Here is a 57,671-nt window from a genome sequence, read left to right on the forward strand (position 1 = left end):
ATTATTATACCGTATTTTTAGGTCGTTTTTGTATAAGTTTTACTATATATTTACCAGTGTATGTACTTGATCTTTCTTCAGATGGTATTCTATTATTTCGACTTCTTTATACTCACTTATGATTTTCTTAAAATTTTTCCCATGCTTTTTCTGTATTGACTGTATACAATTTTTGTTTGTACTTAGGTGTAAATATATACGATATTTACACATACATTTTAGTATGAGATAGGATAGGTTAGTCTTATTAACTATATAAACGCCTTTCCTTTATTAAATGGCTTAAACAACTCCATTATAAAGGAAGCTGTTTTTTTTGTAAACTTACATTTCTACACTTGCATAGTGGGGAGATATATTATTATACGCTTTGAGTACTCAATTGACTATGACTAAATTCAATAATAAAAAATTTACCCTAAGGACTAGGGTAAATACTCTATGAGAAATATGAAAATTTCACATTTAAGATACTAATTTATAGTCATTTTTTCTTAGCTTCTTGGAATTTTGCCCATACTCCTGCTTTTGTTAAAATACTTTTAACAGTTTCAGTTGGTTGAGCTCCGTGTAATAAGTATTTTAAAACTTCTTCTTCTTTTAATACTACTTGTTTTTCTTCTTCGGAAAGTGGGTTGAATGTTCCTAAGTAAGCAACTGCTTTTCCATCTCTTTTTGATAAAGCCTCCATAGCAACTATTCTATAGAAAGGAACTTTTTTTCTTCCTAATCTAGTTAATCTTAATTTTAACATTGTATTTTACCTCCATTTATTTAATAACTTGAAAATTTATTATTTTTAAGTATAATATGATTATACTTAATTTTTTGAAAGTTGTCAAGTTTTTTTTCTTTACAGTATGATAAACGCAAAAAAAATATAGAAAAAATAGTATATATAATATTATTGATATATCTTAGGGAAGAAGCTGATAAAGAAGAATTGACAAGATTATACAAACATCATAAATCTTTGCAAAAAATGAGGTTATAGTATGATGATATTTGAAAGAATAGTAAAAATTAGATTTTTAGAAATCCATCTACAGCATTTATTAATATAGTAATGTGAACCTGTTTTTTTATCTGCATATTTATGACATTCAAAAGTAACATTTCCAAAGATAGTAATAACTGTTCTTTTAAAATTTTTTACTTTTTTTCATCTGAATCCAAAAAGCTGTTATCTGCTCTTTAGATATAAACTTTAAAGAGTGTTTCAAAAACCTTTACGATAAATAGTTTGAACTGCTGTTCAAACGGAAGCTTGGAAGAAAATTAAAAAAAGTCTTTACAGGTGAGAAAAAATCTGATAATTTTGAACTATAAGTTATCGAACAGGTCTATTGTATTTTTTTTAAGATAGTTAAGTATATGTTTTGATAGTTTCATTATAAAGTAGGAAATATTATTTTTGTCACTAAGTCTATTTCTATTCCTGCATATTTTCTCAATTCCATGATATATCACAATCATCTTCATATATGTATTTTTACTTCAAATTAAACTATCTTTTTTAAAGGTTAACATTTTGGAACATTGTGTATCAATTAAGACAAAGGAGAGAAAATTGAAAAATAAAAAAAGGATGAAACAAAAAGAACACTTTTTAATTGATTTCAAAATGAGAATCTGATTAAATTGAGGTTGTTATTAAATAATTGTTGTGAGACAATACATATGTGACGAAAGTATATAAAAAAAAGAAAGGTTTCTGATATAATGTAAGTCTACCAAAACCATATTAAGAAAGAAACATTTTTAATTATTTTTTAATTATGAAGTTGATTTTATGACGAATATAGAGTATAATAGATTTGGATTTAAGTATGAAATGATATTGTGATATAGGATATTGTTGAAAAGAAGTTTAAACTTTGGATGTATGAGGAAAGGAAATAATATGAAAAAAAGAAAAAAAGTAGTACTAGGAATGTCTGGCGGAGTTGATTCTTCCGTTGCGGCAATTTTGCTTAAAGAACAGGGTTACGATGTAATTGGAGTTTTTATGAAAAATTGGGAAGAGAAGGATGAAAATGGGGTTTGCATGGCAGAAGAGGATTATAAGGATGTGATTGCTGTGGCAGAGCAGTTGGAGATACCTTATTATTCGGTGAATTTTGTGAAAGAATATTGGGACAAAGTGTTTACATATTTTCTAGATGAGTATAAAAAAGGAAGAACACCCAATCCCGATGTGATGTGTAATAAGGAAATCAAATTCCGTGCATTTTTGGACTATGCGATGAAACTTGGGGCTGATTATGTGGCAACAGGGCATTATGCGAGAATTGCTCACGAAGAAAAAGATGGGAAAATCAAATCGACTATGTTAAGAGGAATTGATGATAATAAAGATCAGACATATTTTCTTTGTCAGTTAAGTCAGGAGCAACTGGAAAAAGTTTTATTTCCATTAGGAGAATACACAAAGCCACAGATTCGTGAAATTGCTGAAAAATATAATTTGGCAACGGCAAAGAAAAAAGACAGCACAGGAATCTGCTTTATTGGAGAACGTGATTTTAATAAATTTTTATCCCAATACTTGCCAGCAAAGAGTGGAAATATTGTAAATACGCAAGGAAAGGTATTAGGGCATCATAATGGACTTATGTATTACACAATCGGACAGAGAAAAGGAATTGGGATTGGAAATACAAAGGAGGGAACTGGAGAACCTTGGTTTGTTGTGGATAAGGATTTGGAAAAAAATGAATTGATTGTAACGCAAGGTGATAACTCAGTACTTTATTCAAAGGGATTAATTGCAACAGATTTTAATTTTATAAATGAGGCACAGTTTCCAATAGAATGTACTGTAAAATTTAGATACAGACAAAAAGACACAAAAGCTGTGATTAATAAACTTAACGAAAATGAATATGAAGTGATTTTTGATGAACCGCAAAAGGCTGTAACGCTGGGACAGATTGTGGTTGCTTATGATGGTGAAGTTTGTCTTGGTGGAGGAATTATTGACAAAATTATAAAATGATTTAGATTTTATAAAGGTATTAAATATAATATTAGTTATATGGGAAATAAATTAAAAATTAAGATTAGATAACTATTTAAGATAACGCAAAAACATTTTTTTATTTTTCTTAATTACTTGACAATTAATAGTTCTGATAGTATAATAACATAAAGATTGTTCTAATAATAAGAAAAGTTTATACCTAATTAAAATACTAACATCTCTAAAATTGTATTATACAAATTATAATTTTACAAATCTGAATAATCTTGTTTTATAAATAATATTTTATTAATATATTAATTTTATATAATAAAGGAGATGAACAAATTTGAAAAAATCAAAGCTTTTAATAGGAATATTCACTATTTTTAGTATAATGTCAATAGAGAATAAACTTTATGCTTATAATGAAATACAAGGTATATTTAAATCAGGAAATAGAGAAAATAAAAATACATCGGATAGTAAACAAACAAAAAACGAAAATATTCAGATACCACCACAAGTAGAAATTGTTAATGATCCTATGTGGGAATATTATATTGAATATCATGAAAGAATTGATGCAGAATTGCAAGATGTTTATTATAATCCTTCTCATGAAACCGCAATAAGACATATGGTTTGGGTTGAAGTTCCTATATGGAAATTAAAAAATGGACAAAAAGTTTCAAGTAAGGCAAAAGTACAAGTATTAAATTTATTAGCAGAAGATGTAAAAAGTATATTTACTGAAATATACAATGGGCCAGAAAAATTTCCTATTAAATCGTTAGGAGGATATAATTGGCGTCCTAATGGATTAAAAAGCCTTCATAGTACTGGCCGTGCAATAGATATAAATCCTGATGAAAATCCTCAGCTAGATGTTGAAGGAAAAGTATTGGTAGGTAAAAAATGGGAACCAGGAATAAATCCTTATTCTATTATTCCAGATGGTGATGTTGTAAAAGCATTTTCTAAGAGGGGATGGACTTGGGGAGCTGCATTTTCAAGAGCTGATTATATGCATTTTGACTTTTAATTATAAAAATTTATATATAAAGATAAAAAAGTACCAAAAAACTATATAATAAAAATGTTTAGAGGTACTTTTTTTATTTGTAAATTTATTTTCCTTGTTTGTTTACCGATATTGTGTTATACTTTTACTATAATATAGTGTTATTTAGAAATTAGACCTAAAAATTATAATTATTGATTTAAAATTTTAGAATAGTTTAATTTTTATTAGTCGTGTATTTACTTTTATTTGACAATAAAATTACATAAATATAAAAATATGAGTATAAAATTGAATTTATGACCTTTTTTATATAGATGAAGGAGGAAAATGAAAGAATTAATATTTTGCTTGAATGCAACAATGCCTGTATTTCTGATTATGATACTTGGGTATATCTTTAGGAAAATAGGAATTATAGATTTAGAATTTGCGGATAAGATGAACAGATTTGTATTTTTGGCACTTTTGCCTGTACTTTTGTTTAAAGAATTGTCGCTATCTGATTTTTCGGCAATTTGGGATTTGAAATATTTGATGTTCTGTTTTTTTGCAACATTTTTTTCAATAATGATAATGTGTATTATTTCAGTTTTTTTGAAGAATAAGTCAATTCGTGGGGAATTTATTCAAGCTGGATTCAGAAGCAGTGCTGCTTTGCTTGCTTATGCTTTTGTGCAGAATGTGTATGGAGAGGCTAAAATTGTGGCTCTTATGGTAATTGGAGCTGTCCCTTTGTACAATGTTGCTTCAGTTGTGATTTTGATGTTACTTAGTCCAGAACAGGGGAAATTGAATAGAGTAGTTTTAAAAAATACGTTAAAGGGAGTTATGAAGAATCCTTTAATACTTGGAATTTTGGCTGGAATGATTTGGGCATTGTTAAAAATTCCGCAGCCAGTAATTATGAAAAAATCAATTTCGACATTTTCTGCAGCGGCAACTCCTCTTGGATTACTTGCACTTGGAGCAAGTTTTGATGTAAGAGAAGTTTTTTCAAAAATAAAAATTGTATTAGTTTCGTCTTCATTCAAGCTGCTAATTCTTACAGCAATATTTTTACCAATAGCAATAAAATTTGGATTTGAGGATGAAAAGCTGGTTGCTGTGCTTGGAATGCTGGGAAGTCCAACTACTCCAACTTCATTTACTATGGCAAGAGGAATGGGACATAATGGAGCTGTAACTTCGGGAACTGTTATGATTACTACGATTATGAGTATTTTTACATTAACAGGATGGCTTTATATTTTGAAAATTGCAGGATTAGTATAAATTTGTTAAATAAATAAAAATTTGGTATAATAACAGAGTATTGCGAAAATCATAAATTTTTAAAAATAAAACATTCTGGAGGAAAAATAATGAAATTGAAAAAATATGCAGTGATTGGAATAATGATGGCATTGCTAGTTATTGTAGGGTGTGATAACAAGGGCAATGACAAAAATGATAAGGATAAAGTAAAAGTAACGAATGTAAAAAGGGATATTTCAACAGAGGAAATTGCAAAATATAATGAATATTCAAAATTAAGCGATGTACCAAATTCTGAAGAATGGAATACATTTTTTATGGAGATAAAAAAAGAGGAATTTCTTAATGAAACTGGAAATATAAAAAATATTTCGGAAGTGCCGACATTTACTGAAAATTTGGATAGTTCAATTAACCTGATTGGTGAATATATAAAAGAAATTACTGATATAATGCAAAAAAGCCCAAAAATGGAAGCTATTGATAAAAATGCTGAAAATCTGATAAATTCATTGGTAGAGGAACAAAAGGTACTGACAGAAATTAACGATTATTTTGAAAAAGGTGATTATAAAGCTGATAAGCTGGCAAAAGTCGGAGAATTGAATGACAAGTATAAAGTTGTATTGCAAAATAGACAGGAAAATCACAAAATTTTTGCTAATTCATTACATGAAATTGCTCAAATAATTAATCAAAAAATGGAGAATCAATTACAAAAAGATGGTAAAACAGCAAAATTGAATATTTTAAAATTTGTAAATTCCGTAAATGAATTTGGAAAAACAGCATTTGGAAAAAATAATCTAAACTTTGATGAAAATGAAGTAAAAACATTAGAAGAAGCTAATAATAACGTTCAAAATGCATATAAAGTAGTATCTGAAATAACACTAGAAAATGCTAAAAAAGAAAATATAAGTGAGTCAGATTTCAAAAAAATAAAGGAAAGTTCAAAAACGCTATCAGAAAATATGCAAAAAATGGTAGCAGGCGTAAAAAATCAAAATATTCAGGATGTAGTAATGAGTGCAAGTAATATTTTGAGTGCAAAGACAGATTTAGAAAATGTGTTTAATCTTTTAATGGTACAAAAATAGAATTTATACTAAACTCTATTTATAATAAAACTGTTATTAAATAAAATAAGCTGATATTTAAATGAAAAAAATTTGAATAACTATAAAATAGGTGGGTAATAATCGCTCACCTTGTATTTTTTATTCTGATTTTTTAGTATTTAACCATAAATAAAATATATCGAAATATATAAAAGTTATATATTATAATTATTGACAAAATATCGAAAAAAATGTTATTATTATAATATATTTAGAAATTAATTTGTAAATTTTAGTATATAAATGAAAGCAGGAGGCGGTAGAAATGAAAAAAATAATGTTGCTTATGGTTTTTGCATTAAGTGTATTAATGTGCAGTGTTCAGAAGGATGAAAAAGAAGAAAAAGCCAATGCTAACGGTATTCCTAAGAAAATAGTGATTGGGCTTGATGATTCATTTGTTCCGATGGGATTTAAGAATGAAAAAGGAGAGATTGTAGGGTTTGATATTGATTTGGCTAGAGCGGTTGCTCAAAAGTTGGGTGCTGAAGTTGAATTTAAACCAATAAACTGGGATTCAAAGATACTAGATTTGAATGGTGGAAATATTGATTTAATTTGGAATGGACTTACTATAACAGAGGAAAGAAAAAAAGAGACTGAAATGTCAAAACCTTATTTTACAAGTCATCAGCTTATAGTGATTAAAAAGGATTCAAGCATTAATGCAAAAGCTGATTTAACAGGAAAAAATGTTGGAAGCCAAACTGAAAGCAGTGGAGAAGAAGCTGTGAAAAAATCAGGTGAGGATAAAAAATTTAAGGAATTTAAAACTTATGCTCAATATGACCAGGCATTTATGGATCTTGATGCAGGGAGAGTTGATGCAATTGTAGCAGATGAAGTGTTGGCAAAATATACTAAAAAGACAAAAGAAACACAGGCTAAAAAAGATCTCTATAAAATTTTAAGCGAGAACTATGGAGAAGAAGAATATGGAATTGCTGCTAAAAAAGGAAACACAAAATTAATTGAGGCTATAAATAAAGCTATTAAAGAATTGAAAACAGACGGGACTTATCAAAAAATTTATTCAAAGTGGTTTAAAGATTAATAATGAATCAATCATTATCAATATTTGTAGAATTATTAAAAACATTACCTAATGTTGCAATATTATATGTGTTTACAATCCTATTCTCCGTCCCGTTAGGAATTTTAGGAGCGTTAGCATATACAGGGAAAAATAAAACAGTAAAATTTTTTATTTCAGTTTACACTTGGATATTTAGAGGAACTCCTTTAATGCTTCAGTTAATGGTGGTTTATTATGGAATACCGCTTATGAAAATTGGCGGATACAAAGTTGTGTTAGAGCCATATACGGCGGCAACTATTACTTTTATTATAAATTATGCGGCATATCTTGTGGAAATTATGAGAAGTGGAATAGAAAGTATTGATAAAGGACAGCATGAAGCTGCAAAAGTTCTTGGTTATAGTTACTGGCAAAAAATAATATATATTATTTTGCCACAGGCAATAAGAAGAGTACTGCCGACATTGGGAAATGAAGCAATTACACTTATAAAGGATACTTCATTAATCTATGTTCTCGCTGTAACCGAAGTTATGAAGCGTACAAAGGAATTAGCAAACATTTACTATAATATTACGCCATATATTTGTGCAATTATCATTTATCTTGTATTAAGTTTTGCAGTTGATAGATTGTTTAAAAATATAGAGAAAAGAAATAAAGTCAGAATTTAAGAAATTTTAAAATTAAAGAGGACTAGGAGATAAAGAGTGAAAAATGAAAAAATAGTAGAAGTAAAAAATTTGAAAAAACAATATGGCGATAATATAATTTTAAAAGATATTAATTTACATATTAATAGAGGAGAAGTTGTCTCATTAATAGGGCCTTCTGGAAGTGGAAAATCGACAATTTTACGTTGTATTGTAGATTTAGAGTCGATAACGTCAGGAGAGATTTTGATTGAGGGGAATAATCTGACAGATAAAAATGTAGATAAAAAAATTAAAAAGGAAATCCTGCTAAAAACAGGAATGGTTTTTCAAACTTTTAATTTATTTCCTCATCTATCAGTTAGAAATAATATAGTAAAGACTTTAAAGCTGGTAAAAAAAATTGATACATCAGAAGCAGAAACTATTGCAAAAAAAATGCTAGATTTAGTGGGATTATCAGATAAGATGAACAGTTTTCCAAATGAACTTTCAGGAGGTCAGAAACAACGTGTAGCAATAGCAAGAGCATTAGCATTACAGCCAGACATATTACTTTTTGATGAGCCAACTTCAGCACTTGATCCAGAACTTGTAAAAGAGGTACTGGATATAATTAGAAAATTGAAAGAGCAAAAGATAACGATGCTAATTGTAAGTCATGAAATGAACTTTGTTCGTGAAATTTCAGATAGGGTAGTGGTTATGGAAAAAGGTAAAATACTGGAAACAGGGACTTCGCAACAAATTTTTGAAAATCCATCTTCTCAAAGAGTAAAGGAATTTTTAAATACAAATAGTTAATCTAGATTAATTTAAGAGTATCATAAGCATACCCTTTTATAATCTTAATAAATTTTTTTTAAAAATTCTACTTTTTTACTTGTATATACAATATAAAAATGATATAATATAAAAAAGTATTTAAAACAGTTGACTTTTAAAGTAATAAATAATATAATCTTTTTAACTACGGAAAGTAAAAATAAGGCAAAATAAATTAAAAAGAGGTGAAATATGGACGGTTTTATTAAGATAAGGAATTTGGTAAAAGAATATAAACTTAATAATGGGCAAGAATTACTAGCTGTAAATGATGTAAGTCTTGACATTGAACAAGGGGATATATATGGAATTATGGGGCTTAGTGGAGCTGGTAAATCTACACTTATAAGACTTCTTAACAGGTTAGAAGAACCTACTTCTGGAGAAATTCTTGTAAGGCATGAAGTTATTGATAAAAAAAAGAAAAAAAGTCTTGGATATGAAAATAAGAATATTCTAAAATTTAATACAAGACTTTTGAGAGAATATAGAAAAAAAACTGGTATGATTTTTCAGCATTTCAATTTGCTAAATTCAAAAAATGTTGCTGATAACATAGCTTTTCCGTTGCAAATTTCAGGATGGAAAAAAAGAGATATTAAAAAAAGAGTGGATGAACTACTTGAAATTGTAGGACTTTCAGATAAAAAACTAAATTATCCCGAACAACTTTCAGGAGGACAGAAGCAACGTGTGGCGATAGCTAGGGCATTAGCAAACAATCCGCAATTACTGCTTTCAGATGAAGCAACATCAGCACTTGATCCAAGAACGACTAATTCTATTTTGGAACTGTTAAAGGATATAAATAAAAAATTTGGAATAACTATAATTTTGATTACTCATCAAATGGAAGTTATAAAGAAGATCTGTAATAAAGCTGCAATTATGTCAGATGGACAAATTATTGAAAAAGGTGAAACAAAAGAGATTTTCCTAAATCCAAAAACAGAACTTGCAAAAGAATTTGTACAAAATATTTCACACGAAGAATTTAGAACAGAAGAAGAGATAAAGAGCCGTGAAGAAAATAATGGAAAATTACATCTAAGCCTTAAATATAACGAAGAACAGGTAAACGAGTCATATATTACAAAAATTATTCGTAAATATGATGTTGAAGTAAATATTCTAGGTGGATTTGTTGATAAAGTAGGCGATATTATCGTTGGAAATTTATTAATAGAAATTTCGGCAAATGAAGAGAAAGCAAAAGATATTATTGAATGGCTGAAAGAAAATAAAATAGATTCGGAGGTGGTATAATGAGAGTAAGATTTGACTGGGTTAAATTTTTACAATTTCAAAATATGGCTGAACCCCTTTGGGAAACAATTTATATGGTATTTATTTCGACAATTATAGCATTAATTATCGGACTGCCAATTGGAATTTTGCTTGTTACATCTGATGAAAAGGGTGTAAAGCCAAATAAAACAATTCATAAAATATTAGATATGATTATTGTAAATATTACAAGGTCAATACCATTTATAATTCTGATGGTTTTATTAATACCGCTTTCAAGAATACTTGTAAATAAATCTTATGGAAGTGTCGCATTTATTGTTCCTCTTTCGTTAGGATCTGCACCATTTGTAGCAAGGATTATAGAAGGAGCGTTAAAGGAAGTAGATGATGGGCTTATTGAAGCTTCAAAATCTATGGGAGCAACAGTTTCTGAAATTATTTTTAAAGTGATGATACCAGAAGCACTGCCTGCACTTGTTCATGGTTTGACGTTAACATTAATCAGCCTGATTGGGTATTCTGCGATGGCTGGGACAATCGGTGGTGGTGGACTTGGAAATGCTGCTGTAATTGACGGTTATCAAAGATCTAAGCCAGAAGTAATGTGGCAGGCTACAATTGTTATAATCGTACTTGTACAAATTATACAGTTTGTCGGTAACAGTATTGTAAAAGCTCTTATGAATAAGAGAAAAAGAACATAACATAATAAATTAAAATAATAATTTTGTAGATTATACAAAAAGGGAGATGATTATATGAAAAAAATTTTGTTAGTTTTAGTAACAGCATTATTTTTAATAGCCTGTGGAAATTCAGAAAAATCTTCAAAAGATTCTGGAAAAATTGAAAAATTAAAAGTTGCTGCCACACCAATTCCTGCTGGAGAAATCTTGAAATTTGTAAAGGATGACTTAAAAAAGGAAGGAATAGAACTTGAAATAGTAGAGTTTAATGACTATGTTCAACCAAATAAAGTGCTACAGTCAAAAGAAGTAGATGCTAATTTATTCCAGCATACTCCATATATGGAAAATTTTGGAAAGAAAAATGGATTTGAGATGACAGCAGTTGGGAAAATATATTTACCTACACTTGCACTTTATTCAAAAAAAATAAAAAATATTAACGAATTAAAAAATGGCGATACAATATTGTTGCCAAATGATCCGACAAATTTGGCTCGTTCATTAATTCTGCTGGATAAAGCTGGAATTATAAAATTAAATAATAACAAGAATGTGGATGCAACATTAAAAGATATTGTAAGCAATCCAAAAAATATAAAATTTGAAGAGCTTTCAGCAGAACAGCTTCCGCCAAGATTACCTGAAGTTGCTGCTTCAATTGTAAATAGCAGTTTTGCATTAAATGCAGAATTGTCATATAAAGAAGACGGACTTGTAAAAGAAGATAAAGATTCACCTTATGCAAATGTCCTTGCAACATTGAAAGGGAACGAAAACGATCCTAGAATTCAGAAATTGTTAAAGGCACTACAAAGTGAAAAAGTAAAAAAATATATGGAAGAAAAATATAAAGATGTAATTGTTCCAGTATTTTAGTAAAAGTTTGTAAAATAAATTATAAATAAAAAATTTTTGGAGGTATTTATGAAAAAAATATTATCACTATTATTAGCAACAGCACTATTTTTAGTAGCTTGTGGAAGTAAAGGAACAGAATCAAAAGGAGGAGCTGCATCAGGAAAAACTGAAAAGTTAGTTGTAGGTGCGACACCAGTTCCTCATGCAGAATTATTAAATTTGGTAAAGGATGACTTGAAAAAAGAAGGGATTGAACTTGAAATAGTTGAATTTAATGACTATGTTCAGCCAAATAAGGCACTTGCAGATAAAAGTATAGATGCAAACTTCTTCCAACATGTTCCATATATGGATGATTTTGGAAAGAAAAATAACATTGGATTGTCAGCAGTTGGAAATATTCATTTGGAGCCAATGGCATTATATTCTAAAAAAATAAAAAATATTAATGACTTAAAAAATGGAGATACTTTAATTATTCCTAACGATCCAACAAATGGAGGACGTTCATTAATTCTGCTTGATAAAGCTGGAGTTATAAAATTAAAAGATAATACAAAATTAGATGCTACACCAGCTGATATTGTTCAAAATCCCAAAAATATCAAAATTGAAACATTATCAAATGAACAAATTGCACCAAGATTATCAGAAGTTGCAGGAGCAATCATAAATTCAAACTTTGCAATTGATGCTGGAGTTACAAAAAATGAAATTATCTTGATTGAAGGTAAAGACTCGCCTTATGTAAACATTGTTACAGTATTAAAAGGAAATGAAAATGACGAAAGAGTTAAAAAATTAGTAAAAGCACTGCAAAGTGAAAAAGTTAAGAAATTTATTGAAGAAAAATATGAAGGTAGAGTAATTCCTGCTTTCTAATAAATATTTTTAGCTAAAGGTAGCCTTAAATTAAGTTTTAGGGCTGTTTTTTTATTATGTTTATAAATCTATCAAAAAAATTATGTTTTTTTGTTTAAATCCTTGAAATATATTTGAGAAAAATGTATAATATGGTATTGCTATAAGATATGACGTCTTTTAGCTGGATAGTTTTAGTTATCTAAATATCAATATATAAAAAATAAGGAGAGGAGAAATTTTCCTTAATCTATTAGAATTATTTAGAATGAGTTGATGTAACATCTTTACCGTATACTGTAGTCGTGGATTAATAGCTAATTCTAATATATTCTGAATATTTTAATGGAAATGAAGAAAGAATGAAAAAATTACTTGTAATTTCGCTATTTTTAGCCAGCGTTAATTTAATTTATGCAGAAAATGAAGCTAATGAAGGCAAGGCCGTACCTGCAGCATCAAAGACGACTGTGCAGAAAGCAACGGAGAATAAGGAGGAAACGCCTACACCTGTTCCACAGAAAAGACCTGAAGGATTTTGGAATTTTTATGCCAAACAGCAGGCAAAGCTTGTAAAGGATAATGACAGGGCAATGTTTGAAGATGTCAGCACGAATGTCAAGGCACAGGAGGATTTTTATAACTATGTAAACGAAAACTGGGATAAAAAGACTCAAATTCCAAGCACAAAGCCTGCCTGGGGAGCGTTTTATGAACTGAATGAAAAAAATCAGGATTTTCTTCGAAACCTTATAAGGGAGCTAAAAGGAAAATCTTCATTGACTGCCGATGAACAAAAAGTAATAACGATTTATGACAGTTATTCAAATATGGAGAGAAGAAACAAGGAGGGGCTTACACCCATAAAGAATGATCTTGAAAAAATTGATGCCATAAAGAATATTGACGATCTTAAAAAATACAATGTTGAAGTTACAAAGACTGGTAGTTCTGAATTTTATGGATGGGGAGTAGGAACAGATTTGAATAACTCGAAAAATAATGCTATATATCTAGGAAGCGCAGGAATTGGGCTTTCAAGAGAATATTTTCAGAAAGATACAAGGGAAAATAGGGCAATACTTGAAGAGTATACAAGATATGTAAGTGATATGCTGAAATATCTGGGAGAATCGGATACCCTTGAAAGAGCTAAAAAAATAGTTGCATTTGAAAAACAGATTGCAAATACGTTGCTTACAAATGAAGAGCGTCATGATGTAAAAAAATATAATAATCCTGTAAAAGTAAGCGATTTAGGAACATTGTCTAAAAATGTAGATTTAGCAGAATATTTGAAGCAACTGAATGTAAATACAGACAAGGTAATAATAACTGAGCTAAATTATTATAAAAATCTTGATAGATTTGTAAATGATGCAAATATTGGTGTAATCAAGGATTATATGAAATATAACTTAATAAGTTCTGCAACTGGAGTGCTAAACGATGAACTTGGAAAAAGAAGCTTTGAATTTTTTGGAAGACATCTGAATGGTCAGAAAGAAAGGGAAATACTTGAAAAAAGAGCATTAAACTTTACAAATGGAAGTCTTGGAGAAATTATCGGAAAAATCTATGTTCAACGTAATTTTTCATCTGAAGCTAAGAAAAATACGTTGCAAATGGTTGATTACATTAAGAAAGCAATGAAGAACAGAATTGAGAAACTGGACTGGATGAGCGCTGCTACTAAGAAAAAAGCGTTAGAAAAATTATCAAAAATTACTGTAAAAATCGGATATCCTGATAAATGGAGAGATTTTAGTAAAATGACAATTTCAAGCAATGATTCACTTTATGACCAGATGAAAAAAATAAGTGAATGGGAATACAATGAAGATATGAAAAAAGTCGGAAAACCAGTAGATAAAACAGAATGGCACATGTCTCCCCATACGATAAATGCCTACTATTCACCAACGAGTAACGAAATAGTATTTCCAGCAGGAATCTTGCAATATCCATTCTATGATTATGGAAAATCAGAAATGGCAAGTAACTTTGGAGGTATCGGAACAGTTATAGGACACGAGCTTACTCATGCGTTTGATGTATCAGGAGCTTCATATGATGGTGATGGAAATGTGAGAAACTGGTGGACAGAAGAAGATAAAATGAAATTTGACGCAGCAACAAAAAAATTGGAAGATCAGTTTTCAAGATATTCAGTTGGAGGTGGAGTATATGTTAACGGAAAATATACATTGACTGAAAATATTGCTGATCTTGGAGGACTAAATATTGCCTATGATGCATTACAAATGTACATGAAAGATCATCCAAATTCTACAAAAGCATATTCGGACACAATAAACAAACTATTCTTTTTAAGCTTTGCAAGAATGTGGCGACAAAAATCAACACCAGAATACTTGAGAAATCTAGCAAAAACAGATTCTCATTCACCAAACATCTTCCGTGTAAATGGAACATTGATAAATATTGATGCTTTCCATAAGGTATTTGAAACAAAACCAGGAGATAAAATGTATAAAGCCCCAGAAGATAGAATAAAAATCTGGTAAAATAATTAAATAATAAAACAAAAACTATCTTGACTATATTGAGATAGTTTTTTTATATTCTATTTTTTCTCATATTTTCCTCAATGAAAAAGCTACCATTTTGTTTTGGTGGCTTTTTTCTTTTTATAGAAAGTAAGGGGAACTATCGCAATCTTTCTTTATTTTACAATAATAGTTATTTTAATATATCATAGATTGTAAAATATATTGCGACAAACTAAAAAAATGTAAAAACTCATGATAATTTCGTGTTAAAATGTTAGTAACAACAAAGCAACGCCATTCGAGAAATTTTTACACGAAATTAGTTTTTAAAAAAATTTGGTAAAATGTCGCAATTAATATTGCAATTTATGATATAAAATGGAAATTTATTACAAATTTAGAAAGGAATTTGTTATGGAAAATAAAACAGTGGAAGAATTAGTAAAAGAAAATAAAAATAATATGGTTACAACAACACAGTTAAGACAACTTTTGTCAAATTCAGTAATAGTAAAAAATAAAATATCTTCAAAGATATTAAAGAAAAAAGATAAATTATCAGATGATTTATTAAACGATGTAAAATATCTTTTAATAAAGCATACATATCAATGTGGTAGAGAATCTAAAGTAAAGGAATTTGATAAAAAATTTGAAATTTCAGAAAGATTGAAAAAAATAAAAACCAAAGAAGATTTTGATATATTTTATCGTTATTTAGAAGAAATAGTAGCATATGTGAAATATTATATTGGATAAACTAAAAATAAAAAATAGGAGTGAAAAATAGTTATGAATACATTAAAAGGAAAATTTATTATAACAGGGAAAATAAAAGTTTTAACAGGACTTCATAGAGGAACATCTGGAGATTTTTCGGCGATAGGAGCGGTAGATAACATTGTAATTAACGAATAAACCAATAATACCAGGATCTTCATTAAAAGGGAAAATGAGATACTTAAAAGAAAATGAAGATGATATAGAATATTTGAAATCAGAAATTGAAAATATAGTGAAATATTTGGAAAGTAGGAGAGAATAATGACTTATTTAATATATAAATTAAAATTTCCAAACGGAATTCATGTTGGTGCGAACAATTCTTTAGAATTGACAGACACAACTGTAAGTTCAGATGTTTTTTATTCTGCTTTTTATGCTGAATATATTAGAATATTTGGCGAAAATGATAGAGAATTATTTCAATTAACAGAAAATGATGAATTTAAAGTATCAGATTTGTTGCCTTTTAAAGAAATGAAGACGGAAACGGTTTTTTATGTTCCAAAGCCATTTGTGAATGATATTGAAAGAAAAAAAATGAGCAAGTTGTAGATAGAAAAAAGGTGAAAAAGTTAAGTTATATTCCTGCAAATAGATTAAATGAATATTTTGAGTTTCTGGAAACAAGAAAAAATTTTCCTGAAATAGATGACGATTTTGGAGAAAAGGAATTACATACTAAAAATAAGATTTCAAGAATTGGAGAAGATACAGAACTTTATAATGTTGAAGTTTTTAGATTTAATAAAGATTCAGGACTTTATTTTATTGTGTAATTACCAGAGAAATGGCAAGAAAAATTTGAAAATGTATTGGAAAGTTTGTCGTTGACAGGAATAGGTGGGAAAAAAAGTGCTGGATATGGACAATTTAGTATCACAGACGATGCTATGATATTTGATGGAGAATATTTTGATATAATTGAGTCAGAGGATGATAGATTTATAAATGAATCTTTATATAAGGAAAGTGATAAATATTTACTGTTGTAGTCATATTTGCCACAAAAAGATGAAATTAAAAAAATAAAAAATAAAGAAAGAGTACTTTTAACATTTGCAGGAAATTAGAGGTAATTATGATGGGCCTATACTTCATATTTGACATTATTATAGGCCTGAAAAAATATATTTAGTTTTAACTTCTAAAATGCAAAAAAGAAATGAGAATAAAATTTATGAAAAAGCGATAAAGGAAAGTTTGAAAGATTATAACCCAATATTTGAATATATTAAGACTGATATTGGTAATGCACATTTGTTTGATATATATTTTAATAAAATAAATGAAACATTTAATAGAATAAAATTAGAACATCCAAATGCGGAAGTTTTGGTAAATGTAACATCGGGAACTGCCCAAATGATTAGCAATTTAGTGATGTACACAGTTGATGCTATAAATATAAATATTATTCCGATACAAGTGGCTACTCCTGAAGGAAAAGGAAATACATCAAAAGTCGTAAATGATAGTTATAAAGTGAACGATGAGAAAGAAAATAATTTTGATAATATAGAGGAATTTAGAACAAATAGAATATTATTTCCTGATTTAAGACAATATTCAAGACTTTTAGCAAAAAATCAGATAAAATAATTATTAAAAAAATATGAATATCCGACATGTCTAGAGTTATTAAAAAGGGATATTTTTCAAGAAAATAGTAAATTAAACGGACTTCTTAATTTTGCAAATGATAGACGACACTTAAAAGGTTTGAAATCAAATGGGAAATTAAAAAGTTTGAATGATAAAAAATTTGATAAATTCTATTATTACAGTAGAAATGAAACAAATGAAAATAAAGTAAAAGAATGGTACAAAATTGTAGATTATTTTGCACTTGGTAATATTAAGCAAAAATCTGGTGATATAGCAGGGTATACGATAATGTTAGAACCTTTGATTGTAAATATTTATTTGTCAATTTTAAGAGATATTTTTGGGAAAAATTATCGGATTTATTTTCAGAAAAAAGAAAAGAGGAAGAATTCAGTTATAAAACAGACATTTTAAAAATAAAAAAATACGATGAATTAAAAGAAAAAATTGAATATGAATTAGGAATTGTGGACTTGAAAAATTCAACGTTTGTATCAGATAATGTGTTAATTGCTACAATTAAATATTTTATTGAAAAAAATGAGTTTGGAATACTGGAAAAAATGGACTTAGCGTATTTTTCTGATTTAAGTAAAACTTTGCATAAAATAAAAGAAGTCAGAAATATGATTGCTCATTCATTAAAAACTATTAATAGAGATGATTTTAACAGTGAAGCAAAAGTTGGGATAGATACTGTGAATAGAAAAATAACTGATTTTTTCAAAAAATATTACACAGATTTTGGATATAAAGAGAATATAATATGTGTTTATGATGAAATAAATAAAATAGCAAATGAAATTTTGGAAACAGAAAAATAAATTATATTAAAAAAAAGTAGAATATTTATAAAAATTTAAATTGCAAATTTTCTATTTGGCTAAAGTATTTTTCAAAGAACATGAGATAGGTTAAAGTGAGTAATGTATATGTTTATGAACAAGGAGTAATGTTAAAATATAAAGAAAACAGATTAATTATTAATTATTCAGAAAATAATTTTAAGTCGATACCAATTGAAAATATAGATAATATTGTGATTTTTGGTACGATTCAAGTTAGTACAAAATGTGTTCAACAAATGCTGACGAGGGGAGTGAATCTAACTTTTTTGTCTAAAAAAGGTTCTTATTTTGGAAGATTGGAATCAACGGGACATGTAAATATAGAAAGGCAGAGATTGCAATTTAGAAAAAGTGATGATAAAATTTTTTCTTTAGAAATAAGTAAACAATTTATTAAAGGAAAGGCAGCAAACCAAAGAACTATACTTATGAGAGCAAATAAATTACTAAAAAGTCCAGAAATTACAGATATTATACTAAAAATGTCAGTTTATTCAAAGAATATAGAAAAATCTAAATCTATTGAAGAACTAATGGGAATGGAAGGATATTTAGCAAAATTGTACTATCAAGGAATTAGTAACATAATTGATAAAGAATATTCATTTTCTAAAAGAACTAGAAGACCGCCAAAAGATTCATTCAATTCTGTTTTTAGTTTTGGATACACACTGCTCCATTATGAAATATTTACAATTGTTGAATCCAAAGGATTACACCCTTATACCGCATTTCTTCATTCTGATAAATCTAAGCATCCTGTATTATGCTCAGACTTAATGGAAGAATGGAGACCGATGTTGATTGACTCTTTGGCAATTGCTCTTTTAAACAATAACAAAATAAAAAAAGGAAATTTTGAGTATAATCAAGAAAATAGCCAAATAACATATCATAAAATAAGGGTTTAATTGAGAGAAGATAAAAAAGGATAAAACTCCGAAAGGAGAAACAAATAAAATTTTAAAATATAAAATGTCTTTTATAGACATTTTTTTGTTTATATTTATTCCTTATTGCAAAACGAAAATTTATTGTCTTTTCTGAAATAACATTGTATAATGTATTTAAATAAATTATTAAAAATAACAAATGAACAAACAATAAAATAGAAAGGATTTTTTTACTTATGATAGCAGTGATTGATTATGGAGTAGGAAATCTTTTTTCCTTGCTTTCTTCTTTAAACTATGTCGGACTGGATACGAAGCTGACTAATGATATTGAAGAGATAAAAAATGCTAAGGGGATAATATTGCCAGGAGTCGGGGCTTTTAGAGATGCTATTGGGAATTTGGAAAAATATGGGCTAAAAGAGACTTTGATAAGTGAAGCGAAAAAAGGGAAGCCGTTTTTGGGAATTTGTCTTGGTATGCAGATGCTTTTTGAAAAAAGTTATGAATATGGTGAATATGAAGGGCTTGGGCTTATAAATGGAACTGTTGAGGAGATAAAAAAATATATTCCAGAAAACTCTGATTTGAAAATACCTCATATGGGATGGAATAGTTTAGCCATAAATGATGGATTTAAAGATGATAAAATTTTAAAAGATGTAGACAATAATGAATATGTTTATTATGTTCATTCGTATTTTGCAAAAACAGATATGAAGAATATTATCGCATATTCAGAATATGTAACAAAAATTCCTGGAATTGTAAAAAATAAAAATGTATATGGAATGCAGTTTCATCCTGAAAAATCTGGAGATACTGGATTGAAGTTATTGAAAAACTGGGGTGAATTAGTAAAATAAAAGTAAAATTGTAATTATTTTACTTAATTTATTCATTTTTAGGTTGGTTTTGATAATTTATTTTTTAATTGAGAAAGAGGTATTTATGAAGAAGATAATATTATTGATGAGTATTTTTGCAGCAGTTAATATGAATGCTAAAAGTCGAAGCGAAATGATAAAGCAGGATTTGTCAAAATTAGGAGTTTCTCAGGAAATAATATTAAAAACAATAGAACTGGATAAAGAAATACCTAATGTGGTGAGTGAACCTGATAGGGAAAAAGTAAAAAAATTGGTATTAAAAATTGAAGAATTGCTGAAAAAGAATGAGAAGAATTTTGTATTATCAGAAAATTTGATAAATATTTATAATGTACTTGGAAAAAGTGATGCTGAAAAATTAAATAATTTTAAGCGGTATGAAAAATACAATCCTTATGAAGTGTCAAAATTATTTTTTTCAAATATGTATTATTCTAACAAAGGAGATACAGCAGCGTTTGATAAAAATTATGAAAAACTTAAAAGGGAATACCCTGATTATTTAATCACTAGAATTGCTGTAACATATACGATAGGAAGAGATGCAATCTGGAATGTTATGAAAAACGATGAAAAAGCGGCTCTTGCAAGTTTAAATTCTATTATGAAGATGTGTGATGATAAAATAAAAACGGAAGAATCACGTATTTCTGATGAGCAGGCGTGGGCATACAAATTGACGATGGGATGGTTTGCGATAAGTTTTTATTTAAATGAGAATCGTACGCAGGATGCAATTGATTTTTATTATAAAAATTTTGAAGGGAAAAATAAGCCAAGTGAAGAAATATTGTATTACAACAGGTATCAAAACTGGTATATAAAATCAGAGCTGGCAAAGGAGAATAAAACTGATTTTTACAATAATAAGAAAATATTTCAAAAAAATCTGGATAAAATAAGAATGTTTGATTAATATTTTGAGATTTTTTATCAAAGTTAGATTTTGAGTATGGTTGTTGGAGCATATATTCCAAATATGATGATTTTTCTTTTGTGTTTTGGAATGACCTAACTTTTTTGAAAAATTTTGCAGTATATAAAAAAATAGAGTTGTAAAATAAAAAAGTATATAATATTTGAAGGAGATTAAACTATGATAGAGATTTTTCCAGCGATAGACTTACATAACGGTCAGGTAGTGCGACTGAAACAGGGAGATTATAATCAAGTGGAAGTGTTTTTTAAAAATCCTGTTGAAGTTTTGGATTTTTTTAATAAAAATAATTCAAAAAATCTTCATATTGTAGATTTGGACGGAGCAAAAGATGGAAATACTAAAAATTATGAAGTTATAAAGGAACTGGTTGAAAAAAGTGATTTTTTTGTTCAAGTTGGCGGTGGAATCCGTGATGAAGAGAGAATAAAAAAATATATTGAAATTGGTGTAAATAGGGTTATTTTGGGAACAATTGCTGTTGAAAATGAAGGATTTTTAAGAGAAATGGTAAAAAAATATGGAGATAAAATTGCAGTTTCTGTGGATGCGAAAAATGAAAAAGTCGCTGTAAAGGGATGGACAGAAACAGTTGAATTAAATTCAGTTGAGTTTTGCAAAAAGTTATCGGACATTGGAGTAAAAACAATAATTTATACCGACATTTCAAAAGATGGAATGTTAAATGGTACAAATCTTGAAATTTATAAAAAATTGTCCAAAATAGTAAAATCAGATATTATAGCTTCTGGTGGAATTACATTTTTAGATGAAATAAAGGAACTTAATGAAAATGGGGTTTACGGAGCTATTGTTGGAAAGGCAATTTATTCTGGAAATCTTGACTTAAAAGAAGTATTGGAAGTTAGCAAATAATATTTTAAAAATTGTTTAAATGAAATTGAAAATGTAAATATTGCATATTAAAAGAAAGTGGGTGTAAAAATGCTTGCAAAAAGAATTGTTCCCTGTTTGGACGTGAGAAATGGGAAAGTGGTAAAAGGCGTTAATTTTACTGGGATAAAAGAAGTTGACAATCCCGTTGAGTTAGCAAAGTTTTATAATAAATCTGGTGCTGATGAACTTGTTTTTTATGATATTACAGCAACTGTTGAGGAAAGAGGGCTTTTTACTGATATTTTAAAGGAAGTGGCAAGTCAGATATTTATTCCGCTTACTGTTGGTGGTGGGATAAATACACTAGATGATTTTGACAGAGTGTTAAAAGCGGGAGCAGATAAAGTAAGTGTCAATTCAGGTGCGATAAAAAATCCAAAATTAATTGAAGAAGCTGCAAAAAAATATGGAGATCAGTGTGTAGTTTTGTCTGTCGATGTAAAAAGAGTAGACGGCAAATTTAAAGTTTTTGCAAAAGGCGGCAGAGAAAATACTGGAATTGATGCGATTAAATGGTTTGTGCAGGGACAGGAAAATGGAGCTGGAGAAGTTGTTGTGAACAGTATCGATACGGATGGCCTTAAAACTGGCTTTGATTTGGAATTATTATCAATTTTGGCTGAAAAATTGTCAATTCCAATAATTGCGTCAGGTGGAGCTGGAAATATGGAACATTTTAAGGAATTATTTAAAATACCAGGAATTGATGCAGGGCTGGCAGCTTCGATTTTTCATTTTAAAGAAGTGGAAATTATGGAGCTGAAAAGGTATCTGAGGGATAATGGAGTGGAAATGAGAATTTGATAATTGTAGTTAAAATAATAAAAAGAGAAACTAAAAAATCTCTCGTTAGTTTTCATTTTTTAAAATATTGTCAGTATCTCTGTGGCTAAAAATAATACGTAAAATAATTATACTTTTTAAATTATCATTTACAGAATAATATAAAATATAGTTGTTAATCAGCTTTTTTCTAATAATAATGTACTCTGGTAAAAATTTATTCATAACTTTTGGACAACTCTTTGGAAATAACTGAATGTTAGTAACGGATTCTTGAAATTTATTTATAAAAGAGGTCGCAGCTGTTAGATTATTTAATTCTACTTTGATATAATGAAGAATCTGCTCTAAATCATTTTTAGCACTTTTAGTAAATTGATAAGAATATTTAGATTCCATATTTACCTCTTAATTCATTAATAGTATTTTCACCATCTGAAATATCATTGTTTTGAATATCTTTTATTCCATCAAGCAGAAGTTTTGCTTCTTCAATTTCACGCATAGTTCGTTCATAATATTCAATATCCATTACAACTAGGCGTCCATAACCATTTTTAGTTATAAATACAGGTCCTTGTTCTTCGGAACAGTATTTTTCAATTTCGACTGTATTTTTTAAATCACGAATTGGTATAATTTTCATAAGTAAACACACTCCTTTATGTATTATTTATATCTATATTATACCATAAATTATGTTACAATAAAACTAAATCTTAAATTTTTAGAAAGGACAAAAAGATGAATATAAAAAAAGAAGAGATTTTAAAAAAACTAAAAGAGATTAATAAAGAGAAATATTCGATTTTAAAATTAGGTCTTTTTGGAAGTTTTTCAAAAAATATTAATACAAATGATAGTGATATTGATATTCTTGTAAAAATGGAATTTAAGAAAGGGATGTATCAGAATTTTTGTAGTTTACATAAAAAACTAGAAGAAATTTTTCAAAAAAAAGTAGATTTAGTTGATGAAAGTATGTTTGAATATAAATTTAAAAATCCGAAAGTTCAGAAATACAAAGATGATATAAAGGAAGAAATTTTGCGGAGTGTAATCTATGTGTAAAAAAGGAAGAAGAAATATATTACAATTTACTTATGATATTGAAGAATGTATTGATATAATACAAGAAGAAACTTCGGAAATTTCATTTGAAGAGTTTATTAATGATAGGAAGACAATTGGTTATATAGAAAGACAGTTAGAAAAAATAGGTGAAGCTATTTCACAGATTCAAAAATTAGATAAAAATATTTTAATAGAGACTTTTTCAAATTATTCTTATTGGGAAAATATAAAAGGAATGAGAAACAGACTTATTCATGAATATTGGGGAACAAGTTTAGAAATGTTTTATGAAGTTTCTGTTTTTGAAATGGAAGATTTGTTAAAGTATATTTACATATTAAGAGAAAAATTAGAAAAGAGGTAAAAAATGAATATAGAACAAATAAAATTTGACGAAAAAGGGCTTGTTCCTGCAATAATACAAGATTATTATACAAAAGAAGTGCTAACTCTTGCGTATATGAATAAAGAAAGTCTAGAAATAACTTTAAGAGATAAAAAAACTTGTTTTTATAGCAGAAGTAGACAGGAATTATGGTTAAAAGGAGAAACTTCGGGAAATTATCAGAATGTTGTTTCGGTAAAATATGATTGTGATTCCGATTCTTTGCTTGTGGAAGTAAAAAAGGAAGGCCCTGCTTGCCATACCGGCTCTGAAAGCTGTTTTTTCAATTCTTTATTTGAAGCAGAAAATTACAGTAATTTTAGTCCTGAGAAACTTTATAATTTAATAAAAGATAGAAAGGTCAATCCTGAAGAAAAATCATATACAAGTTATCTCTTTGAAAAAGGACTTGATAAAATTTTAAAAAAAGTAGGAGAAGAATGTACAGAAGTTATTATTGGCGCTAAAAATAATGATAATGATGAGTTAAAATATGAAATTGCAGATTTATATTACCATACTTTAGTATTAATGATTGAACAGGGGCTTACAATACAGGATATAAAAGAAGAATTAGCTAAAAGACATATTATTGACCATAAAGTTAAGCAGGAAAAAATGGGTGGTGAAAAGTAAAAAAATACCTTTTTAAAAAGAATATTTAATATGAAGAATAAAAATCATTTAAAAGAAATCATAGATTTTGACAAAAGTGTAAAAAAAACTGAAAAAAGTTTAATTTTTAATGATGAATTTTTTAAAGAATGTCAAATAGTGAAATATCGTTTTCTTTTTGAAGAATATGATATTTTATATTTTAAATTTGTAACATGTTGTAAAAATTGGAGAGGTGATATTTTCTTTAATTGAAAAATTAAATTTTTCCGATAAATATCAGTATCAGTGGCATTCAGCTTTCAAATTTGTATTAAATGATATAGACGGATATGAAAATATGCTAACACTTTCAAAATTACGATAAAAAAATTCGTTTAGTATTTGATACTCATACAAGAGCAGAGTTTCAAGATGTTTTACAATTGCGTATAGTTTTGATGAATTAATAGATGGACTTTATTTAAGTGATAATTAAGTCACTTAATACAGAATATCACAATATAAGGAGCTGATAAATATGCAAACTAAAAAAACAATTTTCCCATCAAATCTTCACGCCCACACATTTTACTGCGATGGAAAAAACAATGCTGAAGATTATATTTTAACTGCAATAGAGAAAGGATTTACAAGTGTTGGACTTTCGGGGCATTCTTTTACAGCATTTGATACAGAACCGTGCATGACAGAACAAGGGACGCAGGAATATTTGAAAGAATTAAAAGAACTAAAAGAAAAATACAAAAATAAAATGCAGGTTTATATTGGAATCGAAGCTGATTTTTATACTGGGTATAACAAGGAAACTGATAAGGAAATGGGACTTGATTTTAGGATTGGATCTGTTCATTATGTGAAAGATAAGGAAAAAGACGAGTATTACTGTGTTGATAATACACCTGAAATTTTGGAATATGGAATAAAAAATTATGCAAATGAAGACGAAAGAGTATTCATTGAAGCATATTTTGATAATATTGTGGAAATGGTACATACTCAAAAGCCTGATATTATTGGACATTTAGATTTAGTTAGAAAATTTAACAAAGATTTGAAATATTTTGATGAAAATGCTGACTGGTACAAAAAGAAAGTAGAATATGTACTGGATGAAATAGCAAAAACTGATGCGATTATTGAAATTAATACTGGCGGGATGTCAAGAGGATGGACACAAACTCCTTATCCAAGCATTTCAATACTGGAAAGAATATTAGCTAAAAATATTCCAATTACAATTTCTTCTGATGCACATGAAACTAAAAATATTGATTTTTATTTTGAAGAAAGTCTTGAAATCGCTAGAAAAATTGGCTTTAAAAGTGTGAAGATTTTGGATGGTGGAGAGTTTAAAGATTTCAAGATTTAATGAAAAGAATAATATTAAATATAACTGCTATTAAACAGAAAATTTATGTACACTTTTGATAAGTTATAAATCTTCATTTAGTAAATATAAAACTTAATTTAGTTAGATTTCTTTTAAAAAAAAGACTTTAAGTGCCTTTCAGAAGGGAAATAACAACTTTTTAAATAACTATACTATTATATTTTCTAAGGTTGAAGATTCTCCAAAATATTGAAACAGCATCAGGAAAATTAAAAAAAACTTTTACTTTGGAATACTACTATTATTTAACAAAAAATTTATGATTAAAAAAGTTTATAAGTTTATTATCAAATTAAAAATAAAGGAATGGTATATTATATGGATAAGATAAATTTTAAAAACGGAATAAGGCGATTTGCATTACTGACTGCATTAATACTTTCTGCAACAGCAATAAGTACAGCAAATAATATTTATGAAAATCTATATTCTTTTAGATCTAAACGAAAGGTTGAGAATCCTGATCCAGATTTCGAATTAAAGCAAAAAGTCAAGGATAGAATAAAAGAGGTTTCTACAAGAGCAGAAGCTGAATCAAGACTAGTTTGGGTGGAAGTTCCTGTCTGGAGATTAAAAGACGGGAAAAAGGTGTCTGATACAGAAAGATTTCAAATTTTGGATATACTTGCTAATGATGTAAAAGAAATTTTTCATGAAATACATAAAGGAAAAGAGAAATTTCCGATAAAAAGATTAATCGGGTATTCATGGCGTGGAAGTTTTAAAAGCCTTCACAGCACAGGACGTGCAATTGACTTAAATCCTGAAGAAAATCCTCAAGTTAGCCGAAGTGGAAGAGCTATTGTCGGAAAAAGCTGGCAACCAAATAGCAACCCATATTCTATAAAACCTGATGGCGATGTTGTAAGAGCATTTACAAAAAGAGGATGGATCTGGGGAGCAAACTTTCGAACACGAGATTATATGCATTTTGGCTTTGCAGAAATGTAGTTTAAATAAATATAGAATAAAAAGAGGCGAGAAAAATGTTGCTTGGTGGAAATGAAACTACAAGAAAGATTGATAAATTTGCTATAAATAATTTGAAAATTCCAAGTATTGTACTTATGGAAAATGCTGCAATTTCATTTGCAAAACATATTGAAGAAAATGAAGATAATTTTCTTATTATTTGTGGCAAAGGCAATAATGGCGGAGATGGTTATGCAATTGCACGTCAGTTATTTTCAAAGGGAAAAAATGTGAAAATTTTTTGTATTAGCAATGAAAATATGAGTAATGATTGCATGATAAATTATGAAATTTGCAAGAATATGGGGATTGAGATATTTTATAAAATAGAAGAATTGGATAAGTTGTTTTTTGAATGTAATGTTGTTATTGAAGGAATTTTTGGAACAGGATTAAATTCAGAAATAAAAGGAATTTATCAAGAAATTATCGAAAAAATCAATACATTAAGTAATAATAAAAAAGTTTATTCAATTGATATTCCCTCTGGAATTAATGGGGATACTGGTGAAATTATGGGAATTTCAGTCAAAGCAGATATTACAATTTCATTTGTCACTTACAAAAAAGGATTTTTAAATTCAAAAATAAAAGATTTTTTAGGAAAAATCATTATTGAAAATATTGGATTGAACGAAACTAGTATCAATCATTTAGTCAAAGAGTATTATTTAACACCTGACATGATAAAAAGTTTTCGTATAAAAAGAAATGAAGATTCCCATAAGGGAGATTTTGGAAAAGTATTGATTTTTGCTGGAAGCAGTGGATTTTATGGTGCAGGAAATATAGTTGCAAAATCGTGTGTGAGAACAGGAGCAGGACTAACTACTGTAATTACTGATAAAAATAACTTTTCATTAAATGTATCTGTGCCAGAAGCTATGAGTTTTCCAATTAATTTTGATAATATAAATGAAAATCTCAAAAAATTAGAAAATGAAATCTTAAACAGCGATGTAATTGCAATTGGGCCAGGAATTGGAAAAAGGGAGCAAGCATTTTTAATTTTTGAAAAATTGATCAGTATTAATAAAAACAATAAAGGGAATACAATAAAACTGATATTAGATGCAGACGCTTTAAATTTGCTGTCAGAAAACAGGGAACTTTTTGAAAAAATAAGAAATAGAAGCATTTTGACACCACATTTAGTTGAATTTTCACGACTGACAGGATTTTCGCCAGAAGTAATTAATAAAAATAAATTTGAAATAACAAAGAACTTTGCAAAAAAATATGAAGTAACTCTTTTGTTAAAAGGTAAAAATACAATTATTACGGATGGAGAAAGACTTTTTGTAAACAGCACAGGAAATTCTCATATGGCAAATGGTGGAATGGGGGATTGCCTAACAGGAATAATATGTTCACTTGCTGGACAAAAATACGATTTAATGAAATCTGCTAGTATTGGAGCGTATTTGCATGGTAAAATTGCAGATGAATTGGTAAGAAGGCAGTATGCTGTGAATGCAACAGATGTGATTGATAATATTTCTGAGTATATGAATAAGATTTTTAGAATTTAAGCTAGAGGATATTTGAATTTTTTAGGGAGTTAGCTATGATTAAAAATGATATTATTGATTATGATGAAAGTATAAAACGAGAATATGAAAGCAATTGCTTTAATGATAAATTTTTTGAAATTTTTCCGACTAAATATGAAAAGATGTTGAGAGAATACGAAGTTATTTATTTTAAGGATGAAGTTAGAATTTCATTTTTTAATTTGGATTTTTCTGATGATATGATTTGTTATGAAGAATGTGATTTTATTGATCGAGTAAGACATAGTTTATATAGCATTGCCGAACTAATTAATTCCCAAAAAACTGAAAAATTAAAAAAATTTTGGAATATATTTGAGGAAATTTATTGGGAAATAGTTCAAGAAAAAATTCCCAAAGATAATAAAAAAGTTTTAAATTTTATGAATGAATTAAAAATGGAAATTAATGAAATTTTAAAAACATTCCCTTTGGAAAAAGTTGAAGAATATCGTGAAATTATAAAAGAATATGCTGGAAAATTTTGGAATAGAATAGAAAAATCAAAAACTAAATCCAAAAGATTATATTATGAAAAAGCATTGCTGTTTATTCTCGTTAAACTAGAAAATTTATTGAACATTCAGCACGAAGAACAATTTTTACAAAATTATGTTTGTATTTTAAACGACTTATATTCGGATGATTTTAATGATAACGGATCGTTTTCAAATTTATTTTTTCTTAATAAAGTTGATAAAGGAGTCTATTTTTCAGATGATACAAAACTTTTTTCATTTGAATTGGTAAAAATTGCAAATAGTTTTGATGAATTTATGGATAATATTGAAAATTTTGATTTAAGCAATTACGGTCGATATTTCGTTAGTATAAAATAATTAAAAAAATATTTGAAAAAACAAAGAAAATGTAGTACAATAACAATATAAGTAATTTATTTATAATTTTATAATAAAAAAATTAATATTTTTTAAGAAAGGAATGAAGGATGGCATTATTTTCTAGTAATGATAAAAAATCAAGAGACAAAAGAGAAAACACAGATAGATTAAACAGTCAATTTTCTGCAAATAATGAGGAAAATGTTAACGGTGTCAGTACAATTTCGATGGAAACAACAATAACAGGAACTATCGAATCAAATTCTGTTTTTAAAATGGATGGTGTCCTAAATGGAGATATTAAAGGAAATAAACTTGTTCACATTGGAAAAACAGGACAAGTAAAAGGAAATGTTACAGCCGAAACTGTAGTAGTTGACGGTGAAGTTTCTGGAGAAATACTGGCAGATAAAGTGGAAATAGGAAGCACAGGTAAAGCTTACGCTACAATAACTTCAGCTGTATTTGTAATTCAAGAAGGTGGTGTATTTGAAGGAAGAAAGAAAATGAAAATTGCTCTTATAAAAGAAGAACAACCTAAAAAATCAGAAAATAAAATTGATTTAAAACCAAATGAAAATTCGATAAATGAGAACAAAAAAGAATCATAATCTAAAATTTGGAAAATAAATTAACATAGTCATGAGCTCTAAGCTAATATACGAGTTTATGACTATTTTTATACATTTTTTTATTATCTAACTTTCGATTTGAACAATTTTTCTATTTATACTATACATTAAAATAAAATTGTGATAAAATCTAATAAGCAGAGATAAATTAAATAAAAAAGGGAATGAACTTTAATGAAATTCATTGTAGAAAATTTAGCAGAAATAAAGGATATTATCGAATATCATAATGATATAGAACTTCCTGATTATAATAAAAATCTTAAAGAAATAAAACAAAATAAAAATATTGTGATTTTAGGAAATTTTGATGGTGTCCACAAGGGACATCAGATAATTTTAAAAAAATCTGTAAGTAAAGCTAAAGAAGAGAATTTAAAAACAATTGTTTATACATTTAATGAATATCCCAAAAATCAGCAAACTAAAATAACAACTTGTTCTGAAAAAGCATATTTATTGAATGAAAATGGAATTGACTATCTTTATCTGGAGCAATTTGAAAAAGTTAGGAATTATACGCCTAAAGAGTTTGTAGAAAAAGTACTTGTGGATACTTTAAATGCTAAAGAAGTTTATTGTGGGTTTAACTTTACTTTCGGAAAAGCAAAATCTGGAGATGTTAGTACACTTGAAAAACTTTTAAAAGATAAAAATATAAAGCTTAATGTTCAAGAACCTGTACGAGATAAGAATAAAGAAATAATAAGCAGTACAAGGGTTAGGAATTATATTAAAGAAGGAAATTTTGAAAAAGTTAGAGAACTTCTTGGGCATAATTTTATTATTCTTGGAGAAGTTGTTTATGGTAAACAGTTAGGACGTGTACTAGGCTTTCCTACAGCAAATTTACGATTTGAGAACAAAATCTATCCAGAATTTGGAGTTTATGGAGTAAAAGTTCATATTGAAGATGATGAAAAAATTTATAATGGAGTAATGAATATTGGTAAGAATCCGACAGTAGATATTGGTGTATTAAGTGTAGAAGCAAATATTTTTGATTTTTCAGAAGATATTTATGGAAAAATAATTTTGATTGAAGTTTTAGAAAATATTAGAAGTGAGAAAAAATTTGATTCTATAGATGAATTAAAAAAACAGATTGGAAATGATGTAGATTACTGGAAAAATAAAATTTCATATTGGCGTAAGAAATACCCAAAAGAAAAATAGGTAAAATATGGAAAATGTAATACAAATTAAAATCGACAATTTTGAAGGTCCTCTAGACTTGCTTATTCATCTGATTGAAAAAAAGAAAATGAACATTAATGAAATAAATATTTCACAAATAATAGATGATTATCTAGGTTATATTCACGCACAAAAGGAATTAAATTTAAAAATAAAAGTCGAATTCCTAATAATGGCAACTGATCTAATTGAAATCAAAGCTTATTCAGTATTAAATAGAAATGAAAAGCTTGAAAGAATTGAAAAGCTTGAGAAAAAAATAATAGAATATCAGTTATTTAAGGAGATTTCAGAATTATTTTCAAAACATGAAAATGAATATAATATTCCATATACAAGAACAGGTACTGAAAGTATGGGAGATGAAATAATAGAATATGATATTTCAAGCCTAAATTTAGATAATTTATTTAAAAGTTTAAAAAATTTGGTCAATGCAAGGCTAAGAGGAAAAAATAATTCCCAAGATAGAATGATTTTGAACTTGGAAGGAGATAGTTATTCAACAGAGGAGGCTTATAATGAGGTTTCCAATATTATAAAAAATGATAAAAAAGTAGAGTTTAATCAATTATTACAAAATAAATTTTCAAAATCCAGAATAGTAACTTTGTTTCTTTGTATTTTAGATATGTTTAAAAATGGAGAAATTGACATAATTGTCGAAGAAAAAAACTTTTTTATTAAGTCAATGCAAAATTCAAGAAAGGAAATTAATTAATGTTTAAATCTAGTTTTATAGTAATGATTATAAATATGCTAAGCCGTATTTTAGGACTTGTTCGTGAAATGATTATCGGAAGTGTATTTGGTGCAACAGGAATGACAGATGCATATTTTAGTGCCACAAAAATCCCAAACTTCTTTACAACATTATTTGGAGAAGGCTCTCTCGGTACAGTTTTTATCCCAATTTATAATCGTGGAATTGAAGAACAGGGAAAAGAGAGAACGCATGAATTTGTCTTTTCAGTATTAAATTTAATAGTTGCATTTACATCAACAATGTCAATATTAATGATTTTGTTTTCAAGACAAATTTTAAAAATAACAACAGGTTTTGCAGACCCTGAACGTTTTGAAACAGCTAATATGCTTTTAAAAATAGTTGCTTTTTATTTTTTGTTTATTGCACTTTCTGGAGTAGTATCATCGTTATTAAATAATTATAAAAAGTTTGCAGTGGCTGCATCAATGGGAATTGTTTTTAACTTAACAATTATAATCGGAACACTTCTTTTAAAAAATAAAATGGGAATTTATGGATTAGGAATAGCTTATTTGCTGTCAGGAGTTTTCCAGCTTGCTATGATGCTTCCGCAATTTTTTCAAATAATGAAAACGTATAAATTTACATTTAACTTAAAAGATGAATATGTTATAGAAATGTTTAAGTTAATGATTCCAACATTAATCGGAATTTTTGGCTATCAAATAAATGAAATTATAGACAATCGTTTTGCCACAATGTTGCCTGCAGGAACAGCCAGTGCCTTAAATTATGCAAGCCGTCTATATTTATTGCCAATTGGAGTTTTTGCAATTTCATTGGCAGTAGTGATATTTCCTACATTATCAAAGGCTGTAGTAAAAAATAATATGAAGACAGTAAGAAGAGTAGTTCATCAAGGTTTGTACATGTTAGCATTCTTAATCGTTCCTTCTTCAGTTGTATTATTTGGTTATGCACAGGAAATTGTGACATTAATTTACAAAAGAGGGCATTTTAGTGAAAAAAGTGTAGTAATAACTTCTGAAACATTGCAATTTTATGCAATCGGACTATTATTTTTCTCAACAATACACCTTCTTACAAGAAGCCATTATGTATTCAAGGATAGAACTTTGCCAGTAATTTCTTCGTTTACAGGAATTGGAATTAATATTCTTTTGGACTGGCTGCTATACAAACAATATCGACATGTTGGACTTACATTTGCAACATCATTTGCCGCAATGGTAAATTTCCTAATTTTATATACTTCACTTGCAAAACGATATGTAAAATTAAGGACTTTCAAATATTTTGTAATACTTATAATCACGTTTGTTACCTCAGGAATTTCATTTTATATTTCAAAAATGATAAAATTGAATATATTGGGGAGATTCAGCATTGCTATTAATTTAACGGTGTTTACCACAATTTATCTGTTAATCTGGTTTATTTTAATTTCAATTTTTAGAAAAGATTTAATTGAAAAAATGCTAAAAAGAGTTTTGAATAGAGGATAAGTATGATACAGGAAAAAATTAGGTATACAAAGACAGGTAAACGAATAGAAGTTTATGAATTTAAAGCTAAACTGCATCAAAAAGTAGTAATGAATAAAAATCAGTTTGAAGAACATATTTTTCCAAAACATCCTGAAATCTCGCTGGAAATAATAAAAGAAGTGTTAGAAAATCCAGATTTTGTAACAAAACAGTCAAAATCCCGAAAAGAACATTTTTATCAAAAAAAAATTGGAAAATTGAATTATTTTGTAGTAATTTCCCAACATAAAAATGTAAAAAAATTAAGATTTGTATTAACAGCTTTTATGGCAAAAGATATAAACTTTTTGAAAGAAAAAAATATACATTACAGATATAAAAAATAAAAATATAAATTCAAAAATTCAAAACTGTTATTTAACTAAATTTTTGATAAATACTGAAAATAGTGATTTATAATTTTATAATAAAATCGAATTACAATATGAATTACAATATGAATTACAATATAAGAAAAAAATCATCGTAATAGAAAGCGTATAAGAGCCTAAAATTAAGTTAGCCATTTTTTATTGTCGATGATTTTTTATTGCTTAAAATCGCTTATTTAGTTTTTTTACATTTTCTATTTATGTAAATCATAAATCAATTTTTTGGTATAATATCTTATAAAATCTACAATACATAACATTTTATAATTTCATAAAGTTCTATAAAAGTTCTATTTTTATAACACTAAAATCCTATTTAAATAATAGACCTGTTCGATAACTGTATTAAATTTGAAAAGGCAATAAGATAAATATTACTCTGAAGTGAGCAAAACTTCTTATCTTATTAGAGATAAAAAATATAAAGTTTCCGAACAAGTCTAATAAATTTTTTCTATTTTTTTAATTTAGTAATCAAAAACAGTTTGAACACTTGCATCTCTACAATATTTGTATCCACGTTTTGCTTTACATCTTTCCAATGCTTCTCGATAAGCTTTGTCTGCTTCTTTATATGATTTTGGATCAAAAAGTTCACATCCAAAAACACTCATTCCTAACGAAACTAAAAGTAGCAACTTGATTATTCTTTTCATAATAATTCCTCCTGGTTTTTATTATTTATAATTTAAAAAAATTATTTATTTAATTTTTCCATTAACTGGGCATTTGCATCCTTATACAAATGAGAATATGTATTTATCGTAGTTTGTAAATTATCGTGTCCCAGCCGTTTGCTGATAGCAGTGATGTCGGCTTGAATAAACAGCAAATATGAAGCGTGAGAATGCCTAAAGTCGTGAAGGCGTATTTTTGGCAAATTTGCTTGCAAACTGTATTTCTCTAGAATGTATCTAAGTTGTGAACTTTTTAAATCAAAAATTCTAGCAGTTTTTATATTTTTTTTATTTTGATTAGTTTTTGAAGTTACAGAAAAATATAATTGTAAATCCGAAATAAGAGTTTCTGGCAATAAAACTTTTCTTATTGAACCCAAAGTTTTTGGAGTAGTAATATAATCCTTTTTATTTATATGCGAAAGAGTTTTGTTCACGTCAATAAATTTTCCTTCCAAATTAATATCATTTTCAGAAAGAGCCAAAAGTTCACCAATTCTAAGTCCGGTCCAAAACAAAATTTTAAACATAATAATAGAATCAGAATATTTTCCATTTTTCTCTTTATTTTTTAACTCTAAAACTTCGATAAACTTTTCAAAATCGTTTAAAGACCAAATTTTCATTTCCGAACGATTTTTTTTGCTTCCAAAAGATCCCATATTTTTACAAGGATTTTCATTTAGTCCTTGATATTTCGTAGCCCAGTTAAACATGCTTTTCAATGCTGCATAAATATTAGATTTAGAATTTTCGCTAAACAGTTGTCCGTTTTTGCATTTCTTTTCTAACATCTTATTCTGCCATTCTCTAATCATAAAAGGAGTAATCTTATTTATTTCAATTTTATCAAAAAATGGTAAAATATGCAAACGAAAATATGCTTCTATAGTATTGACTGCAGTAGACTTGTGTCTTTTACTATAATCTTCAAAATAAAGTTCATATAATGATTGAAACGACATATTCATAGACTTGGCAATCTTTTTCTTAAATTCGTATTCGTAATCCTGAGCCTCTTTTTTCTTTTTAAACCCAGTCTTTTTATACTTTTTATTTACACCTTTATAGTCTTTAGCATAAAACATCGCATACCAAGTCTTTCTATCCGCATTGTAATAAACTGGCACTTTAAAGTTCTCCTTACTTTTATGATTTTCAATATAATTATATCACATTTTTATATTATATATTAAATAAAGTTTTTTTATTAGTATTTTTAGATATGTATAACTATAAAACAAGAAAATTTTATATGCAAGAAAGAGTAAGAGTATAAAATACTAGAAGAATCAAAAATATAATCTAATGAATATAATAAGGCTTTGTAATTTATCATTAAAATTACATAACATACATTATCGGACTAAAATAATTGTTTCAAAATATAATATAATTTCTTAATAAATAAATTAATTAATACGTCCGATAAAATACTTTATATTAATTATTGTATTAATATTAAATATTATTTTCCAAGTATTATCATTTCATTATAATATATATCATACGTATCTTCTTTTTAACTTAAATTATACAATTCATAAATTAACTCTTGTGGTATTTTCTCATCTAACTTCCATAAAATTCTCATTGGTTTATCTCCATAGCTTTTATAATAATTGGCTTTTCCTAGATAAATAAATGGGTTTGTTTTATTATTATTCATGAATGCATATTTCCTTATAAATATGTGGACATTATACCCTAATTCACTATGGTTTGTAAACATTTTCCCGACACTTGAGTTATGGGCTGTTTTAGGTTGGCTTATCCATTGAATTATGTTGTCAGCAAATAAAGAATTATCATATTTTAAGTTTTCTTGTAAAATATGGGTCTTGTCAATTGTTGCAAAAAGGCAAATATCCTTGTCTGTATTTGCATAACCTGCTCTCCAGCTGCCTTTTGGCACTTTGGAATCAAGCAAAATTTGGAGTTCTATTCTTTTATATTTTTTGTATGGAATCAGAATATTCTCATTAAATATCGATAAATTATTACTTTTCTTAAATTCTGACAATCCTAAATATAGTAATTCTTTTAGACGAATCTTGAAATTATAATTTGAATTTTGAGAATTATCTAAATTTATAAGTTTTAGGTTTATTTTATTGTTATTATTAATTTTATCTATATTTTGAAATATTTTTCTGTAATTTTCAGAGATGTTAAATAAATTATTATTTTTTGAATTTTGTTCTAAAATTTTATCTTCAACTAATTCTCTAAAAATACGGTTTATAACATATTCTTTTTCAAAATTATTTTTTATATTAAAATAATTTCTATACTCATTAATAGTAATTTCTGAAGTTATAAACTCATTATTTATCAAATAATTTATAATTAAATACGTAAATGGCTCTACAAGCGTCAATTTTTTTTCTAAATATGCCAAAAATTCAATTTCTTCTGAATTTAAAGATATTTTATTCATTTTTAGAATTTCAGGATTTTCAAATTGTAATTGTGCATTATAAAATGAGCCTAATTTTAAGGATAATTCTTGAAATAATTCGATATTTGTATCAAAATCACTTACTTTTAAAATTTCATTTTCAGATTTGCCAATTTCTTCTTTATAATCTAAATACAAGTCTTTTAAAATATTTTTAGAACTGAAGTTGATTTTTTCGATTTTTTCAATAATACGATTTTGACAAACTCTATCTAGTTCTACATAGCATGATTTTGGAATATTTGAAAATTGATTTTTTATTTCGTTTATTATTTTTTCTTTTTTAGTAAATAAAGTATCCTTGTTGTCAACTTCGTTTGAAAAATAATTTATTAGCAAGTAATCTTTCTTATGATTTCCAATAAAATCAATAATTGTAACAAAATCTTTATTTTCAGCCTTTCTTAATCCTCTTCCAATTTGCTGTATAAAAATTGTTGAGGACATTGTAGGACGTAAAAATAGCAGTAAATTAATTGTTGGAATGTCAATTCCTTCATTTAAAATATCTACTACACATAAAATTTCAATTTTTTTATTTTTAAATTTGTCTAAAATTTCTGATCTTTCGTTTGAACTTGTATTTGCTGTGATTACAGCGGATTTATAGCTTTTGTTTGTAAATTCTTCTTTCATGAAAAAAGCATGCTCTATATTTTGGCAAAATGCGATAGCACTTAATTTATCACCATCAAAACCAAACTTATTTATTTTTTCAACAATATAATCGGTACGTGTGTTCAGTAATAAATTTTCTAATAATACTTTTTCATTATATTTCCCATTTTTGTAAGGAATGTTATCATAATTAATCATGTAATCATTTACACCAAAATAATGAAAAGGCACAATCAAATCCTCTTCCAAAGCCTCTTTTATTCCAATTTCATCAACAACATTATAGTCACAAAGTGACAGAATATCTTTGCCATCCATACGTTTCGGAGTTGCTGTCAAACCTAGCAAAAATTTACTCTGAAAATATGATAGCGTCTTTAAATAACTGTCTGACATTGAATGATGAAATTCGTCAACTATGATATAATCAAAAAAATCAGTTTTAAATTCATTGTAACAATTTCTTAATGATTGAATCGAAGCAAAAACCATACTTTTATTAATTTCTTTTAAACCACCGTAAATTCTTCCAAATTCATTTTTATCAATTTTGAGAATTCTCGAAAAGACATTTATTGCATTTTCCAGCAATTCTTCACGATGGGCGATAAATAAAAATTTTATATTTAAAATTTTGGACTTGCCATCATTTGTTTCAAACAATTTATTTTTATTGTTAGAATTAATTTCAAAAAATTGTTTTATATCCATTGCAGCAAGGTAAGTTTTCCCTGTACCAGTTGCAGAAATCACGAGTCCTTTTTTATTGCCATTTTCTCTTGTTTCCTCCAACTTTTCCAAAACTCTTTTTTGCATGCTATTTGGAACAAATTCATCTTTTTGTGTTATTTTTGTTTTTCTATAATCAAATGTATTTTGTGTATTTATAGATTTTTTATATTTTTCATATTCATCAATAAAATCTTCTGTCAATTCTATTGCTTCATTACTGTGCCACAATTTTTCAAATTGGTTTAATGATTTTTCATAAATATTAAAAAAACTGCTGTCTGTCAGTTTCACATTCCATTCTTCAGCCGAATACAAAGCACTTTGGCTAATATTAGATGATCCGATTATAACACTATGATATTTTTCCTTTTCAAATAAATATGCTTTTGTGTGAAAACTCTCGCTTGAATTATTGTAAATTTTTACTTTTATATTTTTATACGACAAAAGTTTTCGCAACGCCTTTGAGTCTGTGATATTTAGATAGACAGATGTTATAATTTCCCCTTGAATGCCTTGTTTTTCAAGTTCATCTAAAGTACTTATTAAAAGCTGTATACCTGAGTATTTTATAAAACTTACTATAAAATAGAATTTTTTACAGTTTAATAATTCCTGTTTTAAATAAATAAAAAAATTACGAAACTTTACTTTTTCGTTTATAATTAATTCATTTATATTTCCGATTATATCGCTATTTTTTCGTTTTAATGGTAACTTAAAGTGAAAATCAGTATTTTGAGTTTTTATTTTTTCTGATTTATCTGTAAATGCCTGATTTAATAAATACAACTGTTTTTCGGTAAATTCAATAACTTTTTGATAGTCATTTTTCCCAATAAAATCAGAAATTTTTTCTGAAAAAGTTTCCAAAATTTCAAATTCCAAATTTTCTTTGTATTCGGTTATTTCTAAAAAATTATTATTTTTTTCTTCTGTATTTATTAAATTATTTGACTCAGATTTTTTTGCTAAAATACTCATTTTCACTCCATTTATTTTACTTTAATTCTATTTTTTGACTTTATATAAATATTTTTTTAGAAATTATTCTTTTTCTAAAAATTCTAAAATTCGCTTATTTCCAGTCTTATGCTTCATCATCTTGAAGAAAATTCTAAACATTATAAGAACATCGTAATAACTGCCATGCAGCTGACTTTCTTCAAATGGGATATTATAATAATTGGCACATTCCATAAGTTTTGGCCATTTGTAATTTCCGTAGGAAGAACCGTTTACTTTAACGATGTCTATATTTGTTAGCATTGTATCAAATTGATTTTGCAAAGGAAAATCTACGAAGCTTCTGTCAAATTTTATGTTATGGGCGACAAAATGGCTTGTGTCCTGGCAGAATAAAAAGAAATTATCCATATCTTCCTTAAAAGTCAAAGGATATTCAATTCCTGTATTTTGAATAATATTTTTTCTTTCACTTAAAATTACATCGTCTGTCAAGCCATTTACGCTTACTGCACCTTCGTTTAACTCTTCACCTTCATTTCTGAAATAAAATCTGTTAAATTCAGACACTTTTTTCCATTTATTTCTCTCTTCTCCAGAGTTTTCAGAATTATAATTCACTTTTATTGCAGACATTGACAAAACTGAACTTCCCTGAAATCCATTTGTTTCAACATCAAAAAATATTATATTCTTATTTAGTTTTTTTTCTTTGTTCACTTTTTTCTCTTTTCCTTATATTTTTACACAAGATATAAAAAATTAATCATTTAATTTTAATACTGATAAAAACGCTTCTTGGGGTATTTCTACATTTCCGATTGCCTTCATACGTTTTTTACCTTCTTTTTGTTTTTCTAATAATTTTTTCTTACGTGTAATATCTCCACCATAACATTTTGCAAGCACGTTCTTTCTAAGTGCCTTAATTGTTTCTCTTGCAATTATTTTTGTACCCAATGCGGCCTGTAATGGTATTTCAAACTGCTGTCTCGGAATTACATCTTTTAATTTTTCAACGATTGCACGCCCTCTGTAATAGGCATTATCTTTATGAGCAATGAATGAAAAGGCATCTACTGGATTTCCACTTACCAAAATATCCACTTTTACCAAGTCTGATTCCTTGTATCCAATCATTTCATATTCAAATGAAGCATACCCTTTTGTACGTGATTTCAATTTATCATAAAAATCAATTACTATTTCTGCAAGTGGCAAATCATAACTTATCATTGTACGAGTTTCATCAAGGTAATTCATATTAAGGAAAGTTCCTCTTTTTTCCTGACAAAGCTCCATTACGTTTCCAACATAATCCTTTGGCACAATGATTGTACCTTTTACGTAAGGCTCCTCAATGTACTTTTTCCCTTCTGGAAATTCTGCAGGGTTGTCAATTACAATCATTTCCCCTTGTTCAGGTGTTACGTTATATTTAACCGATGGTGCTGTTGAAATCAAGTCAATGTTAAATTCACGACGCAATCTTTCTACAACTATTTCCATGTGCAAAAGCCCTAAGAAACCACATCTGAATCCAAATCCCAACGCAAGTGATGTTTCTGGAGCATAAGATAACGAAGCATCATTCAACTGTAATTTTTCCAATGCTTCCCTTAAATCTTCATAATCATCTGTTGAAACTGGATAAATTCCCGCAAAAACCATGCTTAATGCAGGACGGTATCCTTCAAGAGCTATATCTGTCGGATTTTTCACATGTGTAATTGTATCCCCAACTTGTGTATCTTTGATTGACTTAATTCCCGTAATAATATATCCAACTGAACCAACTGTCAATTCATCAACTTCCTTCATTTTAGGCGAGAAAATCCCAACTTCCAATACGTCAAATTCCTTTTCGGTAGACATAATCTTAATTCTGTCTCCTTTTGCAATTTTCCCTTCAATTATTCTAATATACGTTATAACTCCTCTAAAATCATCATAATGTGAGTCAAAAATTAACGCTTTCAAAGGATTGTTAATTTCTCCTTTAGGTGCAGGAATATGCTCAATAATTGATTCCAGCAAATCTTCAATTCCGAATCCAGTTTTTCCAGAAACAAGAACAGCATCATCTGCTGGAAGCCCAATAACTTCCTCTATTTCCAGCTTAACCTTATCAGGATCCGCTGAAGGCAAGTCAATTTTATTTATTACAGGCAATATTTCCAAATCGTTTTCCAAAGCCAAATACACATTTGCCAATGTCTGTGCTTCAATTCCCTGTGCGGCATCAACTACAAGCAAGGCTCCGTCACAAGCGGCAAGCGATCTTGATACTTCGTAAATAAAATCGACGTGTCCCGGCGTATCAATTAAATTTAACTCATAAGTCTCCCCGTTTCGAGCCTTATACTTCAATGTAACTGCCTGTGCCTTAATCGTTATCCCTTTTTCTCTTTCTAAATCCATGCTATCCAACAGCTGATCTACCATTTCCCTTTGCGTTACAGTTCCTGTCTGCTCCAAAAGCCTGTCCGCAATAGTGGATTTTCCATGATCAATATGTGCTATTATCGAAAAATTTCTTTTATTTTTTTGATCCAACATTTATATTGTTTCCTCCGTTTACTCGTTTATTATCTTCTTTGTTATATTTTTAAAATGAGTAACTATTCTATCCGAACCTAGTTACTCAGCAATATGTATATTATATAATAATTTTGCATTTTTTCATAGTCTTTGTGAAAAATATTTTACCAAAATTCAGTTATTTTTTATATTATGTTTTAATTTTTCACAAAATTATAGCAAAACTACTTTAAAACTGAACTTCAAGACCATGACTATTTTATTCAAACCTAGAGTTTATATAATTTTAAATAAATTCTCGTACATTTTAAAATTGGAAATAAAAATTATATTTATATCACTTAAATTGCAAATTTATTTAACTTTTAACTGATTCCCAGATTGAAAAATAAAATAGTTTACATTTGACAAAAATTCCCTAAAATAAGATTTTGGTATGGAAATAATCGGCGTTTTCGCTGGAAGTCCGTAAATTTCATAATTTTCATTGTCAAACCCAACTTTTCTAGCAATATTTTTAGAACGCAAAATATGATAATCATTCGTTACAATCAATACTTTTGTTTTTTGATTTTTTTCATTATTGTTTAAAATATTTTTACTATTTTGAGTATTTTTTATCTTCTCAAGACTAAACCTAAAATTTTCAACAGTATTCTTAGATTTGTCCTCCAAAATAATTCTATCCTCACTAATTCCATTTTTCAAAAGTTCCCTTTTTATCGCCAATCCTTCTGCCACATTTTCATTTTTCCCTTGTCCACCAGTTGCAATAACCTTAACTTCTGGATTTTTCTTTAAATACTCAGTTGCAGCCTTTATCCTTTCCATAAGTGATTTAGTCGGCTTTTCTCCTTTTACTCTTGCTCCCAGTATTATTACATAATCTACTTTTTTATTCTCATTTACGGCTTTTCTATCAGTTATATATTCATTTATTATGAAATATTGTACAAAGCAAAATAAAAAAACAAATAAGATAATAGAAATTTTTATTACTGTCATAATTGTATTCTTCATAAGTTTTCGATTGTAAAAATATCCTTTCTTAAAATAAAGGCTGTTCCATTTCTGAAACAACCACTATAAAATAATTATTCTTTCACGATAGCTGTAAAATCACTCCAATCTTCAACTTTAAAAGCTCTAATATCCCTTACAGAATTTTTAAACCATTCGATAGATTTTAGTTTTGTTATGGCTTTATAAACTTCAGCTAAAGTATTTTTTTCAGTACTATTCACATATAAACTGCCCTGTGTCCATTCAAAACCTAGCATCTCCAATTCCTGTCGAATTTCATCGTAAGCCCTGTTATCTGTATCCCCATAATTTTTTTTCAAATCATCAATTTTTAAATCAAATGCAATTGCATACATCTGTAATCCCTCCTCTTTTAAATATTTTACAACAATATTTTATTATATTTTACCATAATTGTCAATTTCTTGTTTTTATTTTTTTATTGATGTTTTGTAAAAAAAGAATTATAATAAATTGTACAAAAACTATAAAGGAGAGATAAATCTGTTAGTTGTAAGTTTTTCAACTATGAAAAATAATTTAAAAAGTTATTGTGATAAAGTAGTGAAAGAAAATGAAGATGTGATTGTAACAAGAAAAAATGAAGAAAATATAGTTTTAATAAATCTTGAAAAATATAATCAATTTTTGAAAGCAGTCCAAAATGCTGAATATCTTGCAAAAATGGATAGAGGATTTTCTCAGATGAAAAGTGGAAAAGGACAAGTTCATGATTTAATCGAGGTCGACGATGAATAAATTGTGGACTGATGATGGCTGGGCAGATTATTTATATTGGCAATCTCAAGATAAAAGAACTTTAAAAAGGATTAATGAACTCATAAAAGATATTGAAAGAAATGGAGCATTGAATGGAATAGGCAAAACCTGAAGCTTTGAAATATAGAAAAGGATTTAGTCGAAGAATTGACGAAACTAACAGGCTTGTCTATGCCATTGATGAAAATGGAGTTTTATGGATAATTTCCTGTAGAGGCCATTATTAAAGTTGTTTTTTGTTGATTAAAAAGAGTAGATAATACCACTCTTTTATTTTAAATATTTTAACAAATACTCTAGTTTTATGAATATTACTCTGCTAACGCAATTAAAATTAAATCATTTAATTTACTGATTTTCAAATCCACCTGTATAAAGCTGATAATAAGTTCCTTTTTGTGCAATCAGTTCATCGTGATTTCCACGTTCGATAATTTTTCCTTGATCAAGTACCATTATTACATCGGAGTTTTTGATAGTTGAAAGCCTGTGGGCAATTACAAATACCGTTCTTCCCACCATCAACTTGTCCATTCCTTCCTGCACGATTTTTTCTGTTCTTGTATCAATACTTGAAGTTGCTTCATCCAGAATTAAGACTGGCGGATCGGCGATTGCTGCTCTTGCTATTGACAATAATTGTCGCTGTCCTTGTGAAAGGCTCGAACCATCACCGCTTAAGTAAGTGTTGTAGCCTTGTGGCAAGTGTTTTATAAAATGATCGGCATTGGCAAGTTTTGCGGCTGCATACACTTCTTCATCTGTTGCATCAAGTTTTCCATATCTGATGTTGTCGGCAACTGTTCCAGAAAATAAGTGTGTGTCCTGTAGTACAATTCCAAGAGATTCTCTTAGATCCTGTTTTTTTATTTTTTCAATGTTAATTCCATCATATCGGATTTTTCCAGAGTTAATATCGTAAAATCTGTTAATTAAGTTTGTAATTGTAGTTTTTCCAGCTCCTGTTGCACCAACGAAGGCAATTTTTTCTCCTGGCTTTGCATAAAGATTGATCTTATGAAGTATTGTCTTTTCATCATTGTATCCAAATGTTACATCTTCAAAAACAACATCTCCCATCAGTCTTTCATAAGAAATTGTTCCGTCAGAATGTGGATATTTCCAAGCCCACGCACCTGTGTGCTTTTCAGTTTCTGTAATGTTTCCATTTTCATCAATATTTGCGTTTACAAGAGTTACATAGCCGTTATCTTGTTCAGGTGTCTGATCTAGCAGGTTAAATACTCTTTGGGCTCCAGCCGAGGCCAATATTACTGATGTTAATTGCTGTGCAATTTGTGAAACAGGCTGATTTATTACTTTTATAAACTGCAAAAATGATACAAGTCCTCCAATTGTAAAGCCTGCAATATTATTAAACACAATTATTGAACCAAGAACTGCTGTAAGTACAAAGTTTATATTTCCAAGATTCCCTACAGCAGGACCTAAAATATTTGCAAATTTCATCGCATTGTTCGCCCTGTTAAATAATGCCGTATTCAGTCTGTTAAAACGTTCATCAGCTTTTTTCTCGTATGAAAACACTTTTACAACTTTTAACCCTTCTATCATTTCTTCCACATATCCATTAACAATCCCGATATTTCTTTGTTGAGCAGTATAGTTTCTTGAACTTTTTGAAGAAATAGTTTTTGTTGTAATAATCATAATAATAATCATTATTACTACGAAAATTGCTAGTGGAATATTTAATATAAACATTGAAATGAGAACACTTACAATTGTAATAATTGAAGATATTACTTGTGACAAGCTTTCAACCATCATATTTCGTAAAGCGTCAATATCGCTTGAATAAACACTCATTATATCTCCATGTGCATTTGTATCAAAATATTTTATAGGAAGCGATTCCATATGTATAAATACATCATCTCTTAATCTTTTCAATGTTCCCTGTGCAACGTAAATCATAAATATTTCATAAATATATGTACAAATTACAGCTCCGCCATATATGACTGCCATTTTTAAAATTAGGCTCACAAGCTCTTTGATAAAGTTAGGATTATTTTTACCAATGTTAGGAATAATGATACCATCAATCAATTCTTTTGAATACATTGTCCCAATAACCATTCCAAATGAACTCAAACAAATAAATACAATAACAAATAGCGTCTGTATTTTATAATGCTTAAACATATATCCAAGTAATCGAATTAATCCTTTTAGCTGATTTCGTGATTGCGAATTTTCAGTTTTTTTATTTTTACTCATTACTTATCACTCCCTTCTGTCTGGGATTCATAAACTTCACGGTATACCTTGCTTGTTTTAAGCAGTTCATCGTGTGTCCCTGCTGCTGTTATAATTCCGTCTTCCAAAACTAATATTTTATCAGAATCTTTTATTGATGATACTCTTTGTCCGATAATAATTTTTGTAATGTGTGGTAATTCATTTTTGAAGGCTTCCCTTATTAATTTGTCCGTTTTTGTATCAACTGCGCTTGTAGAATCATCTAAAATTAATATTTTAGGAGATTTCAGCAAGGCTCTGGCAATACACAGCCTTTGTCTTTGACCTCCAGATACATTTGCTCCGCCACGTTCAATACGAGTATCATATTTTTTAGGAAATTTCTGAATGAATTCATCAGCTTGTGCCAATTTGCAAGCATGTTCCATTTCCTCATCGGTTGCATTTTCATTCCCCCAACGTAAATTATCCTTTATAGTTCCTGAAAACAGCACATTTTTTTGAAGAACCATCGCTACATTGTCTCTAAGCGTCTTTATATCATAATCCTTTACATTTACGCCGCCAACCAAAAGTTCCCCATCTAGAACATCATACAATCTCGGAATTAACTGAACAAGAGCTGATTTTGCACTTCCAGTTCCCCCAATAATTCCAATAGTTTCTCCAGACTTTATTTCCAGATTTATTTTTGTCAAATTCAGCACATCAGGATTATTACTGTAACTGAAATCCACATTTTTAAATACTATTGAACCATCTTTTACCTCTGTTATCCCATTTTCAGGATTTTTAATATTTGGCTCTTCATCTAGAACCATCACAATTCTATCTCCAGATGCTCTTGAAAACACAATATTTACAAGCATCATTGCAAGCATAAGAAGGCTCATAAGAATATTGGTTGTATAAGCAAAAAGGCTTGTAAGCTGCCCAGTCGTCAGCTCATTTACAACAATCATCTTTGCTCCAAACCATGAAAGCAGTAAAATACACCCAAATACTGTTATTTGCATTACAGGAGATACAAATATTATAATTCTTTCCCCTTTTAATAACATATTTCTCAAATTTTCAGTAGCCTTCTTAAATTTATTAGTTTCATATTTTTCACGAATATATGCTTTTACAACTCGAATACCATTAATGTTTTCCTGAAGGCTAGAATTTATATCATCATACTTTTTAATTGCAGCTGTAAAAATCGGATGCACCTTAAAAATAACAAAGACTAAAAAACTTCCTAAAAACAAAACTGCAACAATAAATATCATTGACAACTTTGGACTTATCATAAACGACATAAATATTGCTACGCACATCATAAGTGGAGCTCTTACAAATCCTCTGATTAACATCTGAAATGAATTCTGAATGTTATTAACATCTGTTGTAAATCTTGTAATCAGTCCAGCTGTAGAAAATTTATCAATATTAGTGAATGAAAAGGACTGTATTTTAGAAAATAAATCTTTTCTCAAGTTTTTAGCAAATCCAGCCGAAGCATAAGAAGCATATTTACTAGCTTGTATTCCACATAACAACGACAACATAGCCACTCCAAACGTTGCAAGTCCCATTATAACAATAAACTTCATATCTCCCTTACCATCATTTCCATTCAGTCCGCTGTCAATAATTACAGCCATAAGTGTTGGAATAAGCATCTCAAAAACAACTTCTATTCCAATAAATATTGGCGAGATTAATGCACTTTTTTTATATTCCCCCAGACGAGAAAATAGTTTTTTTAACATATAATTAACACCTCTTCCTTTTTTATTTTTTTGTTTTTTTTTAATACTAATACAAATTTAAAAGCACGAAACTTATCAAAAAAAAATAAAAAAATCAATTTCATTAATAAATTTCAGTGCTTTCTATTTGTTATTAAAATCAAATAATTATGCTTAAATATCTAAATGTTCTATAAAATATCTTATCTGCAATTTCCACCAATACCAATCATGAGCCACATCGTGACCCCAAAAGTCTGTCCATGCTGGAACTTGCTTTTCATAAAGAATATGAGCCAGTTCTCTATTACTTGGCAATAGCTCTTCTTCCCATGCTCCTTGTCCAATACATACAATAATGTTTTTTTGTCTATATATATCTAAATAATGGTGATTCCAAGGCATATTTCTTAAAAAATCAACCACTGAATTGTTGTAAACCAAATCATCTTTGTAATCTCCAAAAAACATTGATGCATCAAACATTCCACTTAGTGAGATTAACGTGTCAAACAAGTCAGGTCTACGGAAAAATAAAATTCCCGCATGAGCTCCTCCCATACTACATCCTGTAACAATAATATCACTTCTCCAAGAAATATCCTGTATTCTTGGCACAAATTCATTTGCGATAAAGTTAAACCATTTTTCCTGCATTTCTATTCTATATCTTGGATTTCCGTTAAGATCTGACCAGCTCTCTCTATCAACGCTTCCTACACAGAATAATTGCAGTCTTCCTTGCTCAATGTAGTCAGAAAGTACGTCTATCATTCCAAATTCTTCATACTGGTTACAATCCCCATCTTGTGAAGGAAATACCAACACTGGCTTCCCAGCATGTCCATACCTCTTATATTCTACTTCTCGCCCAAGATGATGGCTGTATTCTTTTTTATATTCTATTTGCATTCTTTCTCCTTGTGATTTTATTTATTTTTATTCTTCTATTTTTTTATGTACGAAATCTATAAATTCTTCCATTTCCTCTTTTGTTTTAAATTTTGCTGTGTACATATAGTTTCCCATTGCACCTGAAAAAATATCTGGCATTCTTTCATCCATCACAATTGCGTTTCCATATTTCTGCTTAATTTCATCGTGAGAATGAATATAATTTCTATTATCACGACGACTTGCATAAACACAGTAGTTTTTTTCTATATCTTTATTTAATTTAGCCTTTTCGATTTTATCAAATGCAATCATATCAGCCCAGATTTGATAAACATCAGTATTGTTGGCGTAATTGTACATATCAGGTGTATATCCGCCTGCAGGACGCATATTTGCTTCTAGTCCTACATAATCCCCTTTTTTACCGAGTCCTTTTTTGTTTTTATTTAATTTAAAAAATTCAAGATGCACAAATCTGCTTTTTACTCCAAATCCTTTCACAGCTCGTCTTCCTGCATCCAGTAACTTTTCAGGCATTTCCTTTTCTACATAATAAAATACATCCAGTCCTTCATTTACAATATCCATAACAGCAGGCTCAACAATTCCTGTTTCAAAAATAGGATTTCCGTTGGAATCAATAACTGCGTCATAAGACACTAAATCTCCATCAACATACTCTTCCATAATATATTTTACATTTTCATTACGAGTTTCAAAAAATTCTTTCAGTTCTTTTTCATTCTTGATTTTACGGGTATCACTAGCTCCAACTCCATTATCAGGCTTAACAACTACTGGATATCCCACTTTATCAATAAATTTTTTTGCTTTTACAAGTGTTGTAACTAATGAAAAGTCCGCAGCTGGTATTTCTCCTTTTTTATATGCTTTTTTCATTTTAGACTTTTCTTTTATATTTGCAATTTTATCAGACTTTATTCCAGTTGTAATATTAAAATCTAAACGAAGTCTTGAATCCTGTACAAGCCAGTATTCATTATTCGACTCAAGCCAGTCGATTTTTCCATATTTATGTGTAAAAAAAGCCACTGCCTTTAAAACCTCATCATAATTTTCAAGGCTAGAAACTTTATAGTATTCTGTTAAACTATCCTTTAATTTTTGAGCCAATTGATCATACTCTATATCTGCGATTCCTAATACATTTACCCCATTTTGTTTTAATCTATTGCAAAATTCACAGTTAGTTTTTGGAAATTGTGGTGAAATGTAAACAAAATTCATAATATCTCATCTCCTTCTACTGTTAAATTAGTTTGATTTCATAAACTTCTGTAATCTGCTTTTTTAGTAATTTGTATTATTATAACATAATTTTTGAAAAAATGAAAATACTATTATTTTCTTAATCATTTTAAACAAACTTATACAATATGCCAAAAATAGAATCACATAAGATTTCTGTAAATTTAATTTAAAAAACTAAAAATCTATGATATAATTATTTTAAAATTAATAAAAATGGAGGTTATCATGGATTTTGAAAATAATTTTTTAGATAAAGAAAAAAAGAATGAAAATATAGAAAATAGTCATTACTTTAATAATACAGCAGAATTAGACAAAATTAGGAAAGAAGTAACTGGAAATTTTAAAGAAAATCAGAATTTTAAAAATTCCGAAAATAGTCAGAATAGTAAAAAAAATGGTTCGATTAGGCTAACTTTAGATGAATTTACTATTAAAAATATAAAAACAATTGTTTCTATCACAAAATTTCTTTCCGTTATAGGAATTTTTATAGGAATATTGCAATTATTTACATTTCTTATTGGGATTTTTACTATTTTTATTTCATTAAAATTCCTTAATTTTTCTTCGGCTTTAGACGATGCCATTAAAATGGAAGATGAAAATAAATTAAAAATTTCTTTTAAAGAGCTTGCGAAAGGATTGAAGTTTTATATAATCTCATTAATTGTTATATTTATTTTCATATTCTTACTTGTTGCTATATCTGCAAGTCTATATCACACTTCAGGATATTACTACAATTAGTATTAAAATTTAAAAATAGGGAGAGCTTTCTCTCCCTCATTTTCCGATTATCATAATATTAAACGCTTGATATCACTACTGTCTTAATTTTCTGGGTCTTATCATAATCTTGATTCATTATTACTCCCCAGATTAGATTTACATTCTTATCTTTAACAATGTCCGAAATTTTTTCTGTTATCTGTCCAATATTCGCTAAAGAAACATCATGCCCTGCAGTAAAATTTATAAGAACTTTCTTCGCATTTTCCAATTTTCCTTCAAATAAATTATTTTCCTTCAGCTGTTCAATTATCTCATCAACAGCATTATCTCCCTTACCTTCTCCAACACGAATAATTGTATCCTTTGAATTGTAAAGAACTGCCTTTATATCTAGTAAATCAATATTCATAAACCCAACTTCCGTCAGAATATTTACAATACTTTCAATACCTTCTTTTATAATCTCGTTTACTTTATTGTAAGCCATCTCAAGAGGCTCTTTCTTATCTATATGATTATATAATTTTTCATTCGGAATTACAATCAGACTATCCGTAATCTTCTCAATCTTCTTAATACCTGTATTTGCAATCTTTAAATTCTCAAATCCTTCAAGATAAAATGGACGTGCAACAATACTGATCGTAAAAATTTTTAATCTTTTAGAAACATCGAGAATAACAGGCATTATACCACTCCCAGTAGCTCCACCAATTCCTGCAACCAAAAACAAAATATCTGTACCTTTAAATAATTCTCGAAATTGACTCTCACATTGAAGTGCCACTCTCTCAGCCTGTTCTCTACTGCATTCCTTAACCCCAGTATCTAAAAAAATCTTTTTTTCAGCTTGACTTCGCTCAGAATTCTTACTATCTGTATCAATCGTTATATATTCAACCTTCCTTACTCCTGAAGCTATCATAAAATTAACAAAATTTATCCCCATTCCACCAATTCCAATAACTTTTACACTCATTTTATCCTTCATACTAATCCCGCTATTGCAAATTATAAATTTTGCAAATCTCCCTTCTATAAATATGTCTAAATATTATAGTCGATTCTCTTTAAATATATAAAAAGAAATAAATTGGCTATAATCTTTACACTCATTTTAATCTATGATTTCTATAAACTTAATTTTATATTTGTATATATTTTACCAAATTAAACCAGGTATTTCAAGGGAAAGAATATGAAAGTTTAAATTTATTGTGTAATTAGGTATGACTCCTAAAATATATTAAAAAATCACAGCTAATTTAATAACTGTGATTCTAATTTATATTTTTTACTTTTGGCTTATTTTTACCGTAAACTCGATTTTAAGATAAATATTCGTAAGAATAATTTGAATATTTGGATTTTTGTTTTTTCAATAAAAATATTAACCTAAATATTCTTTTGTCAAAGCTATTTTGTCCAAAAAATAATCATCATTATTTATATATTTTTAAAATATTCTATTTTCTACCTCCAGCAATCTTCTCAAAAACAATCGACTTTGTTGCTACATAAAGCAAAATTGCTATTAATAACGGCAATACAATTGATGTCAATAAAATTATTCCAATAATAACTGGCGTATTTTCAACCAAGTCTTTTGAGATAACATTTATTTCTTTTGAGAAATTATCAATTTTAACTTTTGCACTGTCAATTTGTCCTGGAATATTAAAAATGCTTTTGGATTGATCTAATGAAAGCATCTCATCTTTCACTTTATTTAGTCTTCCTAAATCTTGATTCAGTTCAACAATTGCAGGTTCTTTATATTCTTTTTCAAAATAGCTTGATATTGTGGAATTTACAAATATCGCACTTGGTAGAACTATGTAAATATAAAGTAATATAAAAAACGAATATTTAGAAATCTTTCTAAAAATTCTTGTAACTTTGTTTTTATAAATAGTATATGGAAAAATTGTAATTAATGAAATAAACGTCAATATTGTAGCCAATTTTACCTTAAAAATTTCATAATAAATCGTTTCCAGCTTCAGTATAACAACGCTCGCAAGCGACACTTTCCACAAAATATTTATCATATCGTAAATAGGCTGAATAATATCTCCAATCTCAATTTCCATTCCAACAATCATACTGACATTAACCGTACTACCTTCAATAATATCCGTAGTTCCTTTCAAAAGCGACAATGTTAAAAACATCTTTTTAGATTCTTCATAAGTTTTTTCCAAATATGGCATTGTTAAATTTTTAAAAAAGTTAAAAATCGTATGTTCAAAGATTTTATCCATTATTCCAAAAATACATAAAATCAGTCCAATTACAATTAATATTTTAACCAATAGGTTCTTGCTATCTGATTCCCATTTAGGAGAATCATTTTTCTTATTTTTTTTTATTTTTTTTTCTTCATTTACTGTTAATACAGCTTCTTTTCTTTCTTCCAATCAATTTCACTCCTTTTTCTATTTCAATTGTTTTTAAACATTTATTAGTTGATACAAACTTGCTTAATAATTTATTTTAAAAGTTATAATATTAAAATTAAGTTTTTAAATAATTTAAATAATTAAGATATTTAACATTACCTATATTTAATCCCACTCCAATAACTTTCTCACTACATAAGAAGCCAGTACAAGACCAGCTGCTCCTGGGACAAACGAATTACTTCCAGGTGTAGTTTTTCTCGGAATTTTATTATTTTCCCTAAATTCAGTTGGCAATTCTTCCTTAAATAGTTCTGACTTATTTGGCTGAACAGGTATTTCTTTTGAAAATGCAACTGGAACATTTGTAATCCCTTTCTTTTTCAAAATACTTCTGATTGTTCTTGCCATTGGACAAACAGAGGTATTTTTTATTTTTGCAATTTCTATCTTTTCAGGGTGCATCTTGTTTCCAAATCCCATTGAAGAAATAATATTTATGTTATTTTTCGCACAATATTCAATCAGATTAATTTTGCTCCCGATGACATCGATAGCATCCACAACAAAATCATATTTGTTATTTCCCAAAACTTCATACACATCATCATAAACTAATCTTTTTACAAGTTCAACCTTACAATCTGGATTAATGTCCAAAATTCTGTCTTTCATAACATCAATCTTAGACTTACCGATTGTGCTTCTAAGCGAATGCAGCTGTCTATTAATATTTGACTCCGAAATCTCATCAAAATCAACCATAGTAATTTGCCCAATTCCTGCACGTACCAAAGCCTCCACAGTATAAGAGCCAACCCCGCCAACTCCAAAAATTATAACTCTAGATTTTCCCAATTTCTCAATCCCTTCTTCTCCAATCATCATAGAAAACCTAGCAAATGTCTGATTTTTATCACTCATTTTTAAATTATTTCCCCTTTCAATATCCATTTTTCTTTTCTCTATCTAAAATTTTCTCATATTATATCATAAATCTAGAAAATGTAAATAGTGAGAGTATAAATTTTTTTATTATAAAGTTTTTATTTGACTCCTTTAATTTACTCTATTCTTATACTATAAATCCGCAATTAAGTAATAAATGTTTAATAAATTTTTGAATTGTATACTATTTTAGCAATGAATTAAAGTTTCTTATCCTTAGTACAGTTTCTATTTTACTATTTTTTCACATAATTCTCATTGTTGTAAATTCTTATTTTGCCTGAAAGATTTATCCTGACAAATAAAAACTCCGCCAGTTTATTAAAGCAAAAAAATTATATTTCAATTATTTGGAAATACTAATTTTTAATTCTTTGTTGAAAAAATTTTGATAAATTTGTTGTTTAAATATATCGTTTGTATTAAATATCTATAAAATAAATATAATTATTGAAAAAAATACTAATTTATAATATAATATTTTTGCATAAATTAAAAGAAAGGAAAAAAGACACTTATGTTTATAAATACTATGAAAACAGGTTTTTTAATGTTTGGATTAGTTTTTCTCTTTGTAGCAATTGGTGGTATATTGGGAAATCAGCAAGGGGCATTGATTGGGCTTCTGATTGCTGGGGGAATGAGTTTTTATAGCTACTGGTTTAGTGATAAAATGGTTATAAGAGCTTATAATGGACAGGAAGTTACTCCTGAAAATAATCCAAGATTGTATCAATTGATACAAAGATTAGCCAAAAATGCTAATTTACCAATGCCAAAAATTTATATAATTCCAGAACGTCAGCCAAACGCCTTTGCAACTGGAAGAAATCCTCAAAATGCCGCAGTTGCCTGTACTGCTGGATTACTAGAAATGATGGATGACAACGAATTGGCTGGAGTTATGGCTCACGAATTAGGGCATATAAAGCATCGTGATATTTTGGTTAGTACAATTGCTGCCACTTTTGCTGGAGCTATTGCCAATATTGCAAGATTTTTACCTTATGTTTCAAGTGGAAATAATAGAGATGGAAACAGAAGAAGAAATAACGTCGGAACTGCAATGCTGCTTTCATTTTTAGCCCCAATAGCAGCTTCTATAATTCAAATGTCTATTTCAAGAAAAAGAGAATACATGGCAGATAGAGCTGGAGCTGAATATTCAGGAAATCCATTATATTTACGTAATGCACTGCAAAAATTAGAGAGTTACAGCCACAGTATCGCCATGAATAGACAAGATCCTACAACAGCCCATATGTTCATAATAAATCCATTTTCAAGCCTTGGAAATCTTAAAAATTTATTCAGCACACACCCTTCTACTGATGACAGAATAAGAGAACTTGAAAAAATAGCAAGAGAGCAACATTTATTATAGTTTTTTAGTTTAATTTTAATGACATTTATAATACATTATAAAATAACTAAAGTTAACTCTTTCATTTTATCTTGAGAATTTATCTTAAATATGATAAAATGTATAAAAACTATGAAATATGGAGAATTAGATATGATAAATGCTTTTACATTTTTAACATTACTATTACTTTTTGTACGAATTTATTCACTTGTATCTCTGTTATTCCTAAGCGGGAAACAAGTAAAGTCTGCAGAAAGAATTACTATACTTATACTGCTGCTTGAAGTTCTGACTATATTTTTATACAGTTTTTTTACTTCATTCCGTTACTTATTACCGCCGGCTTTAATGCTGTTAAAAACTCCCAAATTTTTGATTTTTAAAAATTTTTCAGTAGTATTATTATCTTATTCACTCTTAAATCTGGCATTAAGTTTTACATTTAACAGTCAAAGCATTTTTAAATTTATAAATAGATTTCTGGTAGGTATAGTATTATTAACAAATATTATTTATGGATTTTTATTAATAATATAGTCTTTATAATAGAATTCCTTTAAATAAAGCTAAGACAAAAGATTTATGAAAATTCTTTTAAATTTAGTTAATTAGACTAGTTCAATGTAAAAAATTCAAGTATAAAAAAATAGGTAATTTATAGCAATTTTACTAATAGATTACCTATTTTTATTTACTTTCATTATCCTTCTTGTTTTTCAAGAACCATATTTACTTCTTCAATAATCATATCTGGATTTAATCCATGAACAGCGATTCCTTCTCCCAAAGTTTCTGCACTCGAAATAATACATCCAACACATCCAAGTCCATATCTCATAAGTACTTGTGCAATAATTGGATATTTTTCAACTGCTTCCATTATATTCATATCTTTTGTTACTCTTTCCATAATTATCTCCTCCTATTTAAAATTTTATTTTAATATTTATCTATCCTAGTTAAGTATAGCAGATTAAATAATTTCAGTCAACTTTTATAAACAAATATTTCTTGTTCAAATTATAGTCAAGATATTTAAAAGTTGAAGTAAAAATACATAAAAATTAATAAATTGGTTAATCTATAACTTAATCTTACTTTCTTTTTTAATTTAAATTATTGTTATTTAAGATTTTTAGATAAGAAAAAGATTGAACTAGAATTATTATGACCAACATTTCCAATTCAATCTATACTTTATTTTTTACTTTAGCCTATTTTAAAGCTTCGTATTTTTTAGATACTTCATTCCAGTTTATAACGTTGAAAAATGCTGAAATATAATCTGGACGTCTATTTTGATAATTTAAATAATATGCATGTTCCCATACATCTATTCCTAAGATTGGAGTTCCTTGTGAACATCCGCAAGAAGTTGCTCCTGGCATTAATGGATTGTCTTGATTTGCAGTTGAAGTTACTTTTAACTTTCCATCTTTATTTACAACAAGCCAAGCCCATCCTGATCCAAATCTAGTTGCTGCAGCCTGTGAAAATTTTTCTTTAAACGCTTCAAAACTTCCAAATGCTTCGTTAATTTTTTCTGCTAATTCTCCAGTAGGTACTCCACCTGCATTAGGTGCCATTATTTCAAAATAAAGATTGTGGTTGTAAAATCCACCTCCATTATTTCTAACAGCTCCTCTTATTTCTTCTGGTAATACATCTAAATTTGCTAAGATTTCCTCAATTGGTTTTTCCAAAAATTGTGGTGCATTATTTTTTAATGTATCATTTAAATTATTAGTATACGCTGCATGGTGCTTTCCATAATGTATTTCCATAGTTTTTGCATCAATATTTGGTTCTAATGCATCAAAACTGTAAGTTAATTCTATTTGTTTAAACATTTTTATCACTCCTAATCTATTTTTATGATACATTTTAGCACATTATTTTTATAAAATCAATAAAAATTTATATTTTTTATGGATTTGTTATTATTACAATTATGAATTGGTTAATTAATTTTTTCACTATTTTGTATAAATTGAAAATTATATAAAAATTATTTAATTAGCTTAGCAATTTAACAATTAAAACAGAATAATTTAAAAATTCTTCAATTAAAAATACTTATTCTTTTATAATGTATCCTACACTTCTTACAGTCTTAATAATTTTTTGTTCATGTCCTTTATCTATTTTTGATCTTAAAAAATTGACATACACATCTACAATATTACTTTCTGAAACAAAGTCTATATCCCATATTTTTTCAGAAATCATTGTTCTTGTAAGCACTCTATTTTTGTTTCTTAGGAAATATTCTAGTAATAGAAACTCTT

Annotated in this window: 58 protein-coding genes and 2 pseudogenes (1 of these 60 cut by a window edge); 40 read left to right on the forward strand and 20 right to left on the reverse strand. The window is 27.9% G+C overall.

The annotated features are described in order from the left end of the window. Window positions 1–484 precede the first annotated feature (484 nt). The gene (rpsP, locus tag HMPREF1552_RS09235; RefSeq protein ID WP_021744905.1) at window positions 485–754 is read right to left on the reverse strand and encodes a 30S ribosomal protein S16; all 270 of its coding nucleotides are present in this window, start codon (window positions 752–754) and stop codon (window positions 485–487) included. A 1,149-nt stretch (window positions 755–1,903) separates the two neighbouring features. On the opposite strand from rpsP, the gene mnmA reads away from it, so the two are divergent. The 24 genes and pseudogenes from mnmA (at window position 1,904) to hisF (ending at window position 22,713) form a co-directional block, all read left to right on the forward strand. Next, entirely contained in the window at window positions 1,904–2,998 is a 1,095-nt protein-coding gene (gene mnmA, locus HMPREF1552_RS09240; RefSeq protein WP_039901544.1) for a tRNA 2-thiouridine(34) synthase MnmA, read from the forward strand. 313 nt (window positions 2,999–3,311) lie between these two features. Next, window positions 3,312–4,007, forward strand: coding sequence for a M15 family metallopeptidase (locus HMPREF1552_RS09245; RefSeq protein ID WP_039901546.1), 696 nt, complete (start codon window positions 3,312–3,314; stop codon window positions 4,005–4,007). A 309-nt stretch (window positions 4,008–4,316) separates the two neighbouring features. Continuing rightward, entirely contained in the window at window positions 4,317–5,261 is a 945-nt protein-coding gene (locus HMPREF1552_RS09250; RefSeq protein ID WP_021744908.1) for an AEC family transporter, read from the forward strand. Window positions 5,262–5,350: 89 nt separating this feature from the next. Beyond that, window positions 5,351–6,343 carry a DUF3829 domain-containing protein gene (locus tag HMPREF1552_RS09255; protein WP_021744909.1) on the forward strand — a complete coding sequence of 331 codons (993 nt, stop codon included), beginning with the start codon at window positions 5,351–5,353 and terminating at the stop codon, window positions 6,341–6,343. 286 nt (window positions 6,344–6,629) lie between these two features. Then, window positions 6,630–7,418, forward strand: coding sequence for an amino acid ABC transporter substrate-binding protein (locus HMPREF1552_RS09260; RefSeq protein ID WP_021744910.1), 789 nt, complete (start codon window positions 6,630–6,632; stop codon window positions 7,416–7,418). 2 nt (window positions 7,419–7,420) lie between these two features. Further along, a complete protein-coding gene (locus HMPREF1552_RS09265) occupies window positions 7,421–8,077 on the forward strand; it encodes an amino acid ABC transporter permease (RefSeq protein WP_021744911.1) in 657 nt (218 codons plus the stop codon). Between the two features lie 51 nt (window positions 8,078–8,128). Continuing rightward, entirely contained in the window at window positions 8,129–8,860 is a 732-nt protein-coding gene (locus tag HMPREF1552_RS09270) for an amino acid ABC transporter ATP-binding protein (protein WP_196808137.1), read from the forward strand. A gap of 213 nt (window positions 8,861–9,073) precedes the next feature. Beyond that, window positions 9,074–10,147: a methionine ABC transporter ATP-binding protein gene (locus tag HMPREF1552_RS09275; RefSeq protein ID WP_021744913.1), complete on the forward strand. Its 1,074-nt coding sequence runs from the start codon at window positions 9,074–9,076 to the stop codon at window positions 10,145–10,147. 44 nt (window positions 10,148–10,191) lie between these two features. Next, window positions 10,192–10,836 (forward strand): methionine ABC transporter permease, encoded by a 645-nt coding sequence (locus tag HMPREF1552_RS09280; protein ID WP_196808138.1) that lies wholly within the window; start codon window positions 10,192–10,194, stop codon window positions 10,834–10,836. Between the two features lie 54 nt (window positions 10,837–10,890). After that, the gene (locus HMPREF1552_RS09285; protein WP_021744915.1) at window positions 10,891–11,697 is read left to right on the forward strand and encodes a MetQ/NlpA family ABC transporter substrate-binding protein; all 807 of its coding nucleotides are present in this window, start codon (window positions 10,891–10,893) and stop codon (window positions 11,695–11,697) included. Between the two features lie 48 nt (window positions 11,698–11,745). Then, window positions 11,746–12,561 carry a MetQ/NlpA family ABC transporter substrate-binding protein gene (locus HMPREF1552_RS09290; RefSeq protein WP_021744916.1) on the forward strand — a complete coding sequence of 272 codons (816 nt, stop codon included), beginning with the start codon at window positions 11,746–11,748 and terminating at the stop codon, window positions 12,559–12,561. 341 nt (window positions 12,562–12,902) lie between these two features. After that, window positions 12,903–15,068: a M13 family metallopeptidase gene (locus HMPREF1552_RS09295; RefSeq protein ID WP_021744917.1), complete on the forward strand. Its 2,166-nt coding sequence runs from the start codon at window positions 12,903–12,905 to the stop codon at window positions 15,066–15,068. A gap of 399 nt (window positions 15,069–15,467) precedes the next feature. Further along, window positions 15,468–15,812, forward strand: a complete 345-nt coding sequence (gene csm2 / locus HMPREF1552_RS09300) for a type III-A CRISPR-associated protein Csm2 (RefSeq protein ID WP_039901562.1) — start codon at window positions 15,468–15,470, stop codon at window positions 15,810–15,812. A gap of 33 nt (window positions 15,813–15,845) precedes the next feature. Then, entirely contained in the window at window positions 15,846–15,971 is a 126-nt protein-coding gene (locus tag HMPREF1552_RS12945; protein WP_021744919.1) for a hypothetical protein, read from the forward strand. A 126-nt stretch (window positions 15,972–16,097) separates the two neighbouring features. After that, a complete protein-coding gene (locus tag HMPREF1552_RS11680; RefSeq protein WP_021744920.1) occupies window positions 16,098–16,391 on the forward strand; it encodes a hypothetical protein in 294 nt (97 codons plus the stop codon). A gap of 11 nt (window positions 16,392–16,402) precedes the next feature. Continuing rightward, window positions 16,403–16,615 (forward strand): hypothetical protein, encoded by a 213-nt coding sequence (locus HMPREF1552_RS11685; RefSeq protein WP_021744921.1) that lies wholly within the window; start codon window positions 16,403–16,405, stop codon window positions 16,613–16,615. A 51-nt stretch (window positions 16,616–16,666) separates the two neighbouring features. Beyond that, window positions 16,667–16,831, forward strand: a complete 165-nt coding sequence (locus HMPREF1552_RS12350) for a hypothetical protein (RefSeq protein WP_021744922.1) — start codon at window positions 16,667–16,669, stop codon at window positions 16,829–16,831. A gap of 157 nt (window positions 16,832–16,988) precedes the next feature. After that, window positions 16,989–17,858 (forward strand): annotated as a pseudogene (locus HMPREF1552_RS12845) (hypothetical protein). A 59-nt stretch (window positions 17,859–17,917) separates the two neighbouring features. After that, entirely contained in the window at window positions 17,918–18,268 is a 351-nt protein-coding gene (locus tag HMPREF1552_RS12850) for a hypothetical protein (protein WP_039901550.1), read from the forward strand. 95 nt (window positions 18,269–18,363) lie between these two features. Further along, window positions 18,364–19,203 (forward strand): CRISPR-associated endonuclease Cas1, encoded by an 840-nt coding sequence (gene cas1 / locus HMPREF1552_RS09325; protein WP_021744926.1) that lies wholly within the window; start codon window positions 18,364–18,366, stop codon window positions 19,201–19,203. Between the two features lie 218 nt (window positions 19,204–19,421). After that, a complete protein-coding gene (gene hisH / locus HMPREF1552_RS09330) occupies window positions 19,422–20,051 on the forward strand; it encodes an imidazole glycerol phosphate synthase subunit HisH (protein WP_021744927.1) in 630 nt (209 codons plus the stop codon). Between the two features lie 85 nt (window positions 20,052–20,136). Further along, window positions 20,137–20,991 (forward strand): hypothetical protein, encoded by an 855-nt coding sequence (locus HMPREF1552_RS09335; protein ID WP_021744928.1) that lies wholly within the window; start codon window positions 20,137–20,139, stop codon window positions 20,989–20,991. 180 nt (window positions 20,992–21,171) lie between these two features. Continuing rightward, on the forward strand, window positions 21,172–21,888 hold the full coding sequence (gene hisA, locus HMPREF1552_RS09340) for a 1-(5-phosphoribosyl)-5-[(5-phosphoribosylamino)methylideneamino]imidazole-4-carboxamide isomerase (protein WP_021744929.1): 717 nt from the start codon (window positions 21,172–21,174) through the stop codon (window positions 21,886–21,888). Between the two features lie 69 nt (window positions 21,889–21,957). Beyond that, complete coding sequence (gene hisF, locus HMPREF1552_RS09345) at window positions 21,958–22,713, forward strand: imidazole glycerol phosphate synthase subunit HisF (protein ID WP_039901552.1); 756 nt, start codon at window positions 21,958–21,960, stop codon at window positions 22,711–22,713. Between the two features lie 45 nt (window positions 22,714–22,758). Here hisF and HMPREF1552_RS09350 read toward each other — a convergent pair whose 3' ends face one another. Together HMPREF1552_RS09350 and HMPREF1552_RS09355 are read right to left on the reverse strand one after the other, a co-directional pair. Further along, window positions 22,759–23,091: a type II toxin-antitoxin system RelE/ParE family toxin gene (locus tag HMPREF1552_RS09350; RefSeq protein WP_021744931.1), complete on the reverse strand. Its 333-nt coding sequence runs from the start codon at window positions 23,089–23,091 to the stop codon at window positions 22,759–22,761. Next, window positions 23,081–23,338: a type II toxin-antitoxin system Phd/YefM family antitoxin gene (locus tag HMPREF1552_RS09355; protein WP_021744932.1), complete on the reverse strand. Its 258-nt coding sequence runs from the start codon at window positions 23,336–23,338 to the stop codon at window positions 23,081–23,083. The genes HMPREF1552_RS09350 and HMPREF1552_RS09355 overlap by 11 nt, the downstream gene beginning before the upstream one ends. A 98-nt stretch (window positions 23,339–23,436) precedes the next feature. On the opposite strand from HMPREF1552_RS09355, the gene HMPREF1552_RS09360 reads away from it, so the two are divergent. The 12 genes from HMPREF1552_RS09360 (at window position 23,437) to HMPREF1552_RS09420 (ending at window position 33,958) form a co-directional block, all read left to right on the forward strand. Next, entirely contained in the window at window positions 23,437–23,763 is a 327-nt protein-coding gene (locus HMPREF1552_RS09360; protein WP_021744933.1) for a nucleotidyltransferase family protein, read from the forward strand. Continuing rightward, a complete protein-coding gene (locus HMPREF1552_RS09365) occupies window positions 23,756–24,130 on the forward strand; it encodes a DUF86 domain-containing protein (RefSeq protein ID WP_021744934.1) in 375 nt (124 codons plus the stop codon). Before HMPREF1552_RS09360 ends, HMPREF1552_RS09365 begins: the two co-directional genes overlap by 8 nt. A gap of 3 nt (window positions 24,131–24,133) precedes the next feature. Then, the gene (gene hisIE / locus HMPREF1552_RS09370; RefSeq protein ID WP_021744935.1) at window positions 24,134–24,787 is read left to right on the forward strand and encodes a bifunctional phosphoribosyl-AMP cyclohydrolase/phosphoribosyl-ATP diphosphatase HisIE; all 654 of its coding nucleotides are present in this window, start codon (window positions 24,134–24,136) and stop codon (window positions 24,785–24,787) included. Between the two features lie 499 nt (window positions 24,788–25,286). Then, complete coding sequence (gene hisJ / locus HMPREF1552_RS09380; RefSeq protein ID WP_021744938.1) at window positions 25,287–26,138, forward strand: histidinol-phosphatase HisJ; 852 nt, start codon at window positions 25,287–25,289, stop codon at window positions 26,136–26,138. A 339-nt stretch (window positions 26,139–26,477) separates the two neighbouring features. Beyond that, complete coding sequence (locus tag HMPREF1552_RS11690) at window positions 26,478–27,110, forward strand: M15 family metallopeptidase (protein WP_021744939.1); 633 nt, start codon at window positions 26,478–26,480, stop codon at window positions 27,108–27,110. Window positions 27,111–27,145: 35 nt separating this feature from the next. After that, on the forward strand, window positions 27,146–28,663 hold the full coding sequence (locus tag HMPREF1552_RS09390; protein ID WP_021744940.1) for a bifunctional ADP-dependent NAD(P)H-hydrate dehydratase/NAD(P)H-hydrate epimerase: 1,518 nt from the start codon (window positions 27,146–27,148) through the stop codon (window positions 28,661–28,663). 35 nt (window positions 28,664–28,698) lie between these two features. Next, window positions 28,699–29,523 carry a hypothetical protein gene (locus tag HMPREF1552_RS09395; RefSeq protein WP_021744941.1) on the forward strand — a complete coding sequence of 275 codons (825 nt, stop codon included), beginning with the start codon at window positions 28,699–28,701 and terminating at the stop codon, window positions 29,521–29,523. A 110-nt stretch (window positions 29,524–29,633) separates the two neighbouring features. Then, entirely contained in the window at window positions 29,634–30,137 is a 504-nt protein-coding gene (locus HMPREF1552_RS09400; protein WP_021744942.1) for a polymer-forming cytoskeletal protein, read from the forward strand. Window positions 30,138–30,332: 195 nt separating this feature from the next. Next, window positions 30,333–31,334, forward strand: a complete 1,002-nt coding sequence (locus tag HMPREF1552_RS09405) for a bifunctional riboflavin kinase/FAD synthetase (protein ID WP_021744943.1) — start codon at window positions 30,333–30,335, stop codon at window positions 31,332–31,334. A 7-nt stretch (window positions 31,335–31,341) separates the two neighbouring features. Next, the gene (locus tag HMPREF1552_RS09410) at window positions 31,342–32,076 is read left to right on the forward strand and encodes a ScpA family protein (protein ID WP_021744944.1); all 735 of its coding nucleotides are present in this window, start codon (window positions 31,342–31,344) and stop codon (window positions 32,074–32,076) included. Beyond that, complete coding sequence (murJ, locus tag HMPREF1552_RS09415; RefSeq protein ID WP_021744945.1) at window positions 32,076–33,590, forward strand: murein biosynthesis integral membrane protein MurJ; 1,515 nt, start codon at window positions 32,076–32,078, stop codon at window positions 33,588–33,590. The genes HMPREF1552_RS09410 and murJ overlap by 1 nt, the downstream gene beginning before the upstream one ends. A gap of 2 nt (window positions 33,591–33,592) precedes the next feature. Beyond that, window positions 33,593–33,958 carry a hypothetical protein gene (locus tag HMPREF1552_RS09420; RefSeq protein WP_021744946.1) on the forward strand — a complete coding sequence of 122 codons (366 nt, stop codon included), beginning with the start codon at window positions 33,593–33,595 and terminating at the stop codon, window positions 33,956–33,958. Window positions 33,959–34,470: 512 nt separating this feature from the next. Here HMPREF1552_RS09420 and HMPREF1552_RS09425 read toward each other — a convergent pair. The 7 genes from HMPREF1552_RS09425 to HMPREF1552_RS09455 form a co-directional block, all read right to left on the reverse strand. Continuing rightward, entirely contained in the window at window positions 34,471–34,659 is a 189-nt protein-coding gene (locus tag HMPREF1552_RS09425; RefSeq protein WP_021744947.1) for a hypothetical protein, read from the reverse strand. Window positions 34,660–34,700: 41 nt separating this feature from the next. After that, entirely contained in the window at window positions 34,701–35,810 is a 1,110-nt protein-coding gene (locus HMPREF1552_RS09430; RefSeq protein ID WP_021744948.1) for a site-specific integrase, read from the reverse strand. 392 nt (window positions 35,811–36,202) lie between these two features. Continuing rightward, on the reverse strand, window positions 36,203–39,475 hold the full coding sequence (locus tag HMPREF1552_RS09435; RefSeq protein WP_021744949.1) for a DUF3427 domain-containing protein: 3,273 nt from the start codon (window positions 39,473–39,475) through the stop codon (window positions 36,203–36,205). 63 nt (window positions 39,476–39,538) lie between these two features. Further along, on the reverse strand, window positions 39,539–40,177 hold the full coding sequence (locus HMPREF1552_RS09440) for a 3'-5' exonuclease (protein WP_021744950.1): 639 nt from the start codon (window positions 40,175–40,177) through the stop codon (window positions 39,539–39,541). A gap of 42 nt (window positions 40,178–40,219) precedes the next feature. After that, the gene (gene lepA / locus HMPREF1552_RS09445) at window positions 40,220–42,016 is read right to left on the reverse strand and encodes a translation elongation factor 4 (RefSeq protein ID WP_021744951.1); all 1,797 of its coding nucleotides are present in this window, start codon (window positions 42,014–42,016) and stop codon (window positions 40,220–40,222) included. A gap of 336 nt (window positions 42,017–42,352) precedes the next feature. Beyond that, the gene (locus HMPREF1552_RS09450; RefSeq protein WP_231370768.1) at window positions 42,353–43,003 is read right to left on the reverse strand and encodes a YdcF family protein; all 651 of its coding nucleotides are present in this window, start codon (window positions 43,001–43,003) and stop codon (window positions 42,353–42,355) included. An 89-nt stretch (window positions 43,004–43,092) separates the two neighbouring features. Then, a complete protein-coding gene (locus HMPREF1552_RS09455; RefSeq protein WP_021744953.1) occupies window positions 43,093–43,377 on the reverse strand; it encodes a Virulence-associated protein D region in 285 nt (94 codons plus the stop codon). Between the two features lie 118 nt (window positions 43,378–43,495). On the opposite strand from HMPREF1552_RS09455, the gene HMPREF1552_RS09460 reads away from it, so the two are divergent. Together HMPREF1552_RS09460 and HMPREF1552_RS09465 are read left to right on the forward strand one after the other, a co-directional pair. Then, on the forward strand, window positions 43,496–43,780 hold the full coding sequence (locus tag HMPREF1552_RS09460) for a type II toxin-antitoxin system Phd/YefM family antitoxin (protein ID WP_255349268.1): 285 nt from the start codon (window positions 43,496–43,498) through the stop codon (window positions 43,778–43,780). Continuing rightward, window positions 43,773–44,028, forward strand: a pseudogene (locus HMPREF1552_RS09465) (Txe/YoeB family addiction module toxin). The gene HMPREF1552_RS09460 and the pseudogene HMPREF1552_RS09465 overlap by 8 nt, the downstream one beginning before the upstream one ends. A 121-nt stretch (window positions 44,029–44,149) precedes the next feature. On the opposite strand, the gene HMPREF1552_RS09470 reads toward HMPREF1552_RS09465, so the two are convergent. The 4 genes from HMPREF1552_RS09470 to HMPREF1552_RS09485 form a co-directional block, all read right to left on the reverse strand. Then, the gene (locus tag HMPREF1552_RS09470) at window positions 44,150–46,045 is read right to left on the reverse strand and encodes an ABC transporter ATP-binding protein (RefSeq protein ID WP_021744957.1); all 1,896 of its coding nucleotides are present in this window, start codon (window positions 46,043–46,045) and stop codon (window positions 44,150–44,152) included. Next, a complete protein-coding gene (locus tag HMPREF1552_RS09475) occupies window positions 46,045–47,784 on the reverse strand; it encodes an ABC transporter ATP-binding protein (protein ID WP_021744958.1) in 1,740 nt (579 codons plus the stop codon). The genes HMPREF1552_RS09470 and HMPREF1552_RS09475 overlap by 1 nt, the downstream gene beginning before the upstream one ends. A 153-nt stretch (window positions 47,785–47,937) precedes the next feature. After that, on the reverse strand, window positions 47,938–48,675 hold the full coding sequence (locus HMPREF1552_RS09480; RefSeq protein WP_021744959.1) for an esterase family protein: 738 nt from the start codon (window positions 48,673–48,675) through the stop codon (window positions 47,938–47,940). Between the two features lie 27 nt (window positions 48,676–48,702). Beyond that, window positions 48,703–49,908: an acetyl-CoA carboxylase biotin carboxylase subunit family protein gene (locus tag HMPREF1552_RS09485; protein WP_021744960.1), complete on the reverse strand. Its 1,206-nt coding sequence runs from the start codon at window positions 49,906–49,908 to the stop codon at window positions 48,703–48,705. A 249-nt stretch (window positions 49,909–50,157) separates the two neighbouring features. Between HMPREF1552_RS09485 and HMPREF1552_RS09490 the strand changes: the two genes are divergently transcribed. Next, window positions 50,158–50,682, forward strand: coding sequence for a DUF5362 family protein (locus HMPREF1552_RS09490; protein ID WP_039901555.1), 525 nt, complete (start codon window positions 50,158–50,160; stop codon window positions 50,680–50,682). Window positions 50,683–50,740: 58 nt separating this feature from the next. Here HMPREF1552_RS09490 and HMPREF1552_RS09495 read toward each other — a convergent pair whose 3' ends face one another. The 3 genes from HMPREF1552_RS09495 to HMPREF1552_RS09505 form a co-directional block, all read right to left on the reverse strand. Further along, complete coding sequence (locus tag HMPREF1552_RS09495) at window positions 50,741–51,658, reverse strand: cell division protein FtsZ (protein WP_021744962.1); 918 nt, start codon at window positions 51,656–51,658, stop codon at window positions 50,741–50,743. Between the two features lie 475 nt (window positions 51,659–52,133). Then, window positions 52,134–53,087 carry a hypothetical protein gene (locus tag HMPREF1552_RS09500; RefSeq protein WP_021744963.1) on the reverse strand — a complete coding sequence of 318 codons (954 nt, stop codon included), beginning with the start codon at window positions 53,085–53,087 and terminating at the stop codon, window positions 52,134–52,136. A gap of 147 nt (window positions 53,088–53,234) precedes the next feature. Continuing rightward, window positions 53,235–54,023 (reverse strand): ThiF family adenylyltransferase, encoded by a 789-nt coding sequence (locus HMPREF1552_RS09505; protein WP_021744964.1) that lies wholly within the window; start codon window positions 54,021–54,023, stop codon window positions 53,235–53,237. 511 nt (window positions 54,024–54,534) lie between these two features. On the opposite strand from HMPREF1552_RS09505, the gene htpX reads away from it, so the two are divergent. Then, window positions 54,535–55,401, forward strand: coding sequence for a zinc metalloprotease HtpX (htpX, locus tag HMPREF1552_RS09510; protein WP_039901557.1), 867 nt, complete (start codon window positions 54,535–54,537; stop codon window positions 55,399–55,401). Between the two features lie 682 nt (window positions 55,402–56,083). Here htpX and HMPREF1552_RS09520 read toward each other — a convergent pair. The 3 genes from HMPREF1552_RS09520 to HMPREF1552_RS09530 all read right to left on the reverse strand — a co-directional run. Continuing rightward, window positions 56,084–56,293 carry a DUF1858 domain-containing protein gene (locus HMPREF1552_RS09520; protein WP_021744967.1) on the reverse strand — a complete coding sequence of 70 codons (210 nt, stop codon included), beginning with the start codon at window positions 56,291–56,293 and terminating at the stop codon, window positions 56,084–56,086. A 304-nt stretch (window positions 56,294–56,597) separates the two neighbouring features. Continuing rightward, on the reverse strand, window positions 56,598–57,233 hold the full coding sequence (locus HMPREF1552_RS09525) for a superoxide dismutase (RefSeq protein ID WP_039901560.1): 636 nt from the start codon (window positions 57,231–57,233) through the stop codon (window positions 56,598–56,600). A gap of 226 nt (window positions 57,234–57,459) precedes the next feature. Further along, on the reverse strand, window positions 57,460–57,671 hold the 3' end of the coding sequence (locus HMPREF1552_RS09530) for a response regulator transcription factor (protein ID WP_006804200.1). The gene runs 466 nt beyond the window's last position; 212 of the gene's 678 nt are visible here — the last part of the coding sequence; the start codon falls outside the window, past its right edge; the stop codon is at window positions 57,460–57,462.

This window comes from Leptotrichia sp. oral taxon 879 str. F0557, assembly GCF_000469385.1.
In the GTDB taxonomy this organism is placed as follows: Bacteria; Fusobacteriota; Fusobacteriia; order Fusobacteriales; family Leptotrichiaceae; genus Leptotrichia; species Leptotrichia mesophila.

Excerpts from the sequence above, each read along its gene's own strand:
- rpsP (WP_021744905.1), bottom strand. The coding sequence starts at position 754 with ATGTTAAAATTAAGATTAACTAGATTAGGAAGAAAAAAAGTTCCTTTC.
- mnmA (WP_039901544.1), top strand. The coding sequence starts at position 1,904 with ATGAAAAAAAGAAAAAAAGTAGTACTAGGAATGTCTGGCGGAGTTGAT.
- HMPREF1552_RS09250 (WP_021744908.1), top strand. The coding sequence starts at position 4,317 with ATGAAAGAATTAATATTTTGCTTGAATGCAACAATGCCTGTATTTCTG.
- HMPREF1552_RS09255 (WP_021744909.1), top strand. The coding sequence starts at position 5,351 with ATGAAATTGAAAAAATATGCAGTGATTGGAATAATGATGGCATTGCTA.
- HMPREF1552_RS09260 (WP_021744910.1), top strand. The coding sequence starts at position 6,630 with ATGAAAAAAATAATGTTGCTTATGGTTTTTGCATTAAGTGTATTAATG.
- HMPREF1552_RS09265 (WP_021744911.1), top strand. The coding sequence starts at position 7,421 with ATGAATCAATCATTATCAATATTTGTAGAATTATTAAAAACATTACCT.
- HMPREF1552_RS09275 (WP_021744913.1), top strand. The coding sequence starts at position 9,074 with ATGGACGGTTTTATTAAGATAAGGAATTTGGTAAAAGAATATAAACTT.
- HMPREF1552_RS09280 (WP_196808138.1), top strand. The coding sequence starts at position 10,192 with ATGGCTGAACCCCTTTGGGAAACAATTTATATGGTATTTATTTCGACA.
- HMPREF1552_RS09285 (WP_021744915.1), top strand. The coding sequence starts at position 10,891 with ATGAAAAAAATTTTGTTAGTTTTAGTAACAGCATTATTTTTAATAGCC.
- HMPREF1552_RS09290 (WP_021744916.1), top strand. The coding sequence starts at position 11,746 with ATGAAAAAAATATTATCACTATTATTAGCAACAGCACTATTTTTAGTA.
- HMPREF1552_RS09295 (WP_021744917.1), top strand. The coding sequence starts at position 12,903 with ATGAAAAAATTACTTGTAATTTCGCTATTTTTAGCCAGCGTTAATTTA.
- csm2 (WP_039901562.1), top strand. The coding sequence starts at position 15,468 with ATGGAAAATAAAACAGTGGAAGAATTAGTAAAAGAAAATAAAAATAAT.
- HMPREF1552_RS12945 (WP_021744919.1), top strand. The coding sequence starts at position 15,846 with ATGAATACATTAAAAGGAAAATTTATTATAACAGGGAAAATAAAAGTT.
- HMPREF1552_RS11680 (WP_021744920.1), top strand. The coding sequence starts at position 16,098 with ATGACTTATTTAATATATAAATTAAAATTTCCAAACGGAATTCATGTT.
- hisH (WP_021744927.1), top strand. The coding sequence starts at position 19,422 with ATGATAGCAGTGATTGATTATGGAGTAGGAAATCTTTTTTCCTTGCTT.
- HMPREF1552_RS09335 (WP_021744928.1), top strand. The coding sequence starts at position 20,137 with ATGAAGAAGATAATATTATTGATGAGTATTTTTGCAGCAGTTAATATG.
- hisA (WP_021744929.1), top strand. The coding sequence starts at position 21,172 with ATGATAGAGATTTTTCCAGCGATAGACTTACATAACGGTCAGGTAGTG.
- hisF (WP_039901552.1), top strand. The coding sequence starts at position 21,958 with ATGCTTGCAAAAAGAATTGTTCCCTGTTTGGACGTGAGAAATGGGAAA.
- HMPREF1552_RS09350 (WP_021744931.1), bottom strand. The coding sequence starts at position 23,091 with ATGGAATCTAAATATTCTTATCAATTTACTAAAAGTGCTAAAAATGAT.
- HMPREF1552_RS09355 (WP_021744932.1), bottom strand. The coding sequence starts at position 23,338 with ATGAAAATTATACCAATTCGTGATTTAAAAAATACAGTCGAAATTGAA.
- HMPREF1552_RS09360 (WP_021744933.1), top strand. The coding sequence starts at position 23,437 with ATGAATATAAAAAAAGAAGAGATTTTAAAAAAACTAAAAGAGATTAAT.
- HMPREF1552_RS09365 (WP_021744934.1), top strand. The coding sequence starts at position 23,756 with ATGTGTAAAAAAGGAAGAAGAAATATATTACAATTTACTTATGATATT.
- hisIE (WP_021744935.1), top strand. The coding sequence starts at position 24,134 with ATGAATATAGAACAAATAAAATTTGACGAAAAAGGGCTTGTTCCTGCA.
- hisJ (WP_021744938.1), top strand. The coding sequence starts at position 25,287 with ATGCAAACTAAAAAAACAATTTTCCCATCAAATCTTCACGCCCACACA.
- HMPREF1552_RS11690 (WP_021744939.1), top strand. The coding sequence starts at position 26,478 with ATGGATAAGATAAATTTTAAAAACGGAATAAGGCGATTTGCATTACTG.
- HMPREF1552_RS09390 (WP_021744940.1), top strand. The coding sequence starts at position 27,146 with ATGTTGCTTGGTGGAAATGAAACTACAAGAAAGATTGATAAATTTGCT.
- HMPREF1552_RS09395 (WP_021744941.1), top strand. The coding sequence starts at position 28,699 with ATGATTAAAAATGATATTATTGATTATGATGAAAGTATAAAACGAGAA.
- HMPREF1552_RS09400 (WP_021744942.1), top strand. The coding sequence starts at position 29,634 with ATGGCATTATTTTCTAGTAATGATAAAAAATCAAGAGACAAAAGAGAA.
- HMPREF1552_RS09405 (WP_021744943.1), top strand. The coding sequence starts at position 30,333 with ATGAAATTCATTGTAGAAAATTTAGCAGAAATAAAGGATATTATCGAA.
- HMPREF1552_RS09410 (WP_021744944.1), top strand. The coding sequence starts at position 31,342 with ATGGAAAATGTAATACAAATTAAAATCGACAATTTTGAAGGTCCTCTA.
- murJ (WP_021744945.1), top strand. The coding sequence starts at position 32,076 with ATGTTTAAATCTAGTTTTATAGTAATGATTATAAATATGCTAAGCCGT.
- HMPREF1552_RS09420 (WP_021744946.1), top strand. The coding sequence starts at position 33,593 with ATGATACAGGAAAAAATTAGGTATACAAAGACAGGTAAACGAATAGAA.
- HMPREF1552_RS09425 (WP_021744947.1), bottom strand. The coding sequence starts at position 34,659 with ATGAAAAGAATAATCAAGTTGCTACTTTTAGTTTCGTTAGGAATGAGT.
- HMPREF1552_RS09435 (WP_021744949.1), bottom strand. The coding sequence starts at position 39,475 with ATGAGTATTTTAGCAAAAAAATCTGAGTCAAATAATTTAATAAATACA.
- lepA (WP_021744951.1), bottom strand. The coding sequence starts at position 42,016 with ATGTTGGATCAAAAAAATAAAAGAAATTTTTCGATAATAGCACATATT.
- HMPREF1552_RS09450 (WP_231370768.1), bottom strand. The coding sequence starts at position 43,003 with ATGACAGTAATAAAAATTTCTATTATCTTATTTGTTTTTTTATTTTGC.
- HMPREF1552_RS09455 (WP_021744953.1), bottom strand. The coding sequence starts at position 43,377 with ATGTATGCAATTGCATTTGATTTAAAAATTGATGATTTGAAAAAAAAT.
- HMPREF1552_RS09470 (WP_021744957.1), bottom strand. The coding sequence starts at position 46,045 with ATGAGTAAAAATAAAAAAACTGAAAATTCGCAATCACGAAATCAGCTA.
- HMPREF1552_RS09475 (WP_021744958.1), bottom strand. The coding sequence starts at position 47,784 with ATGTTAAAAAAACTATTTTCTCGTCTGGGGGAATATAAAAAAAGTGCA.
- HMPREF1552_RS09480 (WP_021744959.1), bottom strand. The coding sequence starts at position 48,675 with ATGCAAATAGAATATAAAAAAGAATACAGCCATCATCTTGGGCGAGAA.
- HMPREF1552_RS09485 (WP_021744960.1), bottom strand. The coding sequence starts at position 49,908 with ATGAATTTTGTTTACATTTCACCACAATTTCCAAAAACTAACTGTGAA.
- HMPREF1552_RS09490 (WP_039901555.1), top strand. The coding sequence starts at position 50,158 with ATGGATTTTGAAAATAATTTTTTAGATAAAGAAAAAAAGAATGAAAAT.
- HMPREF1552_RS09495 (WP_021744962.1), bottom strand. The coding sequence starts at position 51,658 with ATGAAGGATAAAATGAGTGTAAAAGTTATTGGAATTGGTGGAATGGGG.
- HMPREF1552_RS09505 (WP_021744964.1), bottom strand. The coding sequence starts at position 54,023 with ATGGATATTGAAAGGGGAAATAATTTAAAAATGAGTGATAAAAATCAG.
- htpX (WP_039901557.1), top strand. The coding sequence starts at position 54,535 with ATGTTTATAAATACTATGAAAACAGGTTTTTTAATGTTTGGATTAGTT.
- HMPREF1552_RS09520 (WP_021744967.1), bottom strand. The coding sequence starts at position 56,293 with ATGGAAAGAGTAACAAAAGATATGAATATAATGGAAGCAGTTGAAAAA.
- HMPREF1552_RS09525 (WP_039901560.1), bottom strand. The coding sequence starts at position 57,233 with ATGTTTAAACAAATAGAATTAACTTACAGTTTTGATGCATTAGAACCA.